Here is a 57,171-nt window from a genome sequence, read left to right on the forward strand (position 1 = left end):
CCGGGCGCCGGGCCGCCCGAGCCGCTGGGGGTCTCGGGGGACGTCGGCGTCCGGGCGCCCGAGGGCACGTCGGGCGCGGACGGCGGAGTGCGGCCGGACGGCACGTCCGGGGTGCTCCCGGAGCCGCTGCCGGCGTCGCTGCGGCCGGAGCCGCTCGCCCCGCTGCCGCCGCTGCCGGTGGCGGAGTCGGCGCCGTCGGAGCCGGCGCCGCTGCCGCCGGTGCTGCCGCCGGTGCTGCCGGAGCCGCTGCCCGACGAGGCAGACCGGTCCGTCCCACCGCTGCCGGAGCTCCCGGAGGCCGGACCACCGGTGCCGGTACCACCGGTGCCGGCCGACCCCGGGCCGGCGGAGCCGGACCCGCTGCCTGCCGACCCGGAGCCGCCCGACCCGGAGCCGCCCGACCCGGGGCCGGCCGAGCCCGACGGGCCGGTGCCGGGGGTGCCGGCGTCGCGGCCCGGCGCGGGCTCGGCCGCCGTCCCGACGAGCAGGGGAGCGGCGTACGTGCGCCCGAGGGCGGTGCCGTCGCGGTCCAGCTGGACGGTCAGCACGTACCGGCCGTCGCCGAGCTCCACGGAGGGGGACAGGGCGAGGTCGGCCGGGCCGGCTGCCCGGCCGAGCGGGAAGCGCGCCGTCCCGGTGTCGTCGGTCGCCAGCGTGGTGCCACCGACGGTGAGCTGCACGCCGGCGACAGCCCAGACCTCGCCCTCGTGCTCCATGCCCAGACCGAGGGTGACGCCGTAGTCGCCGGCCCCGGGCGACCCCGCCGCGGCCACGCGCGGGGTGACGACGCCGGCGGGCGCGGTCATCGAGGTGAAGGTGTACGAGACGACGTCCGCGGCGCGGGCCGGCAGGCGGCTCAGGGAGAGCCGGCCACCGGTGACCGACCTCCCGGCGAGGGCGGCGACCGGGTCGACGTCCTCGAGCAGGGCCTGGCGCAGCTGCTGCGGCGTCGCCTCCGGCATCGCCTGCCGGTAGATCGCCACCGCGCCGGCCACCTGCGGCGAGGCGATCGACGTCCCGCTGACCATCCGGTAGCCGCCGTCGTTCCAGGTGGTGAAGACCGTCGTGCCCGGCGCGAAGAGGTCGACCGAGCCGGCGCCCCACGCGGAGAAGTCGCTGCGGGTGTCCGCCGCCGTCGAGGACCCGACGGTCACGACGTTGGCCTCGGTGAGGCCGGCCGGGTACAGCGGGGCGGCGTCCCGGTCGCGGGCGTCGTTGCCGGCCGCGACGACGACCACCACGCCCCTGCTCGCGGCGTAGACGACGGCCGAGCGCAGGTTCTCCAGGGCCCACCCCCCGGCCGGGCCGCCCCACGAGGCGTTGACGACGTCGGCGCCGTGGTCGGCCGCGTAGCGGATCGCCTCGGCGCCCAGGGTCAGGTCGACGGACCCGCCGGTACCGATGACCAGCGGCATGATCGTGACGCCCGGGGCCACGCCGGCGGTGCCCAGGCCGTTGCCGGCCCGGGCGCCCACCGCACCGGCCACGCTGGCGCCGTGGGTGCCGCCCGCGCCGTTGTCGACGTCGGCGCTGCCGGTCGTGAAGTTCCAGCCGTGGCAGTCGCCGGCCTTGCCGTTGCCGTCGCGGTCGACCGGGCCGCAGGACTCGGCCGGGTTGGTCCACAGCGCGCCGGCCAGGTCCGGGTGGTCGGAGTCGTAGCCGGTGTCGACGACGGCGACGACGACGTCCTCGCCGGTGCCGGCCTGCCAGCCCGTGGTGACGTCGTCGTCCGCGTCGGCGACCGCGGTCTGGCCGTACGCGTTGGTGCCGGTGTTCTCCAGGTTCCACCCGTACTGCGGCCAGTAGGGGTCGGCCACCGTCCCGGCGGCGACCGGCACCGACGGCGAGTACTCGGCGTCGGCGACGCCGGGCAGCGCCTCGAGGTCGTGCGGCGCCAGCCCCTCGGTGGCGACCAGTGCGCGGTCGGCGCCGACCGGCTGGGCGTTCACGACGCCGTCCGCGGGGGTGACCGCACCGACCAGGTCGGCCGGGCTGACGCCCTCGTCGGCGGTGAGCACGTACCGGCTGAGCCCGTCGCCGGGGCCGAAGTCGGTGACCACCGGCACGGCCGGGGAGGCGAGCGCGCTGTAGGCGGCGGCACCGGCGTAACCGGCGACCGCGGCGGTGACGAGCACGACCGCCAGGGCGCCGTGGCGCAGCGGCGCTCCTCGGGACTGGGACACGGACCCTCCACTCCACCGGGGCAGGCAGCCCCGGGCTCCGGCCGGCCCGGGAGGGGCCGGCGCGAGGGGATCGGCGTCCCGGTGCGCCCGGTTGAGGGCGCGCGGTGCGGATTCGCCCGGAGTGGTGAGCGGGCGCGTCCCTAGACTCCGCCGCATGCTGCTGTCCGACCGCGACATCACGGCCGCGATCTCCGAGGGCCGCCTGGGCATCGAGCCCTACGACAAGGCGCTGGTGCAGCCCTCGAGCATCGACGTCCGGCTGGACCGCTACTTCCGGGTCTTCAACAACGCGCGCTACACCCACATCGACCCCGCGCAGCAGCAGGACGACCTGACCACGCTGGTCGAGCCCGACGGCGACGAGCCGTTCGTGCTGCACCCGGGTGAGTTCGTGCTCGGCTCGACCCTCGAGGTCGTCACGGTCCCGGACGACCTCGCAGCGAGGCTCGAGGGCAAGAGCTCCCTGGGCCGTCTCGGACTGCTCACCCACTCGACGGCGGGCTTCGTCGACCCGGGCTTCTCCGGGCACATCACGCTCGAGCTGTCCAACGTGGCGAACCTGCCGATCACGCTGTGGCCCGGCATGAAGATCGGCCAGCTGTGCCTGTTCCGGCTGACCACCCCGGCCGAGCACCCCTACGGCTCGGCGGTCTACGGCTCCCGCTACCAGGACCAGCGCGGCCCGACGCCCTCGCGGTCGTTCCGCGGCTTCACCCGCGCGGAGACGCGGCGTCCGGCTCCCTGACCGCCCCGGCCGCGTCCCGGGCGGCCACCTCGTCGTCCACGAAGCGCTCCCGGGTGGCCAGCCAGCCGGTGACGGTCAGCGCCGCGACGCCGGTGAGCGCGAGGACGAACATGCCGGCGTAGCTGCCGGTGGCGCCGAGCAGGACGCCGACCAGCAGTGGCCCGGCCCCGGCGAGCACGTACCCCCACCCCTGGACGACGGTGGACAGGGCCGCGGTCGTCTCCGGCGTGCGGGCACGCAGGCCGAGGAGCGCGAGCACCATCGCGAAGGTGCTCATGCCGACGGCGAGCAGGCTCATCCACAGCCACGGCACCGTCCGCGGAGCCAGCATCAGCCCCAGCCAGCCGGCGACGTAGCAGGCGGCGAAGAGGACCAGCAGTGGCCGCTGCAGGCGCGCCCGCACCGCCAGCGGGGGGACGACGGCGTTGAGCGGCACGACGACCACGGTGTTCAGCCCGAGCAGCAGCCCGGCGGTCGCGGCGTCCAGCCCGGAGTCGCGCAGGTACTGCGCCGTCCAGCCGAGGATGACGTAGGCCTGCATCGCCTGGAGGCCGAAGAAGGCCGCCAGCGCGACCGCCGTGGGGCTGCGCACCAGCGCGCGCATCGGCAGCGCCGCGTGCGTGGCGCGCGAGGTGCCCGCCCGGGGCCGCACGGCCAGCCACGGCAGCGCCGCCAGCAGCGCGGGGACCGCCCAGATCGCGAGTGTCCAGCGCCAGCCGGCGTCCCCCGCGGCCCAGGCGATCGGTGCGGCCGACACCGAGGCCACCGCCCCACCCGCGGACATCGCGGTGCTGTAGGCGCCCACGAGCAGCCCGGTGCGTGTCGGGAAGTACCGCTTCACCAGGCTGGGGAGCAGCACGTTGCCCAGGGCGCCGCCGACCATCGCCAGCACGGTGCCGGCGACGAAGAGCCAGAACGCCCCGGCCACCGCGCGCAGCACCAGGCCCGCGGCCATCGCGAGCAGCGCACCGGCCAGCACGTGCCCGTCGCGGAACCGCGCGGTCAGCGGGGGCCCGGCGAAGCCGATGGCGGCGAAGCAGATCACCGGCAGGCTGGTCACCAGCCCGGTGAGGCCGCTGGAGATGCCCAGCCCGGACTGGATCTCCTGCAGCACCGGGCCGACGCTGTTGACCGCCGTCCGCAGGTTCAGCCCGGTCAGCACGATCGCCGTCCCGACGAGCAGGAGCCCCCGGCGCTGGTCGGGGACGTCGCTGCTGGTCACCCGACGATGGTCCTCCTCGGCGCGGGCGGCCTGAGAGCGGGGTTCAGCGCGACGCGCGCCCGACGGTCACCGAGTCCGGTGACCCGCAGGTGGAGCGGGCCGTTCCACCCGGCGGCCCGCGGACCCGCCCGGGACGACGACGGCGCGTGCCCCCGATGGGGACACGCGCCGTCGTCACGGTGGTCCGGCCGGCCCCCTCGCGGGACCCCGCCGTGAGCCTGGTGACGTGCTGGAACGGCTCCCCTGCAGGGCCCCGCCGCGAGCCTGCGAGTGGTGGGGGGCAGGGGGGCCTCTTACTGCGCGCCGTGCTCCGTCGCCGCGGAACCGGTGCCGGCCACGTCGTCGTCCTTCCTCCCGACGTCCGCGCCGTGCTCGGTGCCCGGCGTGCCGACCGGGGCGAGCGAGCGCAGCAGGATCTGGCTGACGTCGAGGACCTCGACGTGCTCACCGGCCTCGCCGTTCTGCTTCTTCGTCGTCAGCGCGTCGCTGAGCATCGTGATGCAGAACGGGCAGGCGGTGGAGATGACGTCCGGATCGAGGTCGAGCGCCTCCTCGGTGCGCTCCATGTTGATCCGCTTGCCGATCTTCTCCTCCATCCACATGCGGGCGCCGCCGGCGCCGCAGCAGAAGCCGCGGTCCTTGCAGCGGTGCATCTCCTGGGTGGAGAGACCCTGGACGGACTCGAGGATCTCCCGCGGCGGCGTGTAGACCTTGTTGTGCCGGCCGAGGAAGCACGGGTCGTGGTAGGTGACCTTGCGGTCGACCGGCGTGACCGGGGTCAGCCGGCCGTCGGCCACCAGCTGGTTGAGCAGCTGGGTGTGGTGGACGACCTCGTACTCGCCGCCGACCTGCGGGTACTCCCGGCCCAGGGAGTTGAAGCAGTGCGGGCAGGTGGTGACGATCTTGCGCATGCCCGGCACGCGGCCCTCGAAGACGCCGTCGAGGGTTGCCACGTTCTCCTGGGCCAGCATCTGGAAGACGAACTCGTTGCCCATGCGGCGGGCCGGGTCGCCGGAGCAGGTCTCCCCGGAGCCGAGGACGGCGAACTCGACACCGGCGGTGTGCAGCAGCTCCGCGACGGCCTTGGTGACCTTCTTGGCGCGGTCGTCGATGGCGCCGGCGCAGCCGACCCAGAACAGGTACTCGACCTCGTGGGGCAGCGGGCCGTCGGCCTGCCGGACCTCGAAGTCCAGGTCCTTCATCCAGTCCTCGCGGGTGCTGGGGCTGACGCCCCAGGGGTTGCCGCGGTTCTCCAGGTTGCGCAGCATCACGCCGGCCTCGGAGGGGAAGTTGGACTCGATTAGCACCTGGTAGCGGCGCATGTCGTCGATGTGGTCGATGTGCTCGATGTCGACCGGGCACTGCTCGACGCAGGCGCCGCAGTTGGTGCAGCTCCACAGCACGTCGGGGTCGATGACCCCGCCCTCCTCGAGGGTGCCGACGAGCGGGCGGTGGGCCTGCGCGTCGTTGGTGCCCTCGATGCGGGCGTAACCCGACGCCCAGACCTGCTCGTCGCTGGGCTCGAGGACGTCGTAGTCCGGCGCGGTCTCGCTCGCGGTCTTCTCACCCAGCAGGTACGGGGCCTTGGCGTACAGGTGGTCCCGCAGGTCCATGATCACCATCTTTGGGCTGAGCGGCTTGCCCGTGTTCCACGCCGGGCACTGGCTCTGGCACCGCCCGCACTCGGTGCAGGTGGTGAAGTCGAGCATCCCCTTCCAGGTGAAGTCCTCGACCTTGCCGCGGCCGAAGATCGCGTCCTCGTCGGGGTCCTCGAAGTCGATCGGCTTGCCGCCGGAGGTCATCGGCTGCAGCGGGCCCAGCGCGGGGGCGCCGTCCGGCTCGCGCTTGAAGTAGATGTTGAAGAACGCGCTGAACCGGTGCCACGCGACGCCCATGTTGAGCAGCCGGGAGACCACGACCAGCCAGACCAGCGATGCCACGATCTTGACGAAGGCGATGACGCTGACCAGGTCGGGGCTGGCCGGGAACAGGTTGGACAGCGCGCTGGAGACCGGGTGCGACCAGGTCGGGGCCTCGACCAGACCCGCCGCGATCTTGGCCGCGCGGATGCTCAGGATGCAGACGCCGACGATGAGGACGATCGCCTCGACGAAGTAGCCGCGGCCCTCGTTCGAGCCGGCGAAGCGGCTCTTGCGGCCCTGGCGGCGCGGGTGGTCGAGCTGGCGCCGGACGATCAGGTACAGGATGCCCAGCACCGTGCCCGTGCCGATGACGTCGACGAACAGGTTCCACAGGCCCCACTCGCCGATGAGGGGCAGGTGGAAGGCCGGGTTCCAGACCTCGCCGAAGGCCTCGACGAGGGTGAGGAACAGCCCGTAGAAGCCGAGGAACACGAACCAGTGGGCGACGCCGATCGACGACCACTTGAGCATCCGGGTGTGGCCGAGCGACTCCACGACCAGCGTCTTCAGCCGCGGGCCGACCGGCTGGGTGCGGGTGCTGTCCGGCTGGCCGGTCCTGATGATGCGGACCATGGCCCGGACCGCCCGGTAGGCGAACACCGCCGACACGATCAGGAAGATGACGCTGACCGTCCCCAGGACGATCTGCAAGGGGCCCATCGAAATCCCTCCCGGACGCCAGGAGGCGTCGGTTGATCCCCCGCCCGCCACGACGGCGGGTGGACTCGCCGCCGTCGAGCGGACCGCGCGTGGGCACCTGTGCCCGCGCGCGTCGGACGATAGCTGTCGGCCGCACAGGCTACTCGCCGGTAACCACATTGCCGCGGTGCCCGGGCGCCCGGTGCCCGGGACGTCCCGACGATCAGCTCAGCTGTTCGTCGTGGGGCCTGCCTCACCTCTGGTGCTGAGCCAGGACCTGGACAGCTGAGTCAGGAGGGGGACTGTCCACAGATGTCGGCCGCTCCATCCGCGCCCGTCGCGGCCGATCGAAGGTCGTCCCGTGCACCCCACTCTCCGCGTCGTGGCCGACCGTCAGTTCGGCGCTTTCGCCTCCGAGGACGCCATCCGGGCCGGCTACACCTACGACGAGGTGCAGACGGAGGTCTCCCGAGGTCGCTGGGTCCGGCTGCGGCGCGGTGTGTACGCCGCGCGGGCCGTCCTGGAGGCGGTGGACGGCGACCCGGTGGCCAGGCACCGGCTGGAGTGCGCGGCGGTGCTCGTCCGGCTTCGCGGGCGTGCCGTGCTGAGCCACGCGTCGGCGGCGCAGCTGGGCGGCATCGTCGTCCCCTCGTCTCGTCCGGAGGTGGTCCGCCTCACCGACGAGGTCCAGTGGCGACGCGGGCGTGGGTACGAGGTGGGTCCTCTGGGAGGAGAAGCGCCGCGAGGACCGTCTGCGGGACCTCGACATCCGGGTGCTGCGGGTCGTCCGGGCCGATCTGGGACCAGCGTGGGAGCGGGTGAGCACCGGACTCGCCGCGCTGCTGGCCACGCCGTTGACCGGGCCACGCCGCTTCACCGTCGTCCGCGGGCCCGTGTCGTCGTGGCGGTCGGCCTGACGTCCCGTCGGTGTCCTGGCTCATCACTGCGGATCCTGGCTCAGCTCCGGTCGTGAGCTGGGACCCGGGACGATCAGCCCAGCTGATCATCGGCGGTCCGGGGGACGGGGCGACGAACAGTTCGTGGCCCCCGGGAACACTCCCGGCGGGGGTGCCGTTAGGGTGGGCAGGAAAGTTGAGTGGACCCCACGCAAGGCAGGCACCGACTACCCACACGGACCAGTACCACCCCGGAACACACGGAAGAGAGGCCAGCTCCATGGCTCGAGCGGTCGGTATCGACCTCGGCACCACCAACTCCGTCGTCACCGTCCTCGAGGGCGGCGAGCCGACGGTCATCGCCAACTCCGAGGGCTCGCGCACCACGCCGTCGGTCGTCGCGTTCGCCAAGAACGGCGAGGTCCTCGTCGGCCAGTCGGCGAAGAACCAGGCGGTCACCAACGTCGACCGCACCATCCGGTCGGTCAAGCGCCACATGGGCACCGACTGGAAGTCCCCCGAGATCGACGGCAAGCGCTACACGCCGCAGGAGATCAGCGCCCGCATCCTGCAGAAGCTCAAGCGGGACGCCGAGACCTACCTGGGCGAGCCGGTGACCGACGCGGTCATCACCGTGCCGGCCTACTTCGAGGACGCGCAGCGCCAGGCCACCAAGGAGGCCGGTGAGATCGCGGGCCTCAACGTCCTGCGCATCGTCAACGAGCCGACCGCGGCGGCGCTGGCCTACGGCCTGGACAAGGGCGAGACCGAGCAGACGATCCTCGTCTTCGACCTCGGTGGTGGCACCTTCGACGTCTCGCTGCTGGAGATCGGCGAGGGCGTCATCGAGGTGAAGGCCACCGCCGGTGACAACCACCTCGGTGGTGACGACTGGGACGAGCGGGTCGTCAAGCACCTGGTGCAGACGTTCAACGCGCAGAACGGCATCGACCTGTCCAAGGACAAGCTGGCCATGCAGCGGCTCCGCGAGGCCGCCGAGAAGGCCAAGATCGAGCTGTCCGGCGCGCAGTCGACCAACGTCAACCTGCCCTACATCACCGCCGGCGCCGAGGGCCCGCTGCACCTGGACGTCACGATCACCCGTGCCGAGTTCCAGCGGCTGACCCAGGACCTGCTCGACCGCGCCCGCGCGCCGTTCAACCAGGCGATCCGCGACGCCGGCATCTCCATCGGCCAGATCGACCACGTCGTCCTGGTGGGTGGCTCGACCCGCATGCCGGCCGTCACCGACCTGGTGCGCGAGCTGACCGGGGGCAAGGAGCCCAACAAGGGCGTCAACCCCGACGAGGTCGTCGCCATCGGCGCCGCCCTGCAGGCCGGCGTCCTGCGCGGTGAGGTCAAGGACGTCCTGCTGCTCGACGTCACCCCGCTCTCCCTCGGCATCGAGACCAAGGGCGGGATCATGACCAAGCTCATCGAGCGCAACACCACGATCCCGACCAAGCGCTCGGAGATCTTCACGACGGCCGACGACAACCAGCCGTCCGTGCAGATCCAGGTCTTCCAGGGCGAGCGCGAGATGGCGGCCTACAACAAGAAGCTCGGCATGTTCGAGCTGACCGGGCTGCCGCCGGCGCCGCGTGGCGTCCCGCAGATCGAGGTGGCCTTCGACATCGACGCGAACGGCATCGTGCACGTGTCCGCCAAGGACCTCGGCACGGGCAAGGAGCAGTCGATGACCATCACCGGTGGCTCGGCCCTCCCCAAGGAGGACATCGAGCGGATGATGAAGGACGCCGAGGCGCACGCCGAGGAGGACAAGCGCCGCCGCGAGGAGGCCGAGACCCGCAACCTCGCCGAGTCGCTGCAGTACCAGACCGAGAAGTTCCTGGCCGAGAACGGTGACAAGATCCCGGCCGACAAGAAGGAGGAGCTCGGCGAGGCCCTCACCGAGCTGCGCTCGGCCCTCGGCGGCTCGGACATCGCGGCGATCAAGGCGGCCCAGGAGAAGGTCGCCCGGGTCTCCCAGGAGGTCGGCGGGGCGCTCTACGCCCAGCAGGCCGAGGCGGGGGCCGCGGGCGCCGCGGGTGCCGGTGACGCCGGCACGCCCGGTGGTGCGACCGGTGCCACTGGCGCCACCGCGTCGGACGACGACGTGGTCGACGCCGAGATCATCGACGAGGACAACGACCGCCGATGACGGACAGGGAAGAGGAGCCGCGGGTCGTCATCCGCGACAAGCGGCGCATCGACCCGACCAGCGGCACCGTGCGGGTGCCGGCCGGTGAGCAGCCGGCCGGCGCCCGCCCGGGCGTACACCCAGCAGGGGAGCAGATGAGCGAGCACGAGGCCACCGCCGATGGCGGACAGCCGACGGTGGTGGACGACGACCTGTCCCGCCAGCTGGCGGAGCGGACCGAGGACCTCCAGCGGGTCACCGCCGAGTACGCGAACTACCGGCGGCGGGTGGACCGGGACCGTCAGCTCGTGGTGGACCAGGCCGCCGAGCGGTTCGCCACCCAGCTGTTCCCGATCGTCGACGACATCGAGCGGGCCCGGGACCACGGTGACCTGACCGGCGCGTTCAAGGTCGTGGCCGACCGCGTCCTGGGGCTGCTCGACGGCCTGGGCGTCGAGGCCTTCGGCAAGGCCGGCGACCCGTTCGACCCGGCGCTGCACGAGGCGGTCATCCACGACACCTCGGCCGAGGTCGACGTCCCGACCGCGACGACGGTGCTGCGGCAGGGTTTCCGCCGCGGCGACCGCGTGCTGCGGACGGCGATGGTCGCGGTCACCGACCCGGAGTCGCCGCTCGCGGCCGCGCCCGCCGAGGGCACGACCGACGGGACCGCCCCCGCGCAGCCGGGCGAGGGCCCGGCGGCCGACTGAGCCGGAGAGGGGGCGCCCGATGAGCACCCGGGACTTCATCGAGAAGGACTACTACGCCGCTCTGGGCGTCGCCCAGGACGCCGACGCGGCGGCCATCAAGCGGGCCTACCGCCAGCTGGCGCGCGACCTGCACCCGGACAAGAACCCGGGCAACGCGGACGCGGAGGCCCGGTTCAAGGAGGTCTCCGAGGCCTACGACGTCCTCTCCGACCCCAAGCGACGGGCCGAGTACGACGAGGCCCGCCGGCTGTTCGGGTCCGGAGGGGCGGGCGCGCGCGCCGGCTTCCCCGGCGGGTTCCCCGGTGGGGCGGGCGGCGGCCAGGCGTTCGACCTCGGCGACCTCTTCGGCACCGCCACCGGCGGGCGCGCCGGTGGCGGTGCCGGCGGGCTCGGTGACCTGTTCGGGGGCCTGTTCGGGGGCGGCGGGGCCGGTGCCGGCTCGGCGCGGGCCCGCAGCCAGGCCGCGTCCGGCCCGGCCCGCGGCCAGGACGTCGAGACCGAGGCGACCCTCTCGTTCGAGGAGGCCGTCCTCGGCGTGACCGTGCCGCTGCGGATGCAGAGCCCGGGCACCTGTCCGACCTGCCACGGCAGCGGCGCCCGGCCCGGCACCTCCCCGCACACCTGCCCGGTGTGCCAGGGCGCCGGGGTGACCAGCCGCAGCCAGGGGGCGTTCGCCTTCTCCGAGCCGTGCCGCAACTGCCGCGGCACCGGCCAGGTCGTCGACGACCCCTGCCCGACCTGCGCGGGCAACGGCGTCACCAACCAGACCCGCACGATCACCGTGCGGATCCCGGCCGGCGTCAAGGACGGCCAGCGCATCCGGCTGGCCGGCAAGGGCGCCCCCGGGCGGCGCGGCGGTCCGGCCGGCGACCTGTTCGTCGTCGTCCACGTGTCCGAGCACGAGCTGTTCGGCCGCAAGGGCAACGACCTGACGCTCACCGTGCCGATCACCTTCGCCGAGGCCACCCTCGGGGCGACGCTGACCGTGCCCACGCTCGACGGCAACGTCACGCTCAAGGTCCCCGCGGGGACGGCGAGCGGCCAGACGCTGCGGGTCCGCGGACGCGGTGTCCCCGGCAAGGGCCGGTCCGGTGACCTGCTGGTGACCGTCGAGGTGGCGGTGCCCAAGCGGCTCACGCCAGCCGCGGAGGACGCCGTCAAGGTGCTCGAGGCCGAGCTCGGCGACCCGCGGCCGCGGATCACCGCCGCGGTGCAGCAGAGGGGTGCGCGGTGAGTCTCCCGACCGACGGTGCCCGCGCCCAGGCCGACGTGGGCCGCGCCGTCGCCGAGGACGCGCCGGTCTTCGTCATCTCCGTCGCCGCGGAGCTGGCCGGCATGCACGCGCAGACGCTGCGCCAGTACGACCGGTTGGGGCTGGTCAGCCCCGGCCGGACCCGCGGCGGCGGCCGGCGGTACAGCCCGCGCGACGTCGCGCTGCTCCGCGAGGTGCAGCGGCTCTCCCAGGAGGACGGCGTCAACCTGGCCGGCATCAAGCGGATCATCGACCTGGAGTCGCAGGTCGAAGCGCTGCAGCAGCGGGTGGAGGAGCTCCTCACCGAGCTCGAGCTCGCCGAGAGCCGGGTGGTCGCGGCCGAGTCCGCCGTCCGCGCCGGCTACGGCCGCGACCTGGTGCCGCTGCGGCCCTCGACCTCGGCGCTGGTGGTGTGGCGACCCCGGGACGAGAGGTGACCGAGCGTGCGAGGTCACCCATGAGCAGAACACCCCACGGCACGGAACCGACGAGCGCCAGCGAGGGGGTGCCGTGACCCAGGTGGACACGCACGAGGCCTACGTGCGGGTGGAGCGGGAGATCGGCCTGCTGCTGCGCCGCTCCCGGGCCATCTCCGCCCGCCTGTCCCGGGAGCTGCACCCCGACCTGGACGGCGCCGCCTACGGGCTCCTGGCGCTGCTGCAGGACACCGGCCCGCTGCGTGCCAGTGACCTGGTGGCCCGGCTGGGGCTCGACAAGAGCACGGTCAGCCGCCAGGTCTCCACGCTGGTCGCGCTGGGCCTGGTGACCCGCGAGGCCGACCCGGCCGACGGCCGCGCCCAGGTGCTCAGCACCTCACCGGAGGGTGCGGCCCGGCTCTCCCGCATCCGGGACGCCCGGCGGGCCCGCTGGGAGGCCGACCTCGCGGACTGGCCGGCCGAGGACGTCGCCACGCTCGGCGAGCTCCTGGCCCGGTTGAACCGGCTGGGCGAGGCCCGCGAGGCCGAGTCCGGTTGAGGACCCCGCCCTCCCGGCCCTGGCAGGGTCCCGCCCCGGCCCCGTCCCGGGCCCGCCCTGAGCTGACGACAGCGCCCCCGTACCCGACCGGGTACGGGGGCGCTGTCGTCTCAGCGGGTCAGGTCACGGTCCCGGGACCATCCAGCTCAGCACCGGGGAGGCCTGCAGGACCACGATCAGGCACATGAGCAGCAGGAGCAGGATGCTCCAGCCGAACACCTTCCGGAACAGCTCGCCCTCCCGGCCGGCCATGCCGACCGCGGCGGCCGCGATGGCCAGGTTCTGCGGGCTGACCATCTTCCCCATGACGCCGCCGGAGGAGTTGGCCGCGGCCAGCAGCACCGGGTCGAGGCCGGCGTTGGTCGCCGCCTGCACCTGCAGCGCGCCGAACAGCGCGTTGGCGGAGGTGTCCGAGCCGGTCACCGCGACGCCGATCCAGCCCAGGATGGGGGAGAGGAAGGCGAAGAAGCCGCCGGTCTCGGCCAGCAGTCGGCCGAGGTGGCCCGTCATGCCGGACTGGTTGAGCACGTAGGCCAGCGCGAGCACCGCCATGACGGTGACGATGGCCCACTTGAGCTCGCGGTAGGTGTCGACGTAGGCCTTCAGCGCCCGTCCCGGCGAGACGCGCAGCACCAGCATGGTGAGGATGCCGGCCAAGATCATCAAGGTGCCGGCGGTGGGCAGCCAGCCGAAGCTGAATGTCGTCGACGCCAGCTCCTCGGTCGAGCCGGCCGCGAACACGTTGAGGCCCGGCCACGGGAAGCTGACCGTCCACGGCGCCTGGGCCAGCGCCGCCTTCACCGGGCCCAGGTTGGCCAGGGCGAAGACCACGATGATGATCCCGTACGGCGCATACGCCCTGACGACCTCCGACCGGTTGTCGTCGACCACGGGCCGGTCCCCGCCGCCGACGGCCGGGGCGTGCGGGTCCCGCGCGTCCTGGCGCCCGGGGGCGTCGCCCAGCTCCTCGCCGGCGGTCGCGCCGACGCCGCCACGGCCGCGGGAGCCGGACCCGGCGGCCACGGTCCCGGTGCCGCCACCGGCCACGGTGGCCGCGGTGACCGGCTCGTAGGCGGCCTTGCGCATGCGGACGACGGCGACGACGGCGGCCGCGGACACGAGCGCGGCGATGATGTCGGTCAGCGGCACCGAGATGTAGTTCGCGGCGATGAACTGGGCGACCCCGAAGGAGACGCCGGCGACGATCGCCTCCAGCCACGTGTCCTTGACCCCGCGCTTGCCGTCGACGACGAGGACCAGCACCAGCGGCACGAACGCGGCGAGGATCGGCGTCTGCCGACCGGCCATCGCGCCCAGGGTGTCGACGGTGAGCCGGGCGTCGTCGCTGACGCCGGAGGTGACCGTGGCGAGCGTGACGATCGGCGTGGCCAGGGCACCGAAGGCGACCGGTGCGGTGTTCGCGATGAGGGCCACCGCGGCGGCCTTGATCGGCTGGAAGCCCAGCGTCATGAGCATGACGACGCTGATCGCGACCGGCGTCCCGAAGCCGGCCAGCGCCTCGAGGAGGGCGCCGAAGCAGAAGGCGACGATGATCGCCTGGACCCGCAGGTCGGGGCTGACCTTCTCGAACGAGCGGCGCAGGACGTCGAAGTGCCCGGTGGCGACCGTGAGGTTGTAGACCCAGATCGCGTTGATGACGACCCACAGGATCGGGAAGAACCCGAAGGCCGCGCCCTCCGTCGCCGACAGGACGGCCTGCCCGACCGGCATCCGGAACGCCACGATGGCGAGCACCAGCGCGACGGCCAGGGAGATGAGCCCGGCCATCCAGGCCTTGACTCTGAGCGCACCTAGCAGCACGAACAGCGTGACCAGTGGTATCGCTGCCACCAGGGCGCTCAGTGCGAGTGACCCACCGACGGGGTCGACGACCTGCTCGAACAACGGGGCTCCTTCCCTCGGCGGTGAGGGCGCGAGGCTGGGTGGGGGGACGTGCGGCGGTTCAGTGTGGAGCAGAGCCGGCCCCCCTGCCCCCCGCTGCGAGCTTGCGAGCAGCGGGGGGCAGGGGGTCCTGCTTCACCCGTCCGTGGCGGCGGGCCGGGCCAGGGCGGTACCGGGGCCGTTGAGCGCCCGGTCGAGCAGCTCCTCGACGGGCACCCCGCGGATCGAGGCGTCCAGCACCTGGACCGTGTGCGCGACCGGCATCCGCTTCCCCATGCGGGCCAGCGTCGTCGCGACCTGCATCCAGCAGCCGGGGTTGGCGGTGACCATAAGGTCCGCCCCGGTGGCGAGGACGGCGGCCGCCTTGCGCTCGCCGAGTTCCCGGGCCGGTTCCGGCTGCAGCATGTTGTAGGTGCCGGCGCTGCCGCAGCACAGCTCCGCCTCGGTGAGCTGCTTGAGCTCGATGCCCGGGATCCCGCGCAGCACCTTCCGCGGCTCCTCGCGGATGCCCTGTGCGTGGGCCAGGTGGCAGGCGTCCTGGTAGGCCACGGTCATGGGCAGCGGGTGCCGCTCGGCGACCGGCCCCAGCTCGACGATGAACTCGCTGATGTCCCGGGCCTTCTTCGCGAGCGCCTCGGCGCGCTCGGCCCACTCCGGCTCGTCGCGCAGCTGGTGGCCGTACTCCTTGACGTTCGAGCCACAGCCTGCGGCGTTGAGGATGACGTGGTCGACGCCGGCCTGCTCGAAGGTCTCGATCGTCCGCTTGGCGAAGTCGAGGGCCTGCTCCTCCCGGCCGCCGTGGCCGGGCAGGGCCCCGCAGCAGCCCTGGCTCCGCGGCACGATGACGTCGCAGCCCTCGGCGGCCAGGACCCGCACGGTCGCGGCGTTCACGTCGGGGAAGAAGGTCCCCTGCACGCAACCGGCCAACAGCCCGACGACCGCCCGCCGCTCACCGACGGCCGGCGTCCGCTCGGGGACGCGCTCCACCGGGCCGAGCTTGGGCGCCAGGGACTCCATCGCCTGGAGAGGCGCCGGGAGCCTGCGCATCAGCCCGGCGCGGGTCAGCAGGCTGCCGAGCCGGCTGGCCTGGTAGGCGCGCAGCGGGCCGCGCAGCGCCCGCAGCCGCCGCGGGTAGGGGAACAGGTTGTAGATGAGGTCGCGGTACAGCTTCTCCGACCGCGGCCGCCGGTACCGCCGCTCGATCTGCGGGCGGGTGGCCTCGATGAGCTTGTCGTACTGGACGCCGGACGGGCAGGCCGTCACGCAGGCCATGCAGCCGAGGCACTGGTCGAAGTGGCGGACCATCGAGTCGTCGAGCGGCTCGCCCTCCAGCGCCTCCTTCATGAGGTAGATGCGCCCGCGGGGGCTGTCCATCTCCTCGCCCCAGAGCACGTACGTCGGGCAGGTGGGCAGGCAGAAGCCGCAGTGCACGCAGTCGCCGATCAGTGCCGGGTCCGGCGGGTGGTGCTCGTCGAAGGCCGGCTGCACGGCCTGCCGCGTCGTCGGCACGCCGAGCAGGGTCGGGGTGCCCACGGTCGCGGCCCCGGTGCCGGCCGGCAGGTCGATGTCCTGGCCGATGTCGAGCGGACGGCGCGCCCCGACCACCGCGGCCGGCGCCTCGTCGGCCCCCCGGACGGCGCCGGTGGCCGTGCCGGGCGGCAGGTCGGCGACCGAGTCCCGCACCGGACCGGTGTTGGGGGAGGCCCCCGGGGACCCGGGCGGGGGCGCGTCGCCGGTGCCATGACTGCCCGGCGTGATCTCCGTCATCTACAACCCTCCGACGAACCGGCCCGGCGACATCCGCCGCTCGGGGTCGAACCTCTCCTTGACCCGACGCATGAGGTCCAACGAGTCACCGACCGGACCCCAGTGGTCCAGGCGCTCGCGGACGGCGTCGGGGGCACGCAGGACCACCGCCGTCCCGTCGTGCGGGGCGATCGCGGCACGCAGCCGGGGCAGCGCATCGACCGCCTCCCCGGCCGGGACGGCCGCGTAGGTCACCCCCGTCGCGGCGTGCGCGGCCAGCGCCGTCCCGGCGGGCAGCGCGCCGAGCACCGCCGAGAGCGACGCCGGCGCGTGGGCCAGCCGCAGCAGCACGTCGTCCGCACCGCCGGGCCGCCGGCCGAAGTCCTCCGGCAGGTCCTCGGACTCCTCACCGCCGCCGAGCAGGGCGACGGCAGCGGTGGCCTGCCCGGCCACCGACTCCGCGATGGACTCGAACAGCACGACCAGCCGCGCGGTGCCGTCCCCCCCGGCGATCAGCTCCACGGCCGAGGGGGTGAGCGTCGAGCGGGCCAGCTCGACCGACAGGGCACCGGCTGCCGCGGCGTCCGGCAGCTCGAGCGTGACCACCCGGCGCGCCGGCGGCACCGGGTGCAGCCGCCAGGTGGTGGAGACCACGACGCCGAGCGTCCCGTGGGCGCCCGTGAACAGCTTGCCGAGGTCGTACCCGGCGACGTTCTTGACGACCTTGCCGCCCGCGTGTGCCACGGTGCCGTCAGCGAGGACGACGGTGATGCCGATGAGCAGGTCGCGGGTGGTGCCGTACCGCAGCCGGCGCGGCCCCGACGCGTTCGCGCTCACCACGCCGCCCAGCGTGGCGCCGTCCTCGGGCGGGTCCAGGCCGAGCAGCTGGCCGGCCCGGCCGACCTGCGCCTGCAGGTCGGCCAGGCGCACCCCCGCCTCGGCCACGACGGTGAGGTCGCCCGCCACGTGCTCGACGACCCGGTCGAGGCCGGTGAGGTCCAGCAGGAGGTCGCAGGACTCCGGCGGCGCGGCCCAGGTCAGCTTGCTGCGCCCACCGACCGGGACGACGGTGCGCCCGTCGGCCGCCGCGGCCCTCAGGACCTCGGCGACCTGGTCGACCGTGGTCGGCCGGACCACCTCGCGCGGGACCACGCCACCGACCGCGTCGTCAGGGCCGCCGGCTCGACGGGTGTCGGTGACGGCGGTCATCAGAAGACCTCGCCCAGGCCCGCAGCCTGCACCGGGTGCTCGCCCTTCCGGACGCCGGGCCGCTCGCCGCACAACCGCGGGGTCGGGAAGACCTTGCCCGGGTTCGCGACGCCGTCGGGGTCGAAGGCGCACCGCAGCAGCTGCATGGTGTCGAGGTCCTCGGGCGTGAACTGCTTGCCCATCTTCATCCGCTTCTCCTGGCCCACCCCGTGCTCGCCGGTGATCGAGCCGCCGGAGGTGATGCAGAGCTCGAGGATGGCGCCGGCCAGCTCCTCGGCCTCGTGGGCCTGGCCCTCGACCGCGTCGTCGAACAGCACGAGCGGGTGCAGGTTGCCGTCGCCGGCGTGGAAGACGTTGGCCACGCGCAGGCCCCGCTCGTCGGCCATGCGCTCGATCTCGGCGAGCACCTCCGGCAGCTTCGTGCGCGGGATGACGCCGTCCTGCACGAAGTAGCTCGGGCTGATCCGGCCGACCGCGGCGAACGCCGACTTGCGGCCCTTCCACATCAGCGCCCGCTCCGCGTCGTCGGCCGCGATGCGGATCTCGAAGGCGTTGCGGGCCCGGGCGATCTCCTCGACCTGCCGGAACTGGGCCTCGACCTCGACCTGCGGGCCGTCGAGCTCGATGACCAGCACCGCCACCGCACCGGCGGGGTAGCCGCAGCTCACCGCGGCCTCGGCGGCCTCGATGGCCAGCGCGTCCATCATCTCGACAGCGGCCGGCAGGATCCCGGCGGCGATGATGTCGCTGACCGTGCCGGCCGCGTCCTCGACCGAGGAGTAGCCCACCAGCATGGTCTGCACGGCCTCCGGCACCCGGATCAACCGCAGGGTCAGCTCGGTGGCCACACCGAGGGTGCCCTCGCTGCCGATGAACGCGCCCAGCAGGTCGTAGCCGGGGTGCTCCGGCGCGCGCCCGCCGAGGTGCACGACCTCGCCGTCGGGCAGCACCACCTCGGCGCCGAGGACGTGGTTGACCGTGAAGCCGTACTTCAGGCAGTGGGCGCCCCCGGCGTTCTCGGCCACGTTCCCGCCGATCGAGCAGACCAGCTGGGACGACGGGTCGGGCGCGTAGGCCAGGTCGTGGGGCGCCGCGTCGCGGGTGACCCACAGGTTGATGACCCCGGGCTCGACGGTGACCTGGCGGTTGTCCGCGTCCACCGGGGACAGCTTGCGCAGCCGCGACAGCACGAGCAGGACGCCGTCGGCGCTGGGCAGCGCGCCACCGGACAGACCGGTGCCCGAGCCGCGCGCCACGAAGGGGACGCCGGCCTCGGAGCAGAGCCGCACCGTGTCGACGACGTGCTGCCGGCTCTCGGCGAGCACCACGATCGCCGGGGTGACCTTGAAGTTCGCCAACCCGTCGCACTCGTACGTGCGCACCTGCGCGCGATCGGTGAGCACCCGTTCGGTGCCGACCGCGGTCCGCAGCCGTTCGGCCAGTGCGGCGGTGCGGTCGGAGGCAACTGGCTCGGCGATGGCGGTCATGGCGTCCTCACGGCATCCGCTCGGTGGGTCGGTGGGGCGCCGGTCACGGCATGCGCTCGTAGGCCGGCAGGGTCAGGAAGTCGGAGTACTCGTCGGACACCGCCATCTCGAGGAACAGCGCGCGGGCGTCGTCCCAGCGGCCGGAGGCGAAGGAGTCGCCGCGGGCCTCGGCGATGGCCTGCATCTCCTCGTCGGTGATGCGCTCGACCAGCTCGCGGGTGACCGTCTCGCCGTTGGAGAGCCGCACCCCGTTGTGCAGCCACTGCCAGACCTGGCTGCGCGAGATCTCGGCGGTGGCGGCGTCCTCCATGAGGTTGTTGATGCCGACCGCGCCGGAGCCGCGCAGCCACGACTCGATGTACTGGATCCCGACGCTGATGTTGCTGCGCAGCCCCGCCTCGGTGGTCTCCCCCGGCGTGGAGCGGACGTCGAGCAGCTGCTCGGCCGTGACGTGCACGTCCTCGCGCTTCTTGTCGATCTGGTTGGGGCGCTCGCCGAGGACGGCGGTGAAGACCTCCTTGCAGAGCTCGACCATGCCCGGGTGGGCCACCCAGGAGCCGTCGAAGCCGTCGTTGGCCTCGCGCTCCTTGTCGGCCCGGACCTTGGCGAAGGCCTGCTCGTTGACCGCCGGGTCCTTGGAGGGGATGAACGCGGCCATGCCGCCGATGGCGTGCGCGCCGCGCTTGTGGCAGGTGCGCACCAGCAGCTCGGTGTAGGCGCGCATGAACGGCACGGTCATCGTCACGGAGTTGCGGTCGGGGAGGAGGAACTCCTCACCCCGGGTCCGGAACGTCTTGACGACGCTGAACATGTAGTCCCAGCGGCCGGCGTTGAGGCCCGCGGAGTGCTCTCGCAGCTCGTGGAGGATCTCCTCCATCTCGAACGCCGCGGGGTAGGTCTCGATCAGGACTGTCGCGCGGATGGTGCCGCGCGGGATGCCCAGGTGGTCCTGCGCCAGGTTGAAGGCGTCGTTCCAGAGCCGCGCCTCGAGGTGGCTCTCCATCTTCGGCAGGTAGAAGTACGGGCCCTGGCCGCGGTCGATCTGCTTCTGACCGCAGCTGGCCAGGTACAGCGCGAAGTCCACCAGGCTGCCGGAGGTCTGCTCGCCGTCGACGGTGATGTGCTTCTCGGGGAGGTGCCAGCCGCGCGGGCGCACGATGATCGTGGGCAGCTCCACGTCGTCGCGGACGCGGTACTCCTTGCCCTCCGGGCTGGTGAACTCCAGCGTGCCGTCGATGGAGTCCATCAGGTTCAGCGGGCCGTTGACCACGTTGGTCCACAGCGGGGAGTTCGCGTCCTCCTGGTCGGCCAGCCAGCACTTCGCGCCGGAGTTCAGCGCGTTGATCGTCATCTTCCGGTCGGTGGGGCCGGTCATCTCGACCCGGCGGTCGACCAGGCCGGGCGCGGGATGGGCCACCTGCCAGGAGTCGTCCTCGCGGATCGACCGGGTCTCCTCGAGGAAGCCCAGGCCGGCGCCGTCGGCCAGGGCCCGCACCCGCTCCTGCCGGGCCGCCAGCCGCTCGAGCCGGCGCCCGTTGAGCTCGCGGTGGAGGAGGGCGACGAGCTCGAGCGCCCGGGGGGTGAGGATCTCGTCGAACCGGTCCTCGATCGGGCCGGTGATCTCGAGACCGTCCACGCCGGCGATGGTGCTCATGGTTCTCCCTGGAGTCGCTGTGCTGGGGCGCTGACTTGTTCCGCAGTGCGGTGAGTCGGAGTAATGTCGTTCCGCATCGTGGAACATGTTGTCTGGTTACTGGAAAAGTAGTGGTAGCCATCACGCTTTTCAACCCGAGGAACCCACTACCCGGAACCCCATCGAGCGGAACGAGGGGAGCAGACCCATGGCCGCTGGCGGGACGGCGGAGGGCGTGCAGTCGCTGGACCGCGCCTTCCTGCTCCTCGAGCTCATGGCCGACGCCGACGGCGAGGTCGCGATCAGCCGGCTGGCCGCCGACAGCGGCCTGGCGGTGTCGACCATCCACCGGCTGGTGCGCACGCTGGTGGCCCGCGGCTACGTGCGCCAGCTGCCGTCGCGGCGCTACGTGCTGGGCCCTCGGCTGATCCACCTGGGGGAGTGCTCGTCGCGCGTGCTGGCCACGTGGGCCCAGCCGCACCTCTCCCGGCTCGTCGACGCCATCGGCGAGACCGCCAACATGGCCATGCTCGACGGCGACCGGGTCGTCTACGCCGCCCAGGTGCCCTCCCGGCACTCCATGCGGATGTTCACCGAGGTCGGCCGGCGGGTGCACCTGCACTGCACCGGCGTGGGCAAGGTGCTGCTGGCCCAGATGTCGCCGGAGACGGCCCGCCGGCTGCTCCTGCAGGGCGGCATGCCGGCGCGCACCGACCGCACGGTGACCGACCCCGACGAGCTGCTGGCCCAGCTGCCCGGCGTCGCCGAGCAGGGCTACGCCCTCGACGACGGCGAGCAGGAGGCCGGCGTCCGGTGCGTCGCGGTGCCCGTGCCCGGCGGCTCCGCGGCCGGGGCGATCTCCGTCTCCGGGCCGGCCGGCCGACTGGGGCTCGACGCCGTGCCCCGGGTGGTGCCCCTGCTGCAGTCCGCGGCGGCCGCGCTGGCCACGGAGCTCGGCTGGGACGTCGACCGGCTCGGCCGCTGAGGGTGGCCGCCCTCACAGGGTGAAAAGTTGCCTACAGCAACCAACCATCCGTATGGTTGCACGAGGCAAGTACTCCCTGTCGAGGACGGCGACGTGTCCACCACCCCCGAGACCCGTGACCGGCTGACCTCCGGCCTGGCTCGCGTCATCCGCAGCGGCCGTCACCTGAGCGTCCGAGCCGCGGACTCCCTGTACGGCGACCTGCCCTCGTTCGGCTGGGCGCTGCTCGTGCCCCTGGAACAGGACGGCGAGCAGCGCTGCAGCGCGCTGGCGGCGCGGGCTGGCGTCGACGTGTCCGTCGCCAGCCGGCAGCTGACGGCCCTCGAGGGCTCCGGCTACGTCGAGCGCCGGCCCGACCCGCACGACGGGCGCGCCAGCCTCGTGCACCTCACCGACGAGGGTGTCCGGGCCCTCGCCGTCACCCGTGCGCTGCGCGCCCAGTGGGCCGGCACCGCGCTGGCCGACTGGGACGAGGACGACGCGCGGCTGCTGTCCGGTCTGCTGGAGCGGCTCGCGGCCGACCTCGAGCGGGCGCCCGCCGCCGTCGCGTGACCCGCGGACCCCACGCACCGCCTCCCGCCCGAACCCGCCAGACCAGGAGAACCGTGGCCACCACCACCCACGACGACCGCACCGCGGCCGTCCCCACCTCGGCGCCCGCCGACATCGCCCCTGCCGAGCAGCAGGGGCGGATGACCCACCGGCAGATCCTCTCGGCGCTGTCCGGGATGTTGCTGGCGATGTTCGTGGCGTTCCTGTCCTCGACCGTCGTCTCCAACGCCCTGCCGACGATCATCACCGAGCTGCGCGGCACGCAGGGTCAGTACACCTGGGTGGTCACCGCGACGCTGCTGGCCTCGACCGCCTCGACCCCGATCTGGGGCAAGCTCTCCGACCTCTACAGCAAGAAGCTGCTGATCCAGGTCTCGATCGTGGTGTTCATCGTCGGCTCGATGCTGGCGGGCCTGGCCCAGTCGGTCGAGACGCTGATCGCCTGGCGGGTGCTGCAGGGCCTCGGCCTCGGCGGCATCCAGGCACTGATGCAGATCGCGATGGCCGCGATGATCAGCCCCCGCGAGCGCGGCCGGTACTCCGGGCTCATCGGCGCGGTCATGGCGGTGGCCACGGTCGGCGGCCCGCTCATCGGCGGCCTGCTCGTCGACACGAGCTGGCTGGGCTGGCGCTGGTGCTTCTACGTCGGCGTGCCCTTCGCCGTCGTCGCCCTGGTGCTGCTGCAGCGCACCCTGCACCTGCCGGTGACCAAGCGGCACGTCCGCATCGACTACCTGGGTGCGGCCTTCCTCACCGCCGGCGTCTCCGCGCTGCTCATCTGGGTCACCCTGGCCGGCGGCACCTTCGCCTGGGCGTCCCTCGAGACGGCGCTGTTCGTCGGCGGCGGGCTGCTGGCCGTGGTCGCGTTCGTCGTCACCGAGCTGCGCGCGGCCGAGCCGATCGTCCCGCTGCGGCTGTTCCGCGACCGGACGACGACGTTGTCGATCCTGGCCAGCATCGCGATCGGTGTGGCGATGTTCGGCTCGTCGGTCTTCCTCGGTCAGTACCTGCAGATCTCCCGCGGCTACTCGCCGACCGCGGCCGGCCTGCTGACGCTCCCGATGGTCGGCGGACTGCTGATCTCCTCGACGGTGTCGGGCATCCTCATCACCCGATCCGGGCGGTGGAAGGGCTACCTCGTCGCGGGGTCGCTGCTCGTCGTCCTCGGCTTCGCGCTGCTCGGCACGATCGACCACGAGACGGACATGGTGCTGCTCGGGGCCTTCCTGTTCGTCCTCGGTGTGGGCATCGGCATGACGATGCAGAACCTGGTGCTCGCCGTGCAGAACACCGTCGCCGCCCGCGACCTGGGTGCGGCAAGCTCGGCGGTCGCCTTCTTCCGCAGCCTCGGCGGCACCATCGGCGTCGCCGTCCTCGGCGCGGTGCTCGACGCCCGCGTCAGCGCGCTGATCGCGCAGGCTCTGGCCGGCGTGCCCGGTGCCGCGCAGGGCGCCGGCGGGGCGGGGCTGGCCGACCTGGCCGACGCGCCGCCGGCCGTCCGGGCGTTGATCGCGGCGGCCTACGGCGACGCGACCGGGCGCATCTTCGCCGTCTCCGCCGCGGTGGCGGTGGTCGCGGTGGTGGCCATCCTCCTCATCCGCGAGGTGACCCTGCGGACCGAGAGCGGCGACGAGCGGCTGCGCACCGAGTCCGCCTGAGAGAGGACCCCTGCCCCACCACTCGCTGGCTCGCGACGGGGTCCTGCAGGGGCCGCGGGCTACGGTGCGGCGGTGAGCGGGACGCCTCGACTGCTGCTGGTGGTCAACCGGGCCGCGGGCACGGCGGAGGACGACGCGGTCGAGGCGGCGGTGCGGACGCTGCGTGCCGAGGCCGACACCGAGGTGGTCGCGACCGGGTCGGCGGCCGAGCTGGACGACGCGGTCGCCGCCCGGGACGGGCGTCGGATCGTGGTGCTCGGCGGGGACGGCTCGGTGCACGCCGTGGTGAGAGCACTGGACCGGGTGGGCGCCCTCGACCCGGCCGAGCCGGTCGGCATCGTCGCCCGGGGCACCGGCAACGACCTCGCACGGACCCTGGGCCTGCCGCTGGAACCGGACGCGGGGGCGGCCGCCGTCCTCGCCGGGCGGCCCCGGCCGCTTGACCTGCTCGACGACGACGCCGGTGGCCTGGTGGTCAACGCGGTGCACGCGGGCGTCGGGGCCCGGGCCGGCGCGCAGGCCGACCGGCTGAAGGAGCGGCTCGGCGCCGTGGCCTACCCGGTGGGCGCGGCGTTGGCCGGCGTGGGCAGCCCCGGCTGGCCGCTCCGGGTGGAGGTCGACGGCCGGGTGGCGACGCACCCGTCGGAGGGGTGGGCGGCCGACGGCACCTGTGACGTGCTGATGCTCGGCGTGTGCACGGGCCGCTCCATCGGCGGCGGGACGCCGCTGGCCCCGCAGGCCGAGCCGGACGACGGACTGGCCGACGTGGTGCTCTCGATCGCGACCGGTCCGGTGGCCCGCGCCGCCTTCGCGGCGGCGCTCACGAGCGGCGAGCACGTGGACCGGCCCGACGTCCTGGTGGTGCGCGGCCGTGAGGTGTCGGTCACCGGGGGGCCGGTCGACCTCGACGCGGACGGCGAGGTCGAGGAGGGCGTCCTGGCACGGATGTGGCGGGTGCGGCGGCACGGCTGGTCGGTGCTCGTGCCGCCGCGCCCTCGGTGACGAACTGAACGGCCTCACCAGCACGCCGCCGGCCCCGTCCAGAGGCTCGCCGCGAGTCTGCGAGCGGTGAGGAGGACGGGGTCCTACTACTCCAGGGCGGCGTCCAGGCTGATCTCGTCGACGCCGGCCAGCGCCTTGCTCACCGGGCAGCCGGCCTTGGCCGCCTGGGCGGCCTGCTCGAACCCCGCGGCGTCGAGCCCCTCGACCTCACCGCGGACGGTGATCTCGATCTTCGTGATGTGCGGGCCGCCGTCCTTCTGGCCCAGCGTGACGTCGGCGGAGACCTCCAGGGACTGGGGCGTGCCGCCGGCCTTGCCGATCTCGTTGGACAGGGCCATCGCGAAGCACGACGAGTGCGCGGCCGCGATGAGCTCCTCGGGGCTGGTCGTGCCGTCGGCCTCCTCGGCCGCGCGCTTGGGGAACGACACCTCGTAGGTGCCGACCTTGGAGCTGGACAGCTCGACCTGACCGGAGCCCTCCTGCAGGGTGCCGTTCCAGGCGGTGCGAGCGGTACGGGTGGGCATGGGTCCTCCTCCTCGGGACTGGTGTGTCGCGGGTGCGCTACCCCGGTCCGTCGTGGACAACCCGTCGTCGGGTCAGTTGGTCGTGACCCGCTCGGTGATCAGGTTCAGCTTGGTCTTGAGGTCGGCGAACTCCTCGCGGTCGAGGTCGAGCGCACAGATGATCTCCTCGGAGATCGCGCCGGCCTCGTCGCGCAGCGCCCGGCCGGCGTCGGTCAGCGCGATGGCGACCGAGCGCTCGTCCTCCACGCGGCGGTGGCGGGTGACCAGGCCGGCGGTGGTGAGCCGCTTGAGCAGCGGGGAGAGCGTGCCGCTGTCGAGGGAGAGGCGGGCGCCCAGCTGCCCGACGGTCTGGTTGTCCTCCTCCCACAGCAGCATCATCACGAGGTACTGGGGATAGGTCAGACCGATGGCGTCGAGCAGTGGCCGGTAGCGCGCGGTCATCGCCCGGGAGGCGGCGTAGAGCGCGAAGCACAACTGGTCCTCGAGGACCGCGCTCGGGGGCGGGAGACGCGTCATCCTCCAGATTCTAGGGCCCTGGTCCCCGTGGGACCGGAGGTTGCGCCCCAGACGTGGCCCACACTGGTCGCGCCGGCCGCCCCTGCCCGGGGTGGAGGCAGCGAGGTTGAGTGGAACAGACTCAACCCTCGCGTCGTTGGACACCTCGACAGCACCCGGCCGGCTCGCCCGGCCCCTCCCGAGAGGACCGTCCCCACAGACCATGCAGAGCAAGCTGACCACCCGTTCGCGGGAGGCGATCACCGCCGCCCAGCGGCTCGCGGTCGACCGCGGCCAGGCCGCGCTCGAGCCCCTGCACCTGCTCGCCGCGCTGCTCGAGCAGACCGACGGCATCGCCGGCCCGCTGCTCAAGGCCGTGGGAGCCGACGTCGCCGACGTCCGGGCCAAGACCGACGCCGCGCTGCGGCGGATGCCCAGCGTGAGCGGCGCGACCGTTCCCGCCCCCTCCCCGTCCCGGGAGCTGCTCCGCGTGCTCAACGCCGCCGGGGAGCAGGCCAGCGCGCTGGGCGACGAGTTCGTGTCCACCGAGCACCTGCTGGTGGGCCTGGCGAGCTCCGACGGCGAGGCGGCGGCGGTGCTCACGAGCGCCGGCGCGACCCGGGACGCGCTGCTGGCGGCCTTCCGCACCGTGCGCGGCAACCGGAAGGTCACCACCGCCGACCCGGAGAGCATGTTCCAGGCCCTGGAGAAGTACGCCGTCGACCTCACCGAGCGGGCCCGCGAGGGCAAGATCGACCCGGTCGTCGGCCGCGACACCGAGATCCGCCGCGTCGTGCAGGTGCTCTCCCGCCGCACCAAGAACAACCCGGTGCTGATCGGTGAGCCCGGCGTCGGCAAGACGGCGATCGTCGAGGGCCTGGCCCAGCGCATCGTCGCCGGCGACGTCCCCGAGAGCCTCAAGGGCAAGCGGCTGATGGCGCTCGACCTGGCCAGCATGGTGGCCGGCGCCAAGTACCGCGGCGAGTTCGAGGAGCGGCTCAAGGCCGTCCTGCAGGAGATCGCCGAGTCCGAGGGTGAGGTCATCACCTTCATCGACGAGCTGCACACCATCGTCGGCGCCGGTGCCACCGGTGACTCGGCGATGGACGCCGGCAACATGATCAAGCCGATGCTGGCCCGCGGTGAGCTGCGCATGGTCGGGGCCACCACCCTCGACGAGTACCGCGAGCACATCGAGAAGGACCCGGCGCTGGAGCGCCGCTTCCAGCAGGTCTTCGTCGGCGAGCCCTCGGTCGAGGACACCATCGGCATCCTGCGCGGCCTCAAGGAGCGCTACGAGGTCCACCACGGTGTCCGGATCACCGACGCGGCCATCGTCGCCGCCGCCACCCTGTCCGACCGCTACGTCACCGCCCGCTTCCTGCCGGACAAGGCGATCGACCTGGTCGACGAGGCGGCCAGCCGGCTGCGGATGGAGATCGACAGCCGGCCGGTCGAGGTCGACGAGGTCGAGCGCGCCGTCCGCCGGCTGGAGATCGAGGAGATGGCGCTGGCCAAGGAGGACGACCCGTCCTCCCGGGAGCGGCTGGCCGCGCTGCGCGCCGACCTGGCCGACAAGCGCCAGCAGCTCGACGAGCTGACCGCCCGGTGGCAGCAGGACAAGAGCGCGATCGTCCGCATCCAGCAGATCAAGGAGGAGCTGGAGCGGGCCCGCCTGGAGGCGGAGCGGGCCGAGCGCGACGGCGAGCTGGCCAAGGTCGCCGAGCTCCGCTACGGCCGGCTGCCCCAGCTGGAGAAGGCGCTGGCCGACGCCGAGGCCTCGGTCGCGGGCACCGACTCCATGCTCAAGGAGGAGGTCGGCCCCGACGACATCGCCGAGGTCGTCCAGGCCTGGACCGGCATCCCCGCCGGGCGGCTGCTCGAGGGGGAGACCCAGAAGCTGCTGCGGATGGAGGAGGAGCTGGGCCGGCGCGTCGTGGGCCAGCCCGACGCCGTCCGTGCCGTCTCCGACGCCGTGCGCCGGGCGCGCTCCGGCGTCGCCGACCCGAACCGACCCACCGGGTCCTTCCTGTTCCTCGGCCCGACCGGCGTCGGCAAGACCGAGCTGGCCAAGGCGCTGGCGGAGTTCCTGTTCGACGACGAGCGGGCGATGGTCCGCATCGACATGAGCGAGTACTCCGAGAAGCACTCGGTGGCCCGGCTCGTCGGCGCCCCGCCCGGCTACGTCGGCTACGAGTCCGGGGGCCAGCTCACCGAGGCGGTGCGGCGGCGGCCCTACACCGTCGTGCTGTTCGACGAGGTCGAGAAGGCGCACCAGGACGTCTTCGACGTGCTGCTCCAGGTGCTCGACGACGGCCGGCTGACCGACGGCCAGGGCCGCACGGTGGACTTCCGGAACACCATCCTGATCCTGACGTCGAACCTCGGCTCGCACCTGATCGCCGACCAGTCGGTCGACGAGGAGCGGCGCCGGTCGGCGGTCATGGAGGTGGTCCGGCAGCACTTCAAGCCGGAGTTCCTCAACCGGCTGGACGACGTCGTGGTCTTCCACGCCCTCGGCAGCGAGGAGCTGGCCGGCATCGTCGACATCCAGGTCGGCGTCCTCGCCCGCCGGCTGGCGGCCCGCCGGCTCACGCTGCGGGTCACCGACGCCGCGCGCGAGTGGCTGGCGCTCAACGGGTTCGACCCGGTCTACGGCGCCCGCCCGCTGCGCCGGCTGGTGCAGTCGGCCATCGGCGACCAGCTGGCCAAGGCGCTGCTGGCGGGTGACATCCGGGACGGCGACGAGGTCGTCGTCGACGCCCCGCAGGACCTCGCCGAGGAGGGCCTGACCGTCCGCCGCGGCTGAGAGAGAGGACCCCGTCCTCACCGCTCGGAGGCTCGCGGCGAGCCTCTGGACGGGGCCTGCGCGACCGTGGGGGCCGCCGGGCCCGTCGTCCCACCCGGGGCGGCGGGCCCGCGCGCGTCACGAGGGTGGGCCGCTGCGCGTCTCGGCGATGACGTCACCGCACCGCACCACACCCCACCGCACCGATCCGGTCTCGATCGGCCATCGGCACTGGCCCGGTCCCGAAGGGTCCGTGATCATCGGGCAGGACACCCCAGGAACGACCAGGGAGCGAGTGATGACGTCAGGGCAGGGCGGCCAGGACCCCCAGCAGGGGCAGCCGCCGCAGGGCCAATCCGGCTGGCAGACGCCGCCGGGGCAGGGCTGGCAGAACCCGCCGCCTCCGCAGGGCGGTTGGCAGGACCCGCAGCCGGGTGGCTGGCAGGACCCGCAGCAGGGCTGGCAGGGACAGCCGCCGTACGGCTACGGTGCCGCGCCGTCCGCCCCGGGACAGCACCTCTCGCCGGAGGCCCCGCCCCGGCCGGACACCGTCCGTTTCGGCACCGGCGCCTTCGTGGCCAACCTGCTGCTCGGGCTGATCGGCTCCGCGGTGGCCTTCGGCAGCCTGGAGAGCATCGTCAACCAGGAGCTCGCCACGTCCGGGGTCCAGTTCTCCGAGGAGTCCGTCCGCTCGCTGCTCGTCGTGGGCGCGGTGATCGGGCTGGTCTTCACCGCCCTCCAGGCGATGTTCATCTTCTTCGCGTGGAAGGGCCACAACTGGGCCCGCATCGTGCTGTTCGTGCTGGGCGGGCTGGCCCTCGTGAGCGGGCTGGTGGGCCTGGGGCAGCCGACCACCGGTTTCCTCAGTGCCCTCTCGGTGTTCCAGCTGCTGTTGCTGGCCGTCGGCATCGTGCTGCTGGCTCGCCGGCCGTCCAACGAGTGGTACCGGGCGATGACAGTCCGCCGGCAGGCGGGACTGCGCTGACGGCTCGTTACGGAACCGTTACCGGATCCGTGAACCCATAGGGCGGCTGGTCACGAAGACCAGTCGTGACCACCACCGAGCAGATCCCGGCCGCGGCGACCGGCCCGGACGCACCGCGTCGCCGCGGGCGCCGTCCGCCGGCCGCCGCGGCCGGGCTGCTCTCCGCCGGTGTCGCGCTGGGTGGAGCCGAGCTCGTCGCCGGCCTCGTCGGTCCGCAGTCCTCGCCGGTCGTCGCCGTCGGCGACACGGTCATCACCCTCGTCCCGGAGCCGGTCAAGGCCTTCGCGATCGCGACCTTCGGCCAGCACGACAAGACAGCCCTCGTCGTCGGCACGCTGGTGGTCGTCGCGGTCTACGCGGCGGTCGTCGGCGTCCTGGCGTTGCGCCGCCGGGCGGTCGGGGTGGTCGGGATCGCGCTGTTCGGTCTGGTCGGGGCCACCGCGGCGGTCACCGGCCCCGCCGGCGGCCCCCTCGACGCGCTGCCGGCCCTCCTCGGCGCCGGCGCGGGCATCGTCGCGCTGCTCGCGCTGCTGGCCCCGCTCACCGTGCCGTCCGCCGGCACCACGGATCCCCGTCCCGACGACGGAGCCCCGCTCGCCGAGCGCCTGCAGACCGCCCTCGGCTCCGGCGACCGCAAGGGCGCCGGCCTCGACCGCCGGCGGTTCTTCCTCACCAGCGGTGCCGCCGCCGGTGCCGCCGTCGTCACCGGCGGTGCGGGCCGGCTGCTGCTGCGCCGCTTGGACGTCGGCGGTGCGCGCGCCGACCTCACCCTCCCGGCGCCGGCGTCTCCGGCCGCGTCGCTGCCCGCCGGTGCCGACCTCGCCCCGCAGGTCGAGGGCCTGACGCCGCTGTTCACCTCGAACCGCGAGTTCTACCGGGTCGACACCGCGATCACGGTGCCCCAGATCAGCCCCGCCGACTACCGGCTGACGCTCACCGGGATGTTCGACTCACCGCGGACCTACACGCTCGACGACCTGCTCGGCCGCGACGACGTCATCGAGCGCGACACCACCCTGACCTGCGTCTCCAACACGGTCGGGGGCCGGCTGGCCGGTACCGCGCGCTGGCTCGGGATCCCGCTGGGGGCCTTCCTCCGCGAGAACGGCATCCGGTCCGGTGCCGACCAGCTGGTCTGCCGCTCCTCGGACGGCATGACCATCGGCGCCCCGGCCCGCGCGGCGCTCGAGGTCGAGGACGCGATGATCGCCTTCGGGATGAACGGCGAGCCGCTGCCCGTCGAGCACGGCTTCCCGGTGCGCATGCTCATCCCCGGGCTCTACGGCTACGTGTCGGCCTGCAAGTGGATGACCGGCATCGAGGCCTCCACCTACGGCGCCTTCGACGCCTACTGGACCGAACGCGACTGGGCCGCGCAGGCGCCGATCAAGGTCGCCTCCCGCATCGACACCCCCGCCCCGCTGCGCCGCTTCCCGGCCGGCCGCCGTCCGATCGCCGGCGTGGCCTGGGCACAGACCCGCGGTGTCAGCGCCGTCGAGGTCCGGGTCGACGACGGGCCGTGGCTGCCGGCGCAGCTCTCCCCGCAGGTGGACGCCGACCTGTGGCGGCAGTGGGTGCTGCCCCACGACTTCGGGCCCGGCTCGTACCAGCTCACGGTCCGCGCGACCAGCGCCGAGGGCGAGGTGCAGACCGGGGAGCGGGCCGAGCCCTTCCCCGACGGGTCCAGCGGACTGCACTCCATCCGGGTCACCGCAACCTGACCCACCACCTCCAGGACTCGTCTCGGCCGCCGGCCGCAGGCGCGGCCCCGCCCCGCTCTCCGGGACAGGGCCAGAACCGAGCACGACGACCAAGGAGATCCACGTGAAGCGCACCCTCCCCCGCACCGCCCTGCTCACCGGTGTCTCGGCCCTCGCACTGGGCATCACCGCCTGCGGCGCCGAGGACACCGCGGCCGACGCCGCGGGCAGCGCAGGCAGCGCCGCCAGCAGCGCCGGCGAGGACGCCATGGGCGGCAGCAGCTCGTCGGCGTCCAGCGACAGCGGCATGTCCTCCGAGGAGCCCTTCGGCGAGGGCTGCGCCGCCGTCCCGGCCGACGGTGAGGGCTCCTTCACCGGCATGACCGACGACCCGGTCGCCACCGCCGCCAGCAACAACCCGGTGCTGTCGACGCTGGTCCAGGCCGTCATGCAGGCCAACCTGGTGGACACCCTCAACAGCGCCCAGGACGTCACCGTGATCGCCCCGGCGAACCCGGCCTTCGAGGCCATCCCGCCGGACACGCTGCAGGCGGTGCTGGCCGACAACGCCCAGCTGACCGCGATCCTGAGCCACCACGTCATCGAGGGTCGCCTGGCCCCCGACGAGCTGGCCGGCACGCACACCACCCTGGGCGGTGACGAGGTCACCATCGAGGGCTCCGGCGAGGACTTCACCGTCGCCCAGACCGTGACCGGCACCCCGGCCTCGGTCATCTGCGGCAACGTCCAGACGGCGAACGCCACCGTCTACATCGTCGACCAGGTGCTCGCCCCGGCCGCGGGCTGAACGAGGACCCCTCCCAGAAGCCGGCCGCGGGCCGTCGTCCACGGGGACGGCGGCCCGCGGCCGTGTGTCGGGCTGCTGTCGCGCCGTTACCGGATGTGCCGCGCGGCGCCGGGGATGATGGCGGGGCACCCGACGAAGGAGCCCCGCCCCGTGACGCGCACCCCGACCCGCCGCGCCGTGTTCGCCGCCGCGACCGTGCTGGCGTTCCCGCTGGCCGGCTGCGGCTCCGACGGGCCCGCGGACGACGTCGCCGCGGCGAGCAGCGCTCCCACGACCACGCCCGCACCGCAGACCACCCCGCCCGCGCCGACCGGCCCCTTCGGCCCCGGCTGTGCCGCACTCCCGCCCGAGGGCCCCGGCAGCCCGGCCGCCCTGGCCGCCGCCCCGGCCGCGACCGCGATGTCGACCGTCCCCGGGCTGACCACCACGCTGGCCACCGTGCACGCGGCCGCGCTCGCCGCGTCCCTCGACGCCACCCCGGACCTCACCGTGCTGGCCCCGGTCAACGAGGCATTCGCCGCCGTCCCGCCCGCCACGCTGGACCCGCTGCTGGCCGACACCCCGCGGCTGACCTCCCTGCTCACCCACCACGTCATCGCCGGCCGGCTCGAGCCCGGCGAGCTGGCCGGCACGCACACCACCCTCGACGGCGGCCAGGTCACCATCGACGGGGCCGGCGAGGTCTTCACGGTCAGCGCCGACCAGACCCTGCTGGGCGCCGCCGACGCGACCGTCATCTGCGGCAACCTGCCCACCCTGAACGCCACGGTCTACGTCCTCGACCAGGTGCTCACCCCGCCCGCCTGAGCGTGCTGGAACGGCCTCCCCAGGGGCCCGCCGTGGCCCCGTCCAGAGGCTCACCGCGAGCTTGCGAGCGGTGAGGAGGACGGGGTCCTCTTAGGGTCGGCGCCATGACGGCCCCAGTTGCCCTGCCCGACCGTGACCGGCTGCTCGAGCTCGTCGTCGACCTCGCCGTCGTCCACGGGCGGGTGACGCTCTCCTCGGGGCAGGAGGCCGACTGGTACATCGACATGCGCCGGCTGACGCTGCACCACGAGGGCGCCCCGCTGGTCGGCCGGGTCATGCGCCAGCTCACCCGCGACCTGCGCTACGACGTCGTCGGCGGGCTCACCCTGGGCGCCGACCCGGTGGCGACGGCGATGCTGCACGCCGCGGCGGCCGGGGAGGGCTTCCTCGACGCGTGCGTCGTCCGCAAGACCGGCAAGTCGCACGGGCTGCAGCGGCGGATCGAGGGGCCCGACGTCGCCGGCCGCGCCGTCCTCGTGGTCGAGGACGTCTCCACCACCGGGTCGAGCCCGCTGACCGCCGTCGAGGCGCTGCGCGAGGCCGACGCCGAGCCGGTCGCCGTGGCGGTCGTCGTGGACCGCGGCGGGCGGGCCGCCGTGGAGGCGGCGGGCCTGGAGTACCGGGCCGCGTTCACCCTCGCCGACCTCGGCCTGGAGTAGCCCGGGCCTTCATCCGGCCTGCTCGCCCCGGCACGGTGCAGCGGAGGCGTGACAGTCTGGCGTCATGAGCGCAGAGCGGCTGCTCGTCGTCGGAGGGGACGCCGCCGGCATGTCCGCGGCCGCGGCGGCCCGGCGGCTGCGGCCGGCCGAGGACCTCGCCATCACCGTCCTCGAGCAGGGCCCGGAGGTCTCGTACTCGGCGTGCGGCATCCCCTACTGGGTGGGCGACGTCGTCGAGGACCGCGACGAGCTGATCGCCCGCACGCCGCGGGAGTTCGCCGCCCGCGACATCGAGGTGCGCACCGGCACCCGCGCCGAGGAGCTCGACCTCGACGCCGGCACGGTCCGCACCGGCACCGGTGAGACGCTCGGCTTCGACCGGCTGGTGGTCGCCACCGGTGGTCGCCCGCTGCGCCCGGACGTCCCCGGTCTGGACGCGCCCGGCGTCCACGGGGTGCACCGGCTGGCCGACGGCGCCGACATCCGCGCCGCGGTCGCCGCCGGCGCTCGCCGGGCGGTCGTGCTGGGCGGGGGCTACATCGGCCTGGAGATGGCCGAGGCGCTGCAGGCCCGCGGCCTCCAGGTCACCGTCGTCCTCGCCGACGACCTGCCGATGTCGCTGCTGGACCGGGACATGGGTGAGCGGGTCTGCAAGGCGATGGGGGACATGGGCCTCGACGTGCAGCCCGGCCAGCCGGTGCGCGCGATCGACACCGGCCCGGACGGCGCGGCACGGGCGGTCACCACCGACGCCGGCAGCTACCCCTGCGACCTCGTCGTCCTCGGGCTGGGCATGGGCCCCGAGGTCGGGCTGGCCCGCGCCGCGGGCCTGCGGATCGGCGAGACCGGGGCCGTCGAGGTCGACCGCACGCAGCGCAGCCGCTCGCACGAGACGGTCTACGCCGCCGGCGACTGCAGCCAGACCTTCCACCGGCTGACCGGCGAGGCGGTGCACGTCGCGCTGGGCACGCACGCCAACAAGCAGGGGCGGGTGGCCGGCTCGGTGATCGGCGGGCAGGCGGCCCGCTTCGCCGGCGTCCTGGGCACCGCGCTGACCAGGGTGGGTGACCTGGAGATCGGGCGCACCGGGCTGTGCAGCGGGCAGGCCGAGGCCGCCGGGTACGACTTCCGCACCGAGACGATCGAGGGGACGACGCGGGCTGGCTACTTCCCCGGCGCCGCGGGTATGACGGTCAAGCTGGTCAGCGACAGCGGCTCCGGGCAGCTGCTCGGCGGCCAGGTCGTCGGCGGGCCGGGCTCCGGCAAGCGGATCGACGTCCTGGCCACCGCCATCTGGGCGGGGCTGACCGCCGAGGAGTTCGCCGGCTCGGACCTCTCCTACGCGCCGCCGTTCTCGCCGGTGTACGACCCGGTGGTGGTCGCCGCGCGGGTGGCCAGCCGGGTGGAGCAGGGCTGAGGTGGCCGACTCCACCGACGTCCGCGACCAGGACTGGTACGGCGACGACCTCTCCGGCCAGCAGCACACCGGGGTCACCTTCAGCCGGGTCGACCTGTCCGAGACCACGGACGACGGCGCCGTCTTCACCGGATGCGTCTTCCGGGACTGCCGGTTCACCCTCAGCCGGCACACCGACGCCGCGTTCCTGAACTGCACCTTCACCGGCTGCTCGTTCGCCCAGGCCGTCTTCACCGACTGCAAGCTGGTCGGCAGCACCTTCGACCGCTGCACCTTCGACCTGGCCACCGTCGAGGGCGGCGACTGGTCCTTCGTCGTCCTCCGGCGCGCGGACCTGTCGCGTGCGCGCTTCAGCGGGGTGCGGATGCGCGAGGCCGACCTCACGGACGTGCGGGCGGCCGGGGCGGCGCTGCGGGACCTGGACCTCTCCGCCGCGCAGCTGTCCGGTGCCGACCTCTCCGGCGCCGACCTGCGCGGCAGCGACCTGTCCGCGCTGGACCCGCGGGAGGTCGAGCTGACCGGCGCCCGGGTCGACGGCGGGCAGGCCGTGGTGCTCGTGACCGCTCTCGGCCTGCAGGTCGGACCGGAGACCGCCGAGTAGCGGGTGTCGCCGCGGTGGAGCCGGGCGCGATACTGGCCGCCGGACCAGCGCCGCCACCGACGCAAGGAGTGCCCCGCATGCCCATCGCGACCCCCGAGGTCTACGCCGACATGATCAACCGGGCCAAGGAGGGCGGCTTCGCCTACCCGGCGATCAACTGCACCTCGTCGGAGACGGTGAACGCCGCGCTGCGCGGCTTCGCCGACGCCGGCAGCGACGGCATCATCCAGGTCTCCACCGGCGGCGCCGAGTTCGGCTCGGGCACCCGGGTCAAGGACATGGTCACCGGCGCCGTCGCGCTGGCCGAGTTCGCGCACGTCGTCGCCGAGAAGTACCCGGTCAACGTCGCGCTGCACACCGACCACTGCCCCAAGGACAAGCTCGACGCCTACGTGCGCCCGCTCATCGCCCTGTCCAAGGACCGGGTCGACGCCGGCCAGGCGCCGCTGTTCCAGTCGCACATGTGGGACGGCTCGGCCATCGACCTCGACGAGAACCTGCAGATCGCCGCGGAGCTCATCGAGAAGTGCGCCGCCGCCAAGATCGTGCTCGAGGTGGAGATCGGCGTCGTCGGCGGCGAGGAGGACGGCGTCTCGCACGACATCAACGACAAGCTCTACACCGCCCCCGGCGACTTCGTGGCCACCGCGAAGACCCTCGGCCTGGGCGAGAAGGGCGTGTACCTGCTCGCGGCGACCTTCGGCAACGTGCACGGCGTCTACAAGCCCGGCAACGTCAAGCTGCGCCCGGAGATCCTCAAGGAGGGCCAGGACGTCGTCGCCGAGGAGTTCGGCCTCGGGGACGGCGCCAAGCCGTTCAACCTGGTCTTCCACGGCGGCTCGGGCTCGACGCAGGAGGAGATCCGCGAGGCCCTCTCCTACGGCGTGGTGAAGATGAACATCGACACCGACACCCAGTACGCCTTCACCCGGCCGATCGTCGGCCACATGTTCACCAACTACGACGGCGTGCTGAAGGTCGACGGCGAGGTCGGCAACAAGAAGACCTACGACCCGCGCACCTACATGAAGCTCGCCGAGACCAACATGGCCGCGCGCATCGTCGAGGCGTGCGAGGACCTGCTGTCGGCCGGCCAGTCGCAGAGCGCCTGATGGGACACCCGCACCACAACCTCCTCGGCGAGCCGCCGGCCACGCTGCTGCCCGGCAACCCGGAGGCCGACGCCGAGCTCGCGGCCGGGGACCCGCCGGCCGAGGTCGCCGCCCACCACCCCACGGTGAGCGCGGCGTGGGCGGCGCTGGCCGAGGAGGCGATCGACCGTCCGGAGCAGGTGCTCACCGACGTCATCGAGGCGTACGCGTACGCCCGCACCGGCTACCACCGCGGCCTCGACGCCCTGCGCCGCAACGGGTGGAAGGGCTACGGCCCGGTGCCGTGGTCGCACGAGCCCAACCGTGGCTTCCTGCGCTGCGTGACGGTGCTGGCCCGCGCCGCGGAGGCGATCGGCGAGACCGACGAGCAGGAGCGCTGCACCCAGCTGCTGCGCGACTGCGACCCCACCCTCGCGCCCTAGAGAGCACAGTGCGGGCGTTCCTCGCGGATTGCCGGGGCTGCAGCACCGGCAATCCGCGCAGGACGCCCCCAATGCCCTCCGGGGGACGTCGGCACCGACCCGCACACTGCTCCCGTGGACCACTCACCCGCCGCCGTGACCGCGCGCCTGCGACCGCTGCTGCTCGCCGTCCACGAGGCGCTGTCGGCCGGCGTCGCGGTCAGCGCGGCGATCCACGCGCAGCAGGGCTGGAACCCGACCGCCGACCGGCACCTGGACCACCAGCTGGTCCGTCGCGAGGCGATGGAGCTGCTGCGACCGTGGGGCGCCGGCCCCGACGAGCTCTCCGACCCGCTGCAGGTCCGCCAGCTGGAGTTCCTCGACGCCGGCACCGACAACCTGGGCCTGCCGATGAGCGGGCTGATCCTGCGCACCCCCACGGACGTGCTGCGGGTCTGGCGTTCCGACGACGGCGAGCTGCCCGCCGCGGCCACCGACGGCCTGCGCGCCTTCTACCGGCAGGACCCGAGCCGCCAGCTGCAGCTCGCCCTCGACCCCGACGAGCCACGGCCCACCCCGGGGCACCTGGCGCTGCTGTGGGCCGACTCCGGCGCCGTCCTCACCCGCTTCGACCTGGTCCGGCCGTGCGGGCACGTGGGCCGGCGGGTGCAGGTGGACTGGCACGTCGACCTCCGCGCGCGGCTGGGACGCCCCGCAGCCTGACCTCACCCTCCGTGATGGGAGAACGCAGGACCGGCGGGAACGGCTGGAGATCGTTTACTCTCCGTACCCAGCGTCCGGTCCGGACGCCCGTTCCCGGAGGTGCCGTATGGCCACCCTTCTCTGGATCCTCGCCGTCGTCCTCGTGGTCGCCGGCATCGTCGCGATCGTCCGCAGGCAGCTGCTGTGGGGGATCGTGCTGATCATCGTGGGCCTGCTCGTGGGGCCCGGCGGGGTCAGCATCTTCACCTGAGGGCGGTCCCGTCCCGGGGAGGCCCCGTCCAGAGGCTCGCCGCGGCCCCGTCCCGGGCACCGCCCTGAGCGTGCGAAGGGTGGGGAGGACGGGGTCCTTCCACGGTGAGGAGGACGGGGTCCCTTCTTCAGGGCTGCAGCCGCCAGCGCACGCGGTCGTCGGCGTACCACGTCCAGCGGTCGACCGGCCGCGGGTACGGGACGCCGTCCCGGACGACCCGGGCCGGGTCGCTGGCGATCTGCACCGCCCGTCCCCGGGTGCGGCGGCCGGGCCGCAGCGGCAGCGTCATGACGGTCACGTCGAGGGTGTCCACGGCCCGCCAGTCGGGCCGGACGTCGATGCGGGTGATCTGCCCGTCGGCGATCTTGGCGGCGTCGTGGTGCGCCTGCGCGCCCAGCCGCCGCGCCAGCGGGCGGCGCCGGTCGTCCCCGGCCGCCTCCAGGCGGCCGTGGTGCATCAGCACGCCGCCGTGGTCGTCACGCACCAGGCCCAGCTCCCGGGCGGCCCCGGTGCCGATGCCGAGCGCGCGGGCCAGGGCGGTGGAGTCGCCGTCGCCGGCGGGCTCCCAGGAGACGGGGACGTCGGCGGTCCGCCCGGCCTTCCACAGCGTGGTGAGCACCGCGGCGAGCGCCGGCACCGGCCCCCTCACCAGCAGGGCGCCGGCCTCGGCCGCCGGTGCGACGTCCTCGCGCGCCGGCGCCGAACCGGGCGCGAGACCGCGCAGGTCGAACTCGACGAGGGGCATGCCGATACCCTGCCACCTGCCAGCCGGTCGACCGCCGGTGACGAGTCCGAGGGGGACGACAGCGAGATGCCGGCAGTCGTGCTGATCGGCGCCCAGTGGGGCGACGAGGGCAAGGGCAAGGCCACCGACCTGCTCGGGGGGCGGGTTCCGTACGTCGTCCGGTACCAGGGCGGCAACAACGCCGGGCACACGGTGATCACGCCGGACGGCGAGAGGTACGCGCTGCACCTCATCCCGTCGGGGATCCTGACGCCCGGGTGCACGCCGGTCATCGGCAACGGCGTCGTCATCGACCCCGAGGTGCTCATCGGCGAGCTCGCCGGTCTCGAGGAGCGCGGCGTGGACACCTCGCGGCTGGTCATCTCGGCCGACGCGCACCTGATCATGCCGCACCACCGGGCACTGGACCGGGTCACGGAGCGGTTCCTCGGCAAGCGCCGGATCGGCACCACCGGCCGCGGCATCGGCCCGGCCTACGGCGACAAGGTCGCCCGCACCGGTATCCGGGTGCAGGACCTGCTCGACCTGTCGATCCTCAGGCAGAAGCTCGAGGGCACGCTGGAGGAGAAGAACCAGGTCCTGGTCAAGGTCTACAACCGCAAGGCGATCGACGTCGACGAGGTGGTGGAGGAGTACTCGCACTACGCCCGCGAGCTCGAGCACCGCATCGCCGACACCCGGCTGCTGCTGGCCAACGCCCTCGACGCCGGCGAGTGGGTGCTGCTGGAGGGCTCGCAGGGCACCCTGCTCGACGTCGACCACGGCACGTACCCGTTCGTCACGTCGTCGTCCCCGACCGCCGGTGGCGCGGCGGCGGGCTCGGGCATCGGCCCCACCCGCATCGAGCGGGTGGTCGGCATCCTCAAGGCCTACACGACCCGTGTCGGCTCCGGGCCGTTCCCCACCGAGCTGCACGACCAGTGGGGCGACTACCTGCGCAAGCAGGGCGGTGAGGTCGGCGTCACCACCGGCCGCGACCGCCGCTGCGGCTGGTTCGACGCCGTCGTGGCCCGTTACGCCAGCCGGGTCAACGGCATCACCGACTACTTCCTCACCAAGCTCGACGTCCTCTCCGGGCTGGAGACGGTGCCGATCTGCGTGGCCTACGAGGTCGACGGCGTCCGGCACGACGAGATGCCGATGACGCAGACGGACTTCCACCACGCCAAGCCGGTCTACGAGGAGATGCCGGGCTGGTTCGAGGACATCCGGAACTGCCGGACCTTCGACGAGCTGCCGGCCAACGCGCAGGCCTACGTGCGCCGGCTCGAGGAGCTCTCCGGCGCGCGGATCAGCGTGATCGGCGTCGGCCCCGGCCGCGACGAGAACGTCGTCCTGCACGACCTGATCGAGTGAGAGAGGACCCCTCCCACCCAACCTTCGCAGTAGGAGGACCCCGTCCTCCTCACCGCTTGCAAACTGGCGGTGAGCCTCTGGACGGGGCCGACCCGGGACGGGGCCGGAGGGCCTGGGCTCAGCGCAGGTCGGGGACGGCTGCTGACCGCGGTGCGGTCCGGGAGGACCGCGAGGTGTACAGCTCCTGCCTCGCGGCGACCGCGATCTCGGGGGCGTCGGTGATCAGCCCGTCGACGCCGAGGGCCAGCAGCAGGCGGGCCTCGGTGCGCATGTCCCCGGTGCCGCTCGCGGCCTCGCCGCGGCGCAGGTGCTGGGGCAGGAAGGCGTTCTCCGGGCGCAGCGTCCACGGCACGACGACGAGCCCGGCGCGGTGGGCCTGGGCGATGAGGTCCGAGATGCCGGTCATCTCCTGGTCCGGGTCGCGCAGCAGGATCCGGTGCCGGCTCGGGGCGATGCCCTGCGCATAGGTGCTGACCTCGCGCAGGCCCGACGGGGTGACCAGCTGGTCGTCGGTGCCGGCGTCGTCGACCAGCTGCAGCATCGTCGGCCCGCGGTCACCGAGGTCGGCCCGCAGCTGCCGCAGCGCGGCCGCATCGAAGGACTGCACGACCACGGTCCCGTCGGGCCGGGCCGCGTCGAGGCGGCGCAGCTCGGCGGCGACGAGCTCGGGAACGGGGACGCCCGCCTCGTGGTCGAACCAGCTGGGCTTCTTCAGCTCGGCCAGCACGCGCACCTGCCGGGACGCGGTCGAACGCCGGCGGGCGATCGCCACGACCTCGGCGAGGGTGAGGATCCCGGCCCGCCCGTCGTAGGTGGTGTTCAACGGGCGCAGCGCCGGCATCCGCTCGACGGCGCGCAGCGTGCGCAGCTCTGCGAGGGTGAAGTCCTCGGTGAACCAGCCGGTGCGCTCGCGGCCGTCGACGGCGCGGGTGGTGCGCCGGTCGGCGAACTCGGGGTGGTCGGCGACGTCGGTGGAGTGCGAGAGCTCGTTCTCGTGCCGGACGACGAGCGCGCCGTCCCGGCTGACGACGACGTCGGGCTCGATGAGGTCGGCGCCGAGGTCGATGGCGAGCTCGAAGCTGGCCGCGGTGTGCTCGGGCCGGTACGCCGGGGCTCCGCGGTGGCCCACGATGACGGGACGGGCAGGGCGGGTCGCCGGGACCGTTGCCGGCGACGCGATCGCGCGCATGCCCTTTACAACACCTGAGCCAGGTGTCCATGACGCGAACGCGCGCCGACTGGTCGCCCACAATTCGGAGGACACCGTCCTGACCTGCGCGGGACCATGCCGACGTGATGGACATCTCACTCCTGGGCTGGGTGCCGGCGCTCGACGCCGAGCTGCCGCCGGGCGCCCGCCCCGGCCGCGTCGCACGGGTCGACCGCGGCCGGCTGACCGTGCTGACCGCCGACGGCGAGCTGCGGGTGCACCCCGCCGCGGCGCTGCTGGAGGACACCGGGCCGGCGGTCGGCGACTGGGTGGCGCTGCGCGGGGAGCTCGCCGTCGCGGTGCTGCCCCGCCGGACGGCGTTCACCCGCGTCGTCGCCGGGCGGACGTCGGCCGAGCAGGTGGTCGCGGCCAACCTCGACCTGGTGCTCGTCGTCGACGCGCTGACCACGGCGCCGCGGCTGCGCCGGGTGGAGCGCTACCTCGCCGTCGCCTGGGGCAGCGGCGCGACGCCGGTCGTCGTCCTCACCAAGGCCGACCTGTGCGACGACGTCCCCGCGGCGCTCGCCGCCGTGGCCGAAGACGCCGTGGGCGTCGAGGTCGTGGCCGTCAGCTCGGTGACGGGGGAAGGGGTGGACGCCGTCCGGGCGCTGCTGGGCCCCGGGCGGACAGCGGCGATGGTCGGCCCGTCGGGCGTCGGCAAGTCCAGCCTGGCCAACGCCCTGGCCGGGACGGCGGTGGCGGCCACCCGCGGGGTCCGCGAGACCGACGGCCGCGGCCGGCACACCACGACCGCGCGCGAGCTGCACCTGCTGCCCGGCGGCGGCCTGCTCGTCGACACCCCGGGGATGCGCGAGCTCGGCCTGGTCGACGACGCCGGCGTCGACACCGCGTACGCCGACGTCACCGAGCTGGCCGCCGCGTGCCGGTTCCGCGACTGCGCGCACCGCACGGAGCCCGGCTGCGCGGTGGCCGCCGCGATCGACGACGGCCGGCTCGACCCCGCCCGCTACACCGCCTGGCGCAAGCTGCAGGCCGAGGCGCACCGCCAGGCGCTGCGCTCCGACGCTCGCGCCCGGGCCGCCGAGCACGCCCGCGTCCGCGCGCTGCACCGCTCCTACCGCTCCCAGCCGAACCGTAGAAGGACCACCCTTCCCCCCACGCCTCGCGAGCTCGGCGCGGGCCCCTGAAGGGTGGCCGTTCCAGCGAGTCGCGCGCTCGGTAGCGTCGGGCTCCGTGCGCGTGCTCGTGATCGGCTCCGGTGCCAGGGAGCACGCCCTGTGCGTCGCTCTGTCCTCCGACCCCGCGGTGACCGCGCTGGCCTGCGCGCCGGGCAACGCCGGCACCCGGGCGATCGCCGAGCCGGCCGCGGTCGACGTCGCCGACCCGGTCGCCGTCGCCGCGCTGGCCACCGCCTGGCGTGCGGACCTGGTCGTCATCGGCCCCGAGGTGCCGCTGGTCGCCGGTGCGGCCGACGCCGTCCGCGACGCCGGCATCGCCTGCTTCGGCCCGTCGGAGCAGGCCGCGCAGATCGAGGGCAGCAAGTCCTTCGCCAAGCACGTGATGGCCGCCGCGGGCGTCCCGACCGCCCGGTCCTGGCCCGTCGGCGGGCCGGCCGAGCTGGAGACCGCGCTGGACGAGGCCGGGGCACCGTACGTGGTCAAGGACGACGGGCTGGCCGCCGGCAAGGGCGTCGTCGTCACGACCGACCGGGGCGCCGCCGTGGCGCACGGGCACCGCGTGCTCGATGCCGGCGGCGCGGTGCTCGTCGAGGAGTACCTCGACGGCCCGGAGGTGTCGCTGTTCGCCGTCACCGACGGGACGACGGTGCTGCCGCTGCTGCCCGCCCAGGACGCCAAGCGCCGCGACGACGGCGACGCCGGGCCCAACACCGGCGGGATGGGGGCCTACGCGCCGCTCCCGTGGGCGCCGCCGGCCCTGGTCGACGAGGTGCTGGCCACCGTGCTGCAGCCGACGGTGGACGAGATGCGCCGCCGCGGCGAGCCGTTCTCCGGACTGCTCTACGCCGGGCTGGCCTTGACCTCCCGCGGGGTGCGGGTGGTGGAGTTCAACGCCCGCTTCGGCGACCCGGAGACCCAGGTCGTGCTGCCGCTGCTCGAGACGCCGCTGGGGGGTCTGCTGCACGCTGCGGCCACCGGCACGCTGGCCGACCACCCGGCGCTGCGCTGGCGCGACGGGGCCGCGGTCACCGTCGTCGTCGCGGCACCGGGCTACCCCGAGCGGCCGCGCACCGGCGACCCGGTCACCGGCGCCGACGCCGACGGGGTGCTGCACGCGGGCACCACCGTGGACGCCGAGGGCACCGTCCGCTCCGCCGGTGGGCGGGTGCTGGCCGTGACCGCCGTCGGCGCCGACCTCGCCGCGGCCCGGCAGCGGGCTTACGAGCGGGTGGCCGGCGTGCGGCTGGCCGACGCGCACTGGCGCACCGACATCGCGCTGGCGGCCGTCGAGGGGCGGATCGCCCTCCCTACTGCGCCGTGACCGCCGGCCGGGCGCGCTCCGGGCGCGGCTCGGGTGGGCGCGGGCCGTCGTGCCGACGCGAGAGGTAGCTGCCGGCCACGTTGGCGCAGGCCACGACCGGCACCGCGATCAGTGCACCGAAGATGCCCGCGACCAGCAGTCCGGCGGCGATGGCGAGCACCACGGCGAGCGGGTGCACGTGCACGGCCTTGCCCAGCAGCAGCGGCTGCAGGACGTGCCCCTCCAGTTGCATGACCGCGACCACGATGGCCAGCGCGATGAGCGCCTTGATCGGGCCGACGGCGACCAGCGCCACCAGCACGGCCACCGACCCGGCCAGGAACGACCCGATGATCGGGATGAACGCCCCCAGGAACACCAGCGCGGCCAGCGGGATGACCAGCGGGACGCCCAGGATCGCCAGCCCGGTGCCGATGCCGACCGCATCGACCAGGGCGACGGCGACCGTGGCCCGCACGTAGGAGATCAGCGTGCGCCACGAGCGGCGGGCGGCCTCGTCGACGTAGGCACGGGCGTCGCGCGGGAACAGGCCGACCAGCCAGAGCCAGATGGACCGGCCGTCCTTGAGGAAGAAGAACAGCGTGAACAGCGACAGCACGACGCCGGTGAAGACCTCGCCGACGGTGCCCACCGTGTCGAGGGCTCCGGAGGCGAGTTCCTCCTGGTTGCCGGCGACGAAGTCCTGGAAGGCGGTGAGGCCCTCGTCGATCTGCCGCTGGGAGACCGGGAGGGTGTCCACGACGAAGTCACGGATCTGGGTGAGCCCCTGGTTCACCTGGTCGGCGAGGTCGGTGAACCCGGCGGTGACCTGCTGGACGACGAGCGTGATGATCCCGGCGACCACGGTCAGCCCGACCAGCAGCATGGTCAGGGCGGCGAGCGACCGCGGCCAGCCGTGCCGGATCAGCGCGGTGGCGCCCGGCTGCAGCAGTGCGGCCAGCAGCAGCGCCACCATCACCGGGATGACGACCACGGCCACGTAGGCGGCCGCGTAGAGCAGCACGTAGAGACCGGCCAGGACGACGATGAGCCGCCACGACCAGGCGGCGGCCACCCGCAGCCCGCGGGGCACCTCGTCCTCGGGCGTCCCGGGTCTCCGGGTGGGGCGTCCGCGGCGCTGCCGCCCTCCGGCCGGCGGCCCGCTGACGCCGCCCGGCCCGAGGGGGCCGTCGAGGTCCGGCGCTCCCGGCTCGGGGCTGCCGAGGGGAGGCCGGCTCGCCTCGGCGTCGTCGTCCGTGGAGTCGTGGAGGTCCTGGTCGTCCTCGTGCTCGTCCTCGTGCTCGTCCTCGTGGTCGTCACCGTGCGGGTGCGAGCGGAGCGGCCACGCGTGCGGGTCGTTCTCACGGGCCGCGCGGATGCGCTCGCGGGCCCGCGCCAGCAGGTGGGTGCCCCGTCGCAGCATCGGTTCCTCCGGTGAGCAGTAGGGGCCGTCGCCGACAGCATCTCGCCTGCGGGAGACTGGGGCACGTGGTGCGACGAGCTGACGAGTGGCGGGCGGTACCCCGATGATCGAGCGGTACACCCTGCCCGAGATGGGGCGGGTCTGGAGCGACCAGCACAAGTACGAGCTGTGGTGCCGGGTCGAGACCCTCGTCCTCGAGGCGCACGCCGCGGCCGGGCGGGTGCCCGCCGAGGTGGTGCAACCCGTGCGTGACGCGCCGCCGCCCACGCCGGAGCGGGTCGCCGAGATCGAGGAGACGACGCAGCACGACGTCATCGCCTTCCTCACGGCGTGGGCCGACAACACCGAACCCCGGTCGGCCGCCGCCTACGTCCACCACGGCATGACCTCCTCGGACCTGCTGGACACCGCCCTCGCCGTCCAGCTGACCGAGGCCACCGACCTGCTGCTGGCCCGGCTCGACCGACTGGTGGCGGTGCTGCGCGACCACGCGCTCGCCCACCGCGACACCATCAAGGTCGGCCGCACCCACGGCGTGCACGCCGAGCCCGACGTGTGGGGCCACCGGGTCGCCGACATCGCCTTCGCCGCCGCCCGCTCGCGGGACCGGCTGCGGGCCGCGCGCGAGCGGGTCGGCGTCGTCGCCATCTCCGGCGCCGTCGGCACGTACTCGCTGATCGACCCGTCGGTCGAGGTCGCCGTCGCCGAGGCCCTGGAGCTGCGGCCCGCCGACGCCTCCACCCAGGTGGTGCTGCGCGACTCGATCAGCGAGTGGGTCGCGGCGCTGGCGATCATCGCCACCGTCTGCGAGACGGTGGCCCTCGAGGTGCGGCACGGCCAGCGCACCGAGGTGCGGGAGCTGTCGGAGGCGTTCGGCTCGGGCCAGAAGGGCTCCAGCGCGATGCCGCACAAGAAGAACCCGATCCGCTCCGAGCGCATCGCCGGCCTGGCCCGCGTCGTCCGCGCCGCCGTCGTCCCGGTGATGGAGGGCATCCCGCTCTGGCACGAGCGCGACATCTCGCACTCCTCCACCGAGCGGGTGTTCCTGCCCGACGCCGCGATCACCACCGACTACCTGCTGCACCTGACCACCGGGCTGGTGGCGGACCTCGTGGTGGACGCCGACCGGATGCGGGCCAACCTCGAGTCGACCGGTGGGCTGATCTACACCTCCTCGGTGCTGCTCCAGCTGGTCGAGGGCGGGGCCTCGCGCGAGGACGCCTACGCGTTGGTGCAATCCGCGGCGATGGAGACCTGGAACAGCGGGACGCCGTTCCGCGAGACGCTGCGCAAGCGCGCGGCGAACGCCGGGGTGACGCTGGACGAGGCGCGGCTGGACGAGATCTGCCGGCCGGAGCGGTACGTGGCCAACCTGGGTCCGCTGTTCGACCGGCTCGCCGCGCTGTCGTGAGCGTCCTCGACCTGCCACTCATCGCCCGGGGCAAGGTCCGGGAGGTCTACGACGCCTCCACCCCCGCCGCCCCCGGCCGGCTGCTGCTCGTCGCCTCCGACCGGATCTCCGCCTACGACCACGTGCTGCCCACGCCCATCCCGGACAAGGGCCGGGTGCTCACGCAGCTGTCGGTGTGGTGGTTCGACCAGCTGGCGCCGGTGCTGGAGGAACACGGGGCGACCCACCACCTGGTGTCGGCCAGCGACGTCCCGGCCGAGGTCGCCGGGCGGGCGATGCTGGTGCGCCGGCTGGAGATGCTGCCGGTGGAGTGCGTGGCCCGCGGCTACCTCTCGGGCTCCGGCACGGTCGAGTACCAGCGCACCGGGTCCATCCGCGACGTCCCGCTGCCGGCCGGGCTGGTCGAGGGCTCGCGGCTGCCCGAGCCGGTGTTCACGCCGTCCACCAAGGCCGAGCAGGGCGAGCACGACGAGGCGATCGACTTCGCCGCCGTCGTCGCCGCGGTCGGGGCCGAGCGGGCCGAGGCGCTGCGCGAGCTGACGCTGGCGCTGTACCGGCGCGGTGCGGAGATCGCGCTCGAGGCCGGGATCGTGCTCGCCGACACGAAGTTCGAGTTCGGTCTCGACCCGGACGGCGGGCTGGTGCTCGGCGACGAGGTGCTCACGCCGGACTCCTCGCGCTTCTGGCCGGCCACGCTGTGGTCGCCCGGGGCCGCGCAGCCCTCGTTCGACAAGCAGTACGTCCGCGACTGGCTCACGTCGTCCGGCTGGGACCGCGTGTCCCCGCCGCCGGAGCTGCCCGCCGACGTGGTGGAAGCGACCCGCGAGCGCTACGTGACCGCCTACGAGCGCCTGACCGGCACCGCCTTCCGCTGACGTGGCCGTGACGCGCTCGGGGACGGCGTACCGCTCCGGCGGCACGGGCGACCACCTGCTCCTGCTGCTGCACGGGCTGGGCGCCACCGGCGCGGTGTGGGACCGGCTGCTGCCGCTGGTCGAGGCGTCGTGGCGCGGCCCCTGGGCCGTGCCGGACCTGCGTGGGCACGGCCGGTCGCTCGCCGAACCGCCGTACGGCTACGCGGTGCACGCCGCGGACGTGGCGGTGCTGGCGGCGGAGTCGGGCGCCGCACGGGTCACCGTGCTCGGTCACTCGTTCGGCGGCGTGGTGGGCGCGGTGCTCGGCGGCGGCTGGTACGGCGTGGAGGTGGCGCGGGTCGTGGCGCTCGGCGTCAAGATCGACTGGACGGACGACGAGGTGAGCCGCGCCCGGTCGCTGGCCGCCCGACCGCCGCAGGTGTTCCCGACCGCCGCCGAGGCCGCCGACCGGCACCTGCGGCTGGCCGGGCTGACCGGGCTCGTGGACCCGTCCTCCGAGGTGGCCGCCGCGGGTGTCCGCGAGGTGGACGGCGGCTTCGTGGCGGCACTGGACCCCCGGGCGTTCACCGCCGTCGGCCCGCCGGTCGAGGAGGTGTTGCGCCGCTCGGTCGCGCCGCTGCGGCTGGCGGCGGGGGCGACCGACCCGATGGTGGGCCTCGACGCGATGCGCCGGGTGGACCCGGCCGCGGTGCTCGTCGCGGGCGCCGGCCACAACGCCCACTGGGAGGCCCCTGAGGCGGTGTGGTCCCTGCTGCAGGCCGGCTGACCTCGGGCCCCCCTATCCGTCGAGATCGCGCGATCTCGCACTGTTCCGGCCCCTGCACGTGCGAGATCGCGCGATCTCGACTGGCCTGTGGACAGCGGGAGCGGGTGAGCGCCTCGCACCGGCAAGGTGCCCGGGTGCAGCGCCGACCTCGTCGTCAGATCACCGGACCCGTGACCCGAGCGGCCGCTCGTGCTGCGGGGCTCGACGACCGGCATCTCCGGCAGCCCGGAATGCTCCGCCTCTCGCGGGACACCTACCTGCCTGTCTCGATGGGCCACGCCGCGTGCGCTCGGCTGGCCGCCGTGCTGTTGACCGCGCCGCCCGGGGCGGTCGCCAGTCATCGGACCGCTGCCGCCGTGTGGGAGGTCGAGATCCCGCTCGAGAACCGCGACGACCGGCGGGTGGACCTCACCCTGCCGGCGGCCGGGCGGGCGGAGAGCCGGCGGGATCGGCAGATCCATCGCATCCCGTTGGGTGACGAGGAGGTGGTCCGCCGTGGGTCGATGCCGGTGACCTCGCCCGCCCGCACCTGGCGGGACTTGGCCGGAGTGCTCCCACCAGCAGCGCTCCTCGCGGTCACCGACCAGCTGCTCGACGGACTCTGCTCCCGCGGCGACCTGGCGCAACAGCTGGCCCGCCGACCCACCGGCCGCGGTTGTGCACGGGCGCGAGAGGTGCTCCCGGTGGGGGATCCCCGCGCCGAATCGCCGATGGAGTCGGTGCTGCGCTGGATCCTCCACGAGGCCGGCCTGCCCGCACCGGACCTCCAGTACGTCGTCCGGGACGAGGCTGGGGGCTTCCTCGGCCGAGCCGACCTCGCCTGGCCCGACCGGCGCGTGCTCGTGGAGTTCGACGGCGACGTCCATCGCGACCGGGACGTCTTCGTCGACGACCTCCGCCGCCGGAACCGACTCGTCGCCGCGGGCTGGACGGTCCTGCGGTTCACCTCCGCCGACGTCATCGGCCGGCCGTACGGGGTGATCGCCGAGATCCGCCGAGCCCTCCGTTGACGACGTCACGTGATCTCGCACGTCACGTGGCTCGACCAGTGTGAGATCGCGCGATCTCGACGGGGAGGGCGAGCGCACGAGACCGGCCTCACCCGCGCTCCGGTCAGTGGCCCGCGCCACCCCGGTACCCTCGACCGCGTGCCTCGGGTGGTCGTCGACGTCGTGCTGAAGCCGGAGATCTCCGACCCCCAGGGTCAGGCGGTGCTGGGAGCGCTGGGTCGGCTCGGCCACGACAGCGTCCGCAGCGTCCGCCAGGGCAAGCACTTCGTCCTCGAGGTCGAGGGCACCCCCGACCGCGCCGAGTTGCAGCAGATCGCCGAGACGCTGCTGGCCAACCCGGTGATCGAGGACGTCGAGCTCCACCTCCCGACCGACTGAGGAGAACCCCCTCCGTGCGCATCGGTGTCATCACCTTCCCGGGCTCCCTGGACGACGTCGACGCCACCCGCGCGGTGCGCCTGGCCGGGGCCGAGGCCGTCGCGCTCTGGCACGACGACCACGACCTCAAGGACGTCGACGCCGTCGTCCTGCCCGGAGGCTTCTCCTACGGCGACTACCTGCGGGCCGGCGCCATCGCCGCGCGGGCGCCCCTGATGCAGGACGTCGTCGACCGGGCCCGTCAGGGCATGCCGGTCCTGGGCATCTGCAACGGCTTCCAGGTGCTCTGCGAGGCCGGCCTGCTGCCCGGCGCGCTCACCCGCAACGGCCACCTGCACTTCCGCAACCGCGACCAGGCGCTGCGCATCGAGCGCGCGGACACCGCGTGGACGCAGGACTACGAGGCCGGCCAGCGGATCGTCGTCCCGGTGAAGAACGGCGAGGGCCGCTACGTGGCCGCGCCGGCGGACCTCGACCGGGTCGAGGGCGGGGGCCGGGTCGCCGTCCGCTACGTGGAGGGCAACCCCAACGGCTCGATGCGCGACATCGCCGGCGTCACCAGCGAGAACGGCCGGGTCGTCGGGTTGATGCCGCACCCCGAGCACGCCGTCGAGGACCTCACCGGCCCGAGCACCGACGGCCTCGGGTTCTTCACCAGCGTCCTGAAGGCGGTCGTCAGCGCATGACGCAGGGACTCAGCGACCTCGACACCGGGCCCGGCCCGCTGTCGCACCAGCTCGACACCGTCGAGCTCGCCGCACGGACGCGGGACCTCGAGCAGCCCTACAGCGAGCTGGGCCTCAAGTCCGACGAGTACGCCCGGATCCGCGACATCCTCGGCCGCCGGCCCACCACCGCCGAGCTGGCCATGTACTCGGTCATGTGGAGCGAGCACTGCTCCTACAAGAGCTCGAAGGTGCACCTGCGCCGCTTCGGCGACCTGCCGCGCAGCGAGGCCCTGCTGGTGGGCATCGGCGAGAACGCCGGCGTGGTGGACGTCGGCGATGGCTACGCGGTGACCTTCAAGGTCGAGTCGCACAACCACCCCAGCTACGTCGAGCCCTACCAGGGCGCGGCCACCGGGGTCGGCGGCATCGTGCGCGACATCCTCACCATGGGCGCCCGCCCGGTCGCGGTCATGGACAGCCTGCGCTTCGGTCCGGCGGACGCCCCCGACACCGCGCGCGTGCTGCCCGGCGTCGTCGCCGGCGTGGGCGGCTACGGCAACTGCCTGGGCCTGCCCAACATCGGCGGTGAACTGCTCTTCGACGCCTGCTACGCGGGCAACCCGCTGGTGAACGCGCTGTGCGTCGGTGTCATGCGGCACGAGGACGTCCGGCTGGCCAAGGCCGAGGGCGTGGGCAACAAGGTGGTCCTCTTCGGGGCGCGCACCGGCGGCGACGGCATCGGCGGCGTGTCGGTGCTGGCGAGCGAGACCTTCCACGAGGAGGGGCCGGCCAAGCGCCCGAGCGTGCAGGTGGGCGACCCGTTCACCGAGAAGCTGCTGATCGAGGCCTGCCTGGAGATCTTCCGCGAGGACCTCGTCACCGGCATCCAGGACCTCGGCGGCGCCGGGCTGTCCTGCGCGACCAGCGAGCTGGCCAGCGCCGGCACCGGCGGCATGCACGTCGACCTGGACGCCGTCCCGCTGCGCGACTCCACGCTCACGCCGGCCGAGATCCTGATGAGCGAGTCGCAGGAGCGCATGTGCGCCATCGTCGAGCCGGGGAAGGTCGACGCCTTCCTCGCCGTCTGCCGCAGGTGGGGCGTGCTGGCCACCGTCATCGGTGAGGTCACCGACGGCGACCGGCTGACCGTCGACTGGCACGGTGAGCGCATCGTCGACGTCCCGCCGCGGACCGTCGCCCACGAGGGTCCGGTGTACGACCGGCCGATGCAGCGCCCGGCCGACCTCGACGACCTGCAGGCCGACGACCCGGCCGCCCTGCCCCGCCCGGCGACCCCCGAGGAGCTCGCCGCGCACTGGCTGGCCGTCGTCGCCAGCCCCGACGGCGCGGACAAGACCTGGGTCACCGAGCAGTACGACCGCTACGTCCGCGGCAACACCGTGCTCGCGCAGCCCGACGACGCCGGCGTGGTGCGCATCGACGAGGAGACCTCCCGCGGCATCGCGCTCGCCCTCGACGGCAACGGCCGCTACGCCCGGCTGGACCCGTACACCGGCGCGCAGCTCAACCTCGCCGAGGCCTACCGGAACGTGGCGGTGAGCGGCGCCCGCCCGCTGGCGGTCACCAACTGCCTGAACTTCGGCTCCCCGGAGGAGCCCGAGGTCATGTGGCAGTTCGCCGAGGCCGTCCGCGGCCTGGCCGACGCCTGCCGCGACCTGGGCCTGCCGGTCACCGGCGGCAACGTCAGCCTCTACAACCAGACCGGCGACGTCGCCATCAACCCGACCCCGGTCATCGGCGTCCTGGGCGTGCACGAGGACGTCCGGACCCGCGTGCCCACCGGCTGGCGGACGCCCGGGGAGACCGTGCTGCTGCTCGGGGTCACGCGGCCGGAGTTCGGCGGTTCCGCCTGGGCGAGCGTCGTCCACGGCCACCTCGGCGGCCGGCCGCCGGCGGTCGACCTGCCCGCCGAGAAGGCATTGGGCGAGCTGCTCGCCGCGCTCGGCCGCGAGGGCCTGGTCACCTCCGCGCACGACCTCGCCGACGGCGGCCTGGCGCAGGCGCTGGCCGAGTCGGCGCTGCGGTACGGCACGGGCGCGCGGCTGACCCTGGACGGCGACGTGTTCACCGCGCTGTTCAGCGAGTCGGCCGCACGCGTCGTCGTCACCACGACCGACCCGGAGGCCGTGCGGGCCACCGCCGAGTGGGCCGGTGTCCTGGTCACCGAGCTGGGGACGACGGGCGGCAACGGTCCAGAGGCCGTGCTCGCCGTCGACGGCGTCGCGGAGCTGCCGCTGGCCGAGCTGCGTGCCGCCTGGAGCGCGACGCTGCCGGCCCTGTTCGGCACCCCGGAGGCGACCGTGGGCAGCGTCCCGGCGGGGACCGTCCCGACCAGCTGATGCCGGCCCAGCCGATCCCGGCCGACGAGCTGCGGGCCGCGGTCGACCCGGTGCGGGCCTGGCTGGCGGGGGAGGCCGAGCAGCCCCCGCGGTCGGTGCTGGGTGCGGCGGTGAAGACGACGGCCCGCTGGCTGGCCCAGCAGGTGCCCGGCCGCTCGGTCGAGCTGCGGGTGCCCCCGCACGTCGCCGTCCAGCTGGTGCCCGGGCCGCAGCACACCCGCGGGACGCCGCCCAACGTCGTGGAGACCGACGCCGCCACCTGGCTGCGGCTGGCGACGGGGGAGCTCACCTGGGAACGGGCGGTCGCCGACGGGAGGGTCAGCGCCAGCGGCAACCGCGCCGACCTCTCGGCACACCTCCCGTTGGCGGCACTGCGCCGCGGCACCTGACAGACGTCGGGACCGACCCGCGGTGGACCCGGCGCGGGGCCCGGAGGGTCCCCGGCGGGGACACGGGGAGGGCTCAGCGGACGAGGGGAACGGCACCCGGCCGCGGTGTCGTCCGGTAGGACGACCGTGACACAGCACCGCGCCCCCGTCCGGAGATCCGGACGGGGGCGCGGTGCGTGTGCTGGTGGACTCAGCCGCCGAACAGGGCGCTGGCGGCCTTGATCGTGTTGTAGAGCCCGTAGGCGAGCGGCACGCCCACCAGGGTCCAGGCGAAGGCGATCAGCCCCACCGGGGTGTGCGTGGGCTGCCGGTCGTCGGTGGCGGAGTGGCTCATCGGACGGCGCTCCGTTCCGTGTCGGCGCGAGCTGTGGCGGGGGAGGTGGCCTTCGGCTCGTGCCACTTGCTGGCCACCGGGCGGACCAGCAGGTTGGCGATGAAGCCGATGACCAGCAGGCCGACCATGATGAACAGCGCCGGGCGGTAGTTCGCCGCGACCAGCTGGCCGGGGGTGCCCTGGGTGTCCAGGACGCCGTTGATGATCAGCGGACCGGCCACACCGGCTGCGGACCACGCGGTCAGCAGCCGGCCGTGGATGGCGCCGACCTGGTAGGTGCCGAACAGGTCGCGCAGGTAGGCCGGGACCGTGGCGAACCCGCCGCCGTAGAACGAGATGATCACCGCCGCGAGCAGCACGAACAGCCAGGTGGCGGTGCTGCCGATGGTGGCCAGCCCGATGTACAGGACGGCGCCGACACCCAGGTAGACCATGTAGATCGGCTTGCGGCCGATGAAGTCCGACGTCGAGGACCACACGAAGCGGCCGCCCATGTTGAACAGCGACAACAGGCCGACGAAGCCGGCGGCCGTGGCGGCGGCGACCGTGGAGGTCTCCCCGTTGCGGAAGAAGTCCTGGATCATCGGCGCGGCCTGCTCGAGGATGCCGATGCCCGCGGTGACGTTGCAGAAGAGCACCGTCCACAGCAGCCAGAACTGCGGGGTCCTGATGGCGTTGTTGGCCGAGACGCTCTCGGTGGTGACCAGGGCCTTCTTCTTGACCGAGGACGGGTCGAAGCCGTCAGGCCGCCAGTCGTCGGCCGGCACCCGGATGATGAAGGCGCCGAACATCATGAAGACCAGGTAGACCGCGGCCAGCGTGAAGAACAGCGCCGCGACGGCCTCCCCGTTGGGCACGGTGCCCGCGGTGCCGTCGTACGCGGGGTCGTAGTAGTTCATCAGCTGGCGGGACAGCGGCGAGGCGATGAGCGCGCCACCACCGAAGCCCATGATCGCCATGCCGGTCGCCAGGCCGGGCCGGTCGGGGAACCACTTGATCAGCGTGGAGACCGGCGAGATGTAGCCGATGCCCAGGCCGATGCCGCCCAGGACGCCGTAGCCGAGGTAGAGCAGCCACAGCTGGCCGGTCTCGATGCCCAGACCGCCGACCAGGAAGCCGGAGACCCAGAAGACCGCGGAGGTGAACATCGCCGCCCGGGGACCGTTGCGGTCCACCCAGGTGCCGAACAGGGCGGCGGAGACGCCGAGCATGACGATCGCGATCGAGAAGATGATGCCGATCGCGGTCAGGCTCGTGTCGAAGTGCTCGACGAGCGCGGTCTTGTAGACACTCGTCGCGTACGCCTGGCCGATGCACAGGTGCACGGCGAGCGCGGCCGGCGGGATCAGCCAGCGGTTGAAGCCGGGACGGGCCACGATGCGATCTCGGGCCAGGAAACTCGGTACTGCCACGGGACGGACCTCCGGAGGACATCGGTCGGGGGATCCCCCGCCGGAAAGGGCCTGTGCCAGACGTCACGGACCCGCGGGAACGCTACGTCTGACCTGGACGTATCGCGAACGGAGGAGCCGGATCCGGCCAGGTCGACACCAGATCGTTGCGTGATCAACCAGCTTGCGGGCGACCCAACCGTCCCCCGGACGAGGCATAGGCTCCGGGCATGGCCTACGAGGTGAAGGGCGTCGTCGCCCGCAGCAAGGGAGCACCGGTCACCGTCGAGACGATCGTCGTCCCCGACCCCGGCCCGGGTGAGGCGGTCGTCGACATCCAGGCGTGCGGGGTCTGCCACACCGACCTGCACTACCGCGAGGGCGGGATCAACGACGAGTTCCCGTTCCTGCTCGGCCACGAGGCTGCCGGCGTCGTCTCCGCGGTCGGTGCGGGCGTCACCAACGTGGCGGTCGGCGACTTCGTGATCCTGAACTGGCGGGCGGTCTGCGGGCAGTGCCGGGCCTGTCTCAAGGGCGAGCTGCAGTACTGCTTCGACACCCACAACGCGACGCAGAAGATGACGCTGAAGGACGGCACCGAGCTGTCGCCGGCGCTGGGCATCGGCGCGTTCGTCGAGAAGACGCTGGTCCACTCCGGCCAGTGCACCAAGGTGAACCCCGAGGCGCCCGCCACCGCCGCCGGGCTGCTGGGCTGTGGCGTCATGGCCGGCGTCGGGGCGGCGATCAACACCGGTGGCGTCAAGCGCGGGGAGAGCGTGGCCGTGTTCGGCTGCGGCGGCGTCGGGGACGCCGCGATCGCCGGGGCGAAGCTGGCCGGCGCGACGACGATCATCGCCGTCGACATCGACGACCGGAAGCTGGAGTGGGCCAGGAAGTTCGGCGCCACCCACACCGTAAACAGCAGGAACACCGACGCCGTCGAGGCCATCAAGGGCCACACCGGCGGGTTCGGTGTGGACGTGGCGATCGATGCGGTGGGTCACCCGGCGGTGTTCGAGCAGGCGTTCTACGCCCGTGACCTGGCCGGCCGCGTGGTGCTGGTGGGTGTGCCCACGCCGGACATGAAGATCGAGCTGCCGCTGATCGAGGTCTTCGGCCGCGGTGGTGCGACGAAGTCCTCCTGGTACGGCGACTGCCTGCCCTCGCGCGACTTCCCGATGCTGATCGACCTGTACCTGCAGGGCCGCTTCGACCTCGACGCCTTCGTCTCCGAGACCATCGGCATCGACGACGTCGAGTCCGCCTTCGAGAAGATGCACCACGGCGACGTGCTGCGCTCGGTGGTGGTGTTCAAGTGACCGCGCGGGTCGACAAGACCGTCGTCTCCGGCGTCTTCAGCCTCGACGGGCAGGACTTCGACGTCGACAACAACGTCTGGCTGGTCGGCGACGACGACGAGGTGCTCGTCATCGACGCGCCGCACGACGCCGCCCCGATCCTCGACGCGATCGGCGGCCGCCGGGTGACCGCCATCGTGCTGACCCACGGGCACAACGACCACATCACCGCCGCCGTGGCGCTGCGCGAGGCCACCGGCGCGCCGATCTGGTTCAACCCCCAGGACCGGATGCTGTGGGACGTCGTGCACCCCGACACGGCCCCGGACGAGGACCTGGTCGAGGGCACCCGGTTCACCGTCGCCGGGACGACGCTGACCGCGCTGCACACGCCGGGCCACTCGCCGGGCAGCACCTGCCTGCACGCACCGGACCTGGCCACCGTCTTCACCGGGGACACGCTGTTCCACGGCGGGCCGGGCGCCACCGGGCGGTCCTACAGCGACAAGCCCACGATCCTCAACTCCATCCGGTCGCGGCTGATGTCCCTGCACGGCGACACCGTCGTCAGGACCGGCCACGGCGACGACACCACGATCTCGGCCGAGATCGGGCACATCCACTAGAGAAGGCCCCCCTCCACCCCACCCACGCACGCTCGGGACGGCGCCCTGGAGGGGGCCGCAGTCCCGGCCGGGCGGGGTGGTCAGGACCACCCCGCCCCGCCCGGCACACCCGCGCGACGCCGGTACCGTAGGGGCGTGCCTCGCGGTGACGGACGGCTGACGCACGACCTCGACCCCCATTCCCCCGGACCCCAGGACGCGTGTGGCGTCTTCGGTGTCTGGGCGCCGGGGGAGGAGGTCGCCAAGCTGACCTACTTCGGTCTCTACGCCCTGCAGCACCGCGGCCAGGAGGCGGCGGGCATCGCCGTCTCCGACGGCGCCTCGGTCGTCGTCTACAAGGACCTGGGACTGGTCAGCCAGGTCT

General features: G+C 73.8%; 52 protein-coding genes (2 of these 52 only partly in view). 37 read left to right on the forward strand and 15 right to left on the reverse strand.

All coding sequences use genetic code 11. The features are described 5' to 3' along the window. Positions 1–2,183: the 5' portion of a S8 family serine peptidase gene (locus ACWIX7_RS14600; protein WP_448617170.1), read on the reverse strand. Its footprint begins 526 nt before the window's first position; only the first 2,183 of its 2,709 coding nucleotides appear in the window; the start codon lies at positions 2,181–2,183; its stop codon lies off the left edge, out of view. A 154-nt stretch (positions 2,184–2,337) separates the two neighbouring features. On the opposite strand from ACWIX7_RS14600, the gene dcd reads away from it, so the two are divergent. Continuing rightward, positions 2,338–2,928 (forward strand): dCTP deaminase, encoded by a 591-nt coding sequence (dcd, locus tag ACWIX7_RS14605; protein WP_448617171.1) that lies wholly within the window; start codon positions 2,338–2,340, stop codon positions 2,926–2,928. On the opposite strand, the gene ACWIX7_RS14610 is transcribed toward dcd, so the two are convergent. After that, a complete protein-coding gene (locus ACWIX7_RS14610; RefSeq protein ID WP_448617172.1) occupies positions 2,894–4,150 on the reverse strand; it encodes an MFS transporter in 1,257 nt (418 codons plus the stop codon). The genes dcd and ACWIX7_RS14610 overlap by 35 nt on opposite strands. Before the next feature lie 293 nt (positions 4,151–4,443). Continuing rightward, positions 4,444–6,732 carry a (Fe-S)-binding protein gene (locus ACWIX7_RS14615; RefSeq protein WP_448617173.1) on the reverse strand — a complete coding sequence of 763 codons (2,289 nt, stop codon included), beginning with the start codon at positions 6,730–6,732 and terminating at the stop codon, positions 4,444–4,446. Between the two features lie 683 nt (positions 6,733–7,415). On the opposite strand from ACWIX7_RS14615, the gene ACWIX7_RS14620 reads away from it, so the two are divergent. The 6 genes from ACWIX7_RS14620 (at position 7,416) to ACWIX7_RS14645 (ending at position 12,684) form a co-directional block, all read left to right on the forward strand. Further along, entirely contained in the window at positions 7,416–7,628 is a 213-nt protein-coding gene (locus ACWIX7_RS14620; protein WP_448617174.1) for a hypothetical protein, read from the forward strand. A 259-nt stretch (positions 7,629–7,887) separates the two neighbouring features. Continuing rightward, positions 7,888–9,768, forward strand: coding sequence for a molecular chaperone DnaK (dnaK, locus tag ACWIX7_RS14625; protein ID WP_448617175.1), 1,881 nt, complete (start codon positions 7,888–7,890; stop codon positions 9,766–9,768). Continuing rightward, a complete protein-coding gene (gene grpE, locus ACWIX7_RS14630; RefSeq protein WP_448617176.1) occupies positions 9,765–10,457 on the forward strand; it encodes a nucleotide exchange factor GrpE in 693 nt (230 codons plus the stop codon). Before dnaK ends, grpE begins: the two co-directional genes overlap by 4 nt. A gap of 19 nt (positions 10,458–10,476) precedes the next feature. Then, the gene (dnaJ, locus tag ACWIX7_RS14635; RefSeq protein ID WP_448617177.1) at positions 10,477–11,691 is read left to right on the forward strand and encodes a molecular chaperone DnaJ; all 1,215 of its coding nucleotides are present in this window, start codon (positions 10,477–10,479) and stop codon (positions 11,689–11,691) included. After that, complete coding sequence (locus ACWIX7_RS14640) at positions 11,688–12,146, forward strand: heat shock protein transcriptional repressor HspR (RefSeq protein WP_448617178.1); 459 nt, start codon at positions 11,688–11,690, stop codon at positions 12,144–12,146. The genes dnaJ and ACWIX7_RS14640 overlap by 4 nt, the downstream gene beginning before the upstream one ends. A 73-nt stretch (positions 12,147–12,219) precedes the next feature. Beyond that, entirely contained in the window at positions 12,220–12,684 is a 465-nt protein-coding gene (locus tag ACWIX7_RS14645; RefSeq protein WP_448617179.1) for a MarR family winged helix-turn-helix transcriptional regulator, read from the forward strand. A 123-nt stretch (positions 12,685–12,807) separates the two neighbouring features. Here the strand turns inward: ACWIX7_RS14645 and ACWIX7_RS14650 are convergent, their stop codons facing one another. The 5 genes from ACWIX7_RS14650 to aceB all read right to left on the reverse strand — a co-directional run bounded on the left by ACWIX7_RS14650 (position 12,808) and on the right by aceB (position 20,682). Continuing rightward, complete coding sequence (locus ACWIX7_RS14650) at positions 12,808–14,589, reverse strand: L-lactate permease (protein WP_448617180.1); 1,782 nt, start codon at positions 14,587–14,589, stop codon at positions 12,808–12,810. Between the two features lie 132 nt (positions 14,590–14,721). Next, positions 14,722–16,353 carry a glycolate oxidase subunit GlcF gene (glcF, locus tag ACWIX7_RS14655; protein WP_448617181.1) on the reverse strand — a complete coding sequence of 544 codons (1,632 nt, stop codon included), beginning with the start codon at positions 16,351–16,353 and terminating at the stop codon, positions 14,722–14,724. Next, positions 16,354–17,541, reverse strand: coding sequence for an FAD-binding oxidoreductase (locus tag ACWIX7_RS14660; RefSeq protein ID WP_448617182.1), 1,188 nt, complete (start codon positions 17,539–17,541; stop codon positions 16,354–16,356). Further along, the gene (locus ACWIX7_RS14665) at positions 17,541–19,028 is read right to left on the reverse strand and encodes an FAD-linked oxidase C-terminal domain-containing protein (RefSeq protein ID WP_448617183.1); all 1,488 of its coding nucleotides are present in this window, start codon (positions 19,026–19,028) and stop codon (positions 17,541–17,543) included. Before ACWIX7_RS14665 ends, ACWIX7_RS14660 begins: the two co-directional genes overlap by 1 nt. A 43-nt stretch (positions 19,029–19,071) precedes the next feature. Then, positions 19,072–20,682 (reverse strand): malate synthase A, encoded by a 1,611-nt coding sequence (aceB, locus tag ACWIX7_RS14670; protein WP_448617184.1) that lies wholly within the window; start codon positions 20,680–20,682, stop codon positions 19,072–19,074. Between the two features lie 187 nt (positions 20,683–20,869). Here aceB and ACWIX7_RS14675 point away from each other — a divergent pair, with 187 nt between their 5' ends. From ACWIX7_RS14675 to ACWIX7_RS14690, 4 genes are all read left to right on the forward strand, one after another. Beyond that, entirely contained in the window at positions 20,870–21,646 is a 777-nt protein-coding gene (locus ACWIX7_RS14675) for an IclR family transcriptional regulator (RefSeq protein ID WP_448617185.1), read from the forward strand. A gap of 93 nt (positions 21,647–21,739) precedes the next feature. Continuing rightward, a complete protein-coding gene (locus ACWIX7_RS14680) occupies positions 21,740–22,198 on the forward strand; it encodes a MarR family winged helix-turn-helix transcriptional regulator (RefSeq protein ID WP_448617186.1) in 459 nt (152 codons plus the stop codon). Between the two features lie 53 nt (positions 22,199–22,251). Continuing rightward, the gene (locus ACWIX7_RS14685) at positions 22,252–23,856 is read left to right on the forward strand and encodes an MDR family MFS transporter (RefSeq protein WP_448617187.1); all 1,605 of its coding nucleotides are present in this window, start codon (positions 22,252–22,254) and stop codon (positions 23,854–23,856) included. 72 nt (positions 23,857–23,928) lie between these two features. Then, complete coding sequence (locus ACWIX7_RS14690) at positions 23,929–24,858, forward strand: diacylglycerol/lipid kinase family protein (protein WP_448617188.1); 930 nt, start codon at positions 23,929–23,931, stop codon at positions 24,856–24,858. 86 nt (positions 24,859–24,944) lie between these two features. On the opposite strand, the gene ACWIX7_RS14695 is transcribed toward ACWIX7_RS14690, so the two are convergent. After that, positions 24,945–25,382, reverse strand: a complete 438-nt coding sequence (locus ACWIX7_RS14695; protein WP_448617189.1) for an OsmC family peroxiredoxin — start codon at positions 25,380–25,382, stop codon at positions 24,945–24,947. A gap of 72 nt (positions 25,383–25,454) precedes the next feature. Beyond that, the gene (locus tag ACWIX7_RS14700; RefSeq protein ID WP_448617190.1) at positions 25,455–25,898 is read right to left on the reverse strand and encodes a MarR family winged helix-turn-helix transcriptional regulator; all 444 of its coding nucleotides are present in this window, start codon (positions 25,896–25,898) and stop codon (positions 25,455–25,457) included. A 202-nt stretch (positions 25,899–26,100) separates the two neighbouring features. On the opposite strand from ACWIX7_RS14700, the gene clpB reads away from it, so the two are divergent. The 12 genes from clpB (at position 26,101) to ACWIX7_RS14760 (ending at position 38,128) form a co-directional block, all read left to right on the forward strand. Then, positions 26,101–28,686, forward strand: a complete 2,586-nt coding sequence (gene clpB / locus ACWIX7_RS14705; protein WP_448617191.1) for an ATP-dependent chaperone ClpB — start codon at positions 26,101–26,103, stop codon at positions 28,684–28,686. 277 nt (positions 28,687–28,963) lie between these two features. Further along, a complete protein-coding gene (locus tag ACWIX7_RS14710) occupies positions 28,964–29,650 on the forward strand; it encodes a hypothetical protein (protein ID WP_448617192.1) in 687 nt (228 codons plus the stop codon). A gap of 65 nt (positions 29,651–29,715) precedes the next feature. Next, a complete protein-coding gene (locus ACWIX7_RS14715) occupies positions 29,716–31,371 on the forward strand; it encodes a molybdopterin-dependent oxidoreductase (protein WP_448617193.1) in 1,656 nt (551 codons plus the stop codon). Positions 31,372–31,474: 103 nt separating this feature from the next. After that, the gene (locus ACWIX7_RS14720) at positions 31,475–32,158 is read left to right on the forward strand and encodes a fasciclin domain-containing protein (protein ID WP_448617194.1); all 684 of its coding nucleotides are present in this window, start codon (positions 31,475–31,477) and stop codon (positions 32,156–32,158) included. Positions 32,159–32,308: 150 nt separating this feature from the next. Beyond that, positions 32,309–32,965 (forward strand): fasciclin domain-containing protein, encoded by a 657-nt coding sequence (locus tag ACWIX7_RS14725; protein ID WP_448617195.1) that lies wholly within the window; start codon positions 32,309–32,311, stop codon positions 32,963–32,965. Positions 32,966–33,069: 104 nt separating this feature from the next. Further along, positions 33,070–33,624 carry an orotate phosphoribosyltransferase gene (gene pyrE, locus ACWIX7_RS14730; protein WP_448617196.1) on the forward strand — a complete coding sequence of 185 codons (555 nt, stop codon included), beginning with the start codon at positions 33,070–33,072 and terminating at the stop codon, positions 33,622–33,624. Between the two features lie 64 nt (positions 33,625–33,688). Continuing rightward, entirely contained in the window at positions 33,689–35,041 is a 1,353-nt protein-coding gene (locus ACWIX7_RS14735; protein ID WP_448617197.1) for an FAD-dependent oxidoreductase, read from the forward strand. A gap of 1 nt (position 35,042) precedes the next feature. Further along, positions 35,043–35,642: a pentapeptide repeat-containing protein gene (locus ACWIX7_RS14740; RefSeq protein ID WP_448617198.1), complete on the forward strand. Its 600-nt coding sequence runs from the start codon at positions 35,043–35,045 to the stop codon at positions 35,640–35,642. A 77-nt stretch (positions 35,643–35,719) separates the two neighbouring features. Next, the gene (gene fbaA / locus ACWIX7_RS14745; RefSeq protein WP_448617199.1) at positions 35,720–36,754 is read left to right on the forward strand and encodes a class II fructose-bisphosphate aldolase; all 1,035 of its coding nucleotides are present in this window, start codon (positions 35,720–35,722) and stop codon (positions 36,752–36,754) included. Beyond that, a complete protein-coding gene (locus ACWIX7_RS14750) occupies positions 36,754–37,176 on the forward strand; it encodes a DUF3151 domain-containing protein (protein WP_448617200.1) in 423 nt (140 codons plus the stop codon). Before fbaA ends, ACWIX7_RS14750 begins: the two co-directional genes overlap by 1 nt. 114 nt (positions 37,177–37,290) lie before the next feature. Further along, positions 37,291–37,878 carry a hypothetical protein gene (locus tag ACWIX7_RS14755; protein WP_448617201.1) on the forward strand — a complete coding sequence of 196 codons (588 nt, stop codon included), beginning with the start codon at positions 37,291–37,293 and terminating at the stop codon, positions 37,876–37,878. 106 nt (positions 37,879–37,984) lie between these two features. Next, positions 37,985–38,128: a GPGG-motif small membrane protein gene (locus ACWIX7_RS14760; RefSeq protein ID WP_165965732.1), complete on the forward strand. Its 144-nt coding sequence runs from the start codon at positions 37,985–37,987 to the stop codon at positions 38,126–38,128. A gap of 127 nt (positions 38,129–38,255) precedes the next feature. Here ACWIX7_RS14760 and ACWIX7_RS14765 read toward each other — a convergent pair whose 3' ends face one another. Next, complete coding sequence (locus tag ACWIX7_RS14765) at positions 38,256–38,873, reverse strand: hypothetical protein (protein ID WP_448617202.1); 618 nt, start codon at positions 38,871–38,873, stop codon at positions 38,256–38,258. 66 nt (positions 38,874–38,939) lie between these two features. Between ACWIX7_RS14765 and ACWIX7_RS14770 the strand changes: the two genes are divergently transcribed. Further along, entirely contained in the window at positions 38,940–40,229 is a 1,290-nt protein-coding gene (locus ACWIX7_RS14770) for an adenylosuccinate synthase (protein ID WP_448617203.1), read from the forward strand. Positions 40,230–40,347: 118 nt separating this feature from the next. Here the strand turns inward: ACWIX7_RS14770 and ACWIX7_RS14775 are convergent, their stop codons facing one another. Beyond that, positions 40,348–41,418, reverse strand: coding sequence for a glycerophosphodiester phosphodiesterase family protein (locus ACWIX7_RS14775; RefSeq protein WP_448617204.1), 1,071 nt, complete (start codon positions 41,416–41,418; stop codon positions 40,348–40,350). Between the two features lie 107 nt (positions 41,419–41,525). Here ACWIX7_RS14775 and rsgA point away from each other — a divergent pair, with 107 nt between their 5' ends. Beyond that, positions 41,526–42,587: a ribosome small subunit-dependent GTPase A gene (gene rsgA, locus ACWIX7_RS14780; protein ID WP_448617205.1), complete on the forward strand. Its 1,062-nt coding sequence runs from the start codon at positions 41,526–41,528 to the stop codon at positions 42,585–42,587. A gap of 46 nt (positions 42,588–42,633) precedes the next feature. Then, positions 42,634–43,899 carry a phosphoribosylamine--glycine ligase gene (gene purD, locus ACWIX7_RS14785; RefSeq protein WP_448617206.1) on the forward strand — a complete coding sequence of 422 codons (1,266 nt, stop codon included), beginning with the start codon at positions 42,634–42,636 and terminating at the stop codon, positions 43,897–43,899. Here purD and ACWIX7_RS14790 read toward each other — a convergent pair. After that, positions 43,886–45,301 carry an AI-2E family transporter gene (locus ACWIX7_RS14790; RefSeq protein ID WP_448617207.1) on the reverse strand — a complete coding sequence of 472 codons (1,416 nt, stop codon included), beginning with the start codon at positions 45,299–45,301 and terminating at the stop codon, positions 43,886–43,888. The genes purD and ACWIX7_RS14790 overlap by 14 nt on opposite strands. An 85-nt stretch (positions 45,302–45,386) precedes the next feature. On the opposite strand from ACWIX7_RS14790, the gene purB reads away from it, so the two are divergent. From purB to ACWIX7_RS14830, 8 genes are all read left to right on the forward strand, one after another. Continuing rightward, entirely contained in the window at positions 45,387–46,712 is a 1,326-nt protein-coding gene (gene purB / locus ACWIX7_RS14795; RefSeq protein WP_448617208.1) for an adenylosuccinate lyase, read from the forward strand. Beyond that, on the forward strand, positions 46,709–47,587 hold the full coding sequence (locus ACWIX7_RS14800) for a phosphoribosylaminoimidazolesuccinocarboxamide synthase (RefSeq protein ID WP_448617209.1): 879 nt from the start codon (positions 46,709–46,711) through the stop codon (positions 47,585–47,587). The genes purB and ACWIX7_RS14800 overlap by 4 nt, the downstream gene beginning before the upstream one ends. Before the next feature lies 1 nt (position 47,588). After that, positions 47,589–48,353, forward strand: a complete 765-nt coding sequence (locus ACWIX7_RS14805; protein ID WP_448617210.1) for an alpha/beta fold hydrolase — start codon at positions 47,589–47,591, stop codon at positions 48,351–48,353. 230 nt (positions 48,354–48,583) lie between these two features. Further along, positions 48,584–49,363: an endonuclease domain-containing protein gene (locus ACWIX7_RS14810; RefSeq protein WP_448617211.1), complete on the forward strand. Its 780-nt coding sequence runs from the start codon at positions 48,584–48,586 to the stop codon at positions 49,361–49,363. 138 nt (positions 49,364–49,501) lie between these two features. Continuing rightward, positions 49,502–49,741, forward strand: a complete 240-nt coding sequence (gene purS, locus ACWIX7_RS14815; protein ID WP_448617212.1) for a phosphoribosylformylglycinamidine synthase subunit PurS — start codon at positions 49,502–49,504, stop codon at positions 49,739–49,741. A 14-nt stretch (positions 49,742–49,755) separates the two neighbouring features. Next, positions 49,756–50,427: a phosphoribosylformylglycinamidine synthase subunit PurQ gene (gene purQ / locus ACWIX7_RS14820; protein ID WP_448617213.1), complete on the forward strand. Its 672-nt coding sequence runs from the start codon at positions 49,756–49,758 to the stop codon at positions 50,425–50,427. Continuing rightward, positions 50,424–52,769 (forward strand): phosphoribosylformylglycinamidine synthase subunit PurL, encoded by a 2,346-nt coding sequence (purL, locus tag ACWIX7_RS14825; protein WP_448617214.1) that lies wholly within the window; start codon positions 50,424–50,426, stop codon positions 52,767–52,769. Before purQ ends, purL begins: the two co-directional genes overlap by 4 nt. Next, the gene (locus ACWIX7_RS14830) at positions 52,769–53,158 is read left to right on the forward strand and encodes a sterol carrier family protein (RefSeq protein WP_448617215.1); all 390 of its coding nucleotides are present in this window, start codon (positions 52,769–52,771) and stop codon (positions 53,156–53,158) included. The genes purL and ACWIX7_RS14830 overlap by 1 nt, the downstream gene beginning before the upstream one ends. Before the next feature lie 190 nt (positions 53,159–53,348). Here the strand turns inward: ACWIX7_RS14830 and ACWIX7_RS14835 are convergent, their stop codons facing one another. Both ACWIX7_RS14835 and ACWIX7_RS14840 read right to left on the reverse strand, forming a co-directional pair. Further along, the gene (locus tag ACWIX7_RS14835; RefSeq protein WP_448617216.1) at positions 53,349–53,492 is read right to left on the reverse strand and encodes an MFS transporter small subunit; all 144 of its coding nucleotides are present in this window, start codon (positions 53,490–53,492) and stop codon (positions 53,349–53,351) included. After that, positions 53,489–54,904, reverse strand: coding sequence for an OFA family MFS transporter (locus ACWIX7_RS14840; RefSeq protein ID WP_448617217.1), 1,416 nt, complete (start codon positions 54,902–54,904; stop codon positions 53,489–53,491). The genes ACWIX7_RS14835 and ACWIX7_RS14840 overlap by 4 nt, the downstream gene beginning before the upstream one ends. A 209-nt stretch (positions 54,905–55,113) precedes the next feature. Here ACWIX7_RS14840 and ACWIX7_RS14845 point away from each other — a divergent pair, with 209 nt between their 5' ends. From ACWIX7_RS14845 to purF, 3 genes are all read left to right on the forward strand, one after another. After that, positions 55,114–56,202, forward strand: coding sequence for an S-(hydroxymethyl)mycothiol dehydrogenase (locus ACWIX7_RS14845; protein WP_448617218.1), 1,089 nt, complete (start codon positions 55,114–55,116; stop codon positions 56,200–56,202). Then, a complete protein-coding gene (locus ACWIX7_RS14850) occupies positions 56,199–56,807 on the forward strand; it encodes an MBL fold metallo-hydrolase (protein ID WP_448617219.1) in 609 nt (202 codons plus the stop codon). The genes ACWIX7_RS14845 and ACWIX7_RS14850 overlap by 4 nt, the downstream gene beginning before the upstream one ends. Before the next feature lie 135 nt (positions 56,808–56,942). Next, positions 56,943–57,171: the 5' portion of an amidophosphoribosyltransferase gene (gene purF, locus ACWIX7_RS14855; RefSeq protein WP_448617220.1), read on the forward strand. It continues 1,325 nt past the right edge of the window; the window shows 229 of its 1,554 coding nt (coding positions 1–229); the start codon lies at positions 56,943–56,945; the stop codon falls past the right edge of the window.

This window comes from Geodermatophilus sp. URMC 65 (genome assembly GCF_053502545.1).

What these genes read in the sequence shown, in the direction of transcription:
- rsgA (WP_448617205.1), top strand. Translation starts at nt 41,526, where the DNA reads ATGGACATCTCACTCCTGGGCTGGGTGCCGGCGCTCGACGCCGAGCTG.
- ACWIX7_RS14665 (WP_448617183.1), bottom strand. Translation starts at nt 19,028, where the DNA reads ATGACCGCCATCGCCGAGCCAGTTGCCTCCGACCGCACCGCCGCACTG.
- ACWIX7_RS14810 (WP_448617211.1), top strand. Translation starts at nt 48,584, where the DNA reads ATGCTCCGCCTCTCGCGGGACACCTACCTGCCTGTCTCGATGGGCCAC.
- dnaK (WP_448617175.1), top strand. Translation starts at nt 7,888, where the DNA reads ATGGCTCGAGCGGTCGGTATCGACCTCGGCACCACCAACTCCGTCGTC.
- ACWIX7_RS14830 (WP_448617215.1), top strand. Translation starts at nt 52,769, where the DNA reads ATGCCGGCCCAGCCGATCCCGGCCGACGAGCTGCGGGCCGCGGTCGAC.
- ACWIX7_RS14675 (WP_448617185.1), top strand. Translation starts at nt 20,870, where the DNA reads ATGGCCGCTGGCGGGACGGCGGAGGGCGTGCAGTCGCTGGACCGCGCC.
- ACWIX7_RS14765 (WP_448617202.1), bottom strand. Translation starts at nt 38,873, where the DNA reads ATGCCCCTCGTCGAGTTCGACCTGCGCGGTCTCGCGCCCGGTTCGGCG.
- dcd (WP_448617171.1), top strand. Translation starts at nt 2,338, where the DNA reads ATGCTGCTGTCCGACCGCGACATCACGGCCGCGATCTCCGAGGGCCGC.
- ACWIX7_RS14775 (WP_448617204.1), bottom strand. Translation starts at nt 41,418, where the DNA reads ATGCGCGCGATCGCGTCGCCGGCAACGGTCCCGGCGACCCGCCCTGCC.
- aceB (WP_448617184.1), bottom strand. Translation starts at nt 20,682, where the DNA reads ATGAGCACCATCGCCGGCGTGGACGGTCTCGAGATCACCGGCCCGATC.
- grpE (WP_448617176.1), top strand. Translation starts at nt 9,765, where the DNA reads ATGACGGACAGGGAAGAGGAGCCGCGGGTCGTCATCCGCGACAAGCGG.
- ACWIX7_RS14735 (WP_448617197.1), top strand. Translation starts at nt 33,689, where the DNA reads ATGAGCGCAGAGCGGCTGCTCGTCGTCGGAGGGGACGCCGCCGGCATG.
- purL (WP_448617214.1), top strand. Translation starts at nt 50,424, where the DNA reads ATGACGCAGGGACTCAGCGACCTCGACACCGGGCCCGGCCCGCTGTCG.
- fbaA (WP_448617199.1), top strand. Translation starts at nt 35,720, where the DNA reads ATGCCCATCGCGACCCCCGAGGTCTACGCCGACATGATCAACCGGGCC.
- ACWIX7_RS14790 (WP_448617207.1), bottom strand. Translation starts at nt 45,301, where the DNA reads ATGCTGCGACGGGGCACCCACCTGCTGGCGCGGGCCCGCGAGCGCATC.
- ACWIX7_RS14750 (WP_448617200.1), top strand. Translation starts at nt 36,754, where the DNA reads ATGGGACACCCGCACCACAACCTCCTCGGCGAGCCGCCGGCCACGCTG.
- clpB (WP_448617191.1), top strand. Translation starts at nt 26,101, where the DNA reads ATGCAGAGCAAGCTGACCACCCGTTCGCGGGAGGCGATCACCGCCGCC.
- ACWIX7_RS14760 (WP_165965732.1), top strand. Translation starts at nt 37,985, where the DNA reads ATGGCCACCCTTCTCTGGATCCTCGCCGTCGTCCTCGTGGTCGCCGGC.
- ACWIX7_RS14835 (WP_448617216.1), bottom strand. Translation starts at nt 53,492, where the DNA reads ATGAGCCACTCCGCCACCGACGACCGGCAGCCCACGCACACCCCGGTG.
- ACWIX7_RS14695 (WP_448617189.1), bottom strand. Translation starts at nt 25,382, where the DNA reads ATGCCCACCCGTACCGCTCGCACCGCCTGGAACGGCACCCTGCAGGAG.
- ACWIX7_RS14710 (WP_448617192.1), top strand. Translation starts at nt 28,964, where the DNA reads ATGACGTCAGGGCAGGGCGGCCAGGACCCCCAGCAGGGGCAGCCGCCG.
- ACWIX7_RS14700 (WP_448617190.1), bottom strand. Translation starts at nt 25,898, where the DNA reads ATGACGCGTCTCCCGCCCCCGAGCGCGGTCCTCGAGGACCAGTTGTGC.
- ACWIX7_RS14845 (WP_448617218.1), top strand. Translation starts at nt 55,114, where the DNA reads ATGGCCTACGAGGTGAAGGGCGTCGTCGCCCGCAGCAAGGGAGCACCG.
- ACWIX7_RS14615 (WP_448617173.1), bottom strand. Translation starts at nt 6,732, where the DNA reads ATGGGCCCCTTGCAGATCGTCCTGGGGACGGTCAGCGTCATCTTCCTG.
- ACWIX7_RS14660 (WP_448617182.1), bottom strand. Translation starts at nt 17,541, where the DNA reads ATGACCGCCGTCACCGACACCCGTCGAGCCGGCGGCCCTGACGACGCG.
- glcF (WP_448617181.1), bottom strand. Translation starts at nt 16,353, where the DNA reads ATGACGGAGATCACGCCGGGCAGTCATGGCACCGGCGACGCGCCCCCG.
- ACWIX7_RS14770 (WP_448617203.1), top strand. Translation starts at nt 38,940, where the DNA reads ATGCCGGCAGTCGTGCTGATCGGCGCCCAGTGGGGCGACGAGGGCAAG.
- pyrE (WP_448617196.1), top strand. Translation starts at nt 33,070, where the DNA reads ATGACGGCCCCAGTTGCCCTGCCCGACCGTGACCGGCTGCTCGAGCTC.
- dnaJ (WP_448617177.1), top strand. Translation starts at nt 10,477, where the DNA reads ATGAGCACCCGGGACTTCATCGAGAAGGACTACTACGCCGCTCTGGGC.